The organism is Rhizobium sp. SVR5-2C (genome assembly GCF_056755115.1).
In genome coordinates this window covers 1-44543 of the sequence record NZ_JBNDHT010000044.1, presented here as the reverse complement: position 1 = coordinate 44543, position 44543 = coordinate 1, and the positions used below count along the sequence as shown (strand labels likewise).

Genomic DNA, 44543 nt, shown 5'->3' with positions numbered 1-44543 from the left:
ATACGCCGTCGCCATTGGTATCCAGCCGCGAAAGAGTTGCCAAATAGGCATAGGACGTCTCTGAAACAGGTGAAATATGCGTCATACAAACCTCCTTTCACCGCCTCTTTTTTCCGGTGATGTTTGTACGCAATACAATGTGGGACGATCAAAACTGACTCGGTGGATAGACCGATTTGCGAGTCGGGTCAATAAGCTGTTAACTTCCCATTAATCAAGATTGACAAAGTCTTTAAGCGAGGCCTTCCACCGGCGTTTTGACCGCCCCGGCAAGGCCGCTGCCTTCAACATCCCGCTCCGAGATTTTGACGAAAGCGAGCTGAGAGCTTCATTGCGACTCGGGTCTTGAAGCATTATGCGGAAGCCTCAGCTCTTCCAAAGTTCGGTGATCCGCATGTTCGAAGCCAAGGCCTTTTTCCCTTTCGAAAGCCTCGCAGCTGACCTCGTTCCGCATGCCGCCGAAGGCGACGACGGATCGCACGACCTTGCGCATATCCTGCGCGTGTTCAAAAATGCGATGCGCATCCATGCAGACGAAGGCGGCAACGGCAAAATACTGGCGGCAGCCGTCCTTCTCCATGATTGCGTTGCGGTCGAAAAAAGCTCACCGCTGCGCTCCAAGGCTTCGGCGCTCGCGGCGGAGAAGGCATCCGGCATTCTGCAGGCGCTCGGCTGGGCGGCGGATGCGATTGCGAGTGTGGCGCATGCGATCACCGCCCACAGCTTTTCCGCCAACATCGCTCCGGAAACGGTGGAAGCGAGGATTTTGCAGGATGCCGACCGGCTTGATGCGATCGGCATGATGGGAGCGGCGCGCTGCTTCTACATCGGCGGACGAATGGGCTCGGGCCTCTACGATCCTTTCGATCCGGCGGCGGAAACCCGCCCGCTCGACGATCGGCGCTATGTCATTGACCATTTCCAGACAAAGCTGTTCAAGCTTGCCGACGGATTTCAGACGGCGGCGGGGCGCAAACTTGCCGCCGAACGCGACAAACGTCTGCGCGACTTCCTCGCGGCATTCATGGACGAGATCTAGGAGAACGGAATGCGGGTCAGCGATCTTTTTATCTATCCGCTCAAGAGCGCCCGCGGCATCGCGCTTCCTTTCTCTTCGGTCGACGCCTCCGGTCTTCCGGGCGACCGGCGGGCGATGGTGACGGATCCTGACGGTCAGTTCATCACGCAGCGCGAAATGCCGGCGCTAGTCCGGATCGAAGTCCGGCCGGAGCCCGGCGCTTTCCGGCTGATGATGGCCGGAAAGCCGGATATCGCGGTACGCTTGCCGCAGCCGGACCGCCGGATGGATGTGGTCGTCTGGAAGTCCCTGGTAAATGCCGCGGTTGCCGACAACGAAAGCAATGCGCGGTTTTCCGAGTGGCTCGGGCGCGAGGTAAAGCTGGTCTTCTTCGACGATCAGGCGCAACGCATCGCGAACGCCGAATGGGCGGGCGGAGAGACGCCTGTGACCTTCGCCGATGGCTATCAGATCCTCGTGACCACGACCGGCTCGCTGAAGGCGCTCAATGCTAACCTGGCCGCGAATGGCGAAGGCAGCGTCGGCATGGAGCGCTTCCGTCCGAACATCGTCATCGATACGGATGAAGCCTGGCCGGAGGACCGCTGGGCGGCAATCGAAATCGGCGGCATCCGCTTCGATCTCGTAAAGCCCTGTGCCCGCTGCATCATGACCACACAGGATCAGATGACCGGATCGCGCGACGTTCCCAACCCGATGCCGGCCATGGGCCGCATCCGCATGTCGGCGGACCGCCGCGTGCCCGGGCCGATTTTCGGCTGGAACGCCGTACCGCGCAGCACCGGCCGGATCGCGATCGGCGACGCTGTCACCGTCCTCAAGGAGCGGCCGGAGGGCTGGGCCTTCAAGGTGCGCGCCGCGGGCTAACCTGCGAGGGGCGCTGCGGGAATGACCTTGATAGACGAATCGAGCGCCTTCAGAGCGGCCTGAATGAATCCGTCGCGGGCCGCGGCGGCGTCGATGCCGCGTGGTTCGTAGACGTGACGATGCAGGAAGAAGCCGGTCAGGCGAAAGGCCGCGCTCAGACTATCGAAATCTGCGGCATGGTTACCCTCGGGCAGGAGAAATTCGGGAAGCACGAACATCTTGTCCGCCCAAGGGGCGCCGGCAGCACGGCTGACGGCGCGGCCGGATTTCGGCGAGACATAGGCAAGATCGGTCCTCGCACCGGTTGCGGCGCATTCGGCAAGGTCAAGACCAAAGCCGAGATCGTTCAGGACGGAAAGCTCGAAGCGGACGAAGAGCTCGCCGGCGTCGGCGGGATTGTGGAGATTATCGAGGATGACTTCAAGAGCATCGTAAAGGTGCGGATGCGGGTCGCGCTCCGGCAGAAGCCGCAAAAGCGCACCCATCGCCTGCACGCCATAGACGGCGGTGGCCGTCTCCATCAACCGGGCGGCGCGCAGTTGCAGCGGCTCGATGCGGAATTCGCCGAGATGCTCGTGGAGGCGCGCGCGCCAGATCACATCCACCTCGTTGCCGGGCTGAAGCACCGGTTGCATCGCGCGCGAGCGGCCGGAGCGGACGAGGCCGAGATGACGCCCGCGGTCACGCGTCATCACCTCGGCGATGACGCTAGTCTCGCCGTGGCGCTTGACGCCAATAATGATTGCATGATCCTGCCACTGCATCGTCGAACGTACCTTGAGCCTCAGGAATCGATCCTAAAGCAAGGCAACTCTTATGTCATGACGCTGGGTCGAGTTCGGCTGTCGGAAGCAGCTTCTTCAGGAATTCCCGCATCGCGCCTTCATCGAACGGCTTTACGAGAAGCGGGACATGCTGAAGATCCGGCGGGAAATCCTGCGTGTCGGAATAACCGCTGACGAAGCCGAAGGGAATGCCGGCTTCTTTCAAATAGCGCGCGAAGCCGAAGCTCATCGCCTCACCGAGATTGACGTCGAGCAGCGCGAAATCATAGCGCTCCACTTTGACTGCATCCATTGCCTGATCGAGACTGTTGGCAATGTCGACCGTCTCCACGCCAACGACGCGAAGCATGTCTTCGACTTCCATCGCAATGATGAGATTGTCTTCAAGGACCAGAACACGGCTTGCGCTCATGATCTCCACGCCCCTAGCCGAACGCCATCCATGGCGCACGCCCCCTGTCTAACCCGCATCTTTACCTCTGGTGCCCATGTAACTGAGTTGCCCGGCCATAGCTCCGCCTCCGGGACAGAATAGCCGCTCGTCCGATTTGGTTGACAGCAAGCAAACGGGATAAAAGTGACATCAGCGACCTTATTGTCTGTCCAAACGGTTTGCATTTAAAAAAGACATGGCTCCGCCATATTATATGAGAGGCCGCTTGGTTTCGCCAAGCCCCTCCCAGCCGGCAACTTCTTTCAATCCCTTCCCGTCCAGCACTTCGCAGCCACGCTCCTGCCAACGGATCAGCTTTCGTTCCGCCAGTTTCTTCAATGTTTTGTTTGTGTGGACGATCGAAAGCCCAAGCGTATCTGCGATATGCTGCTGGGTAATCGGAATGGCCTTTCGATCACTGAAAAGATCAAGTCGTTTGCCGCGCTCGAAAAGGAAGGCGATCAGATACGCCGCCCGCTCCAACGCATTGCGCCGGCCAATACTCAAAAGGTGCTCGTCCAGCATCCGCTCCTCCTGTGCCGCGATCCAGGTGATATCCAAAGCCAGCGAGGGGTGCTTGTTATAAAGCGTCATCAGCTCGTCGCGCTCGAAAACGCAGAGCACGACCGGAGAGAGCGTCTCGACGGTATGTTGCATTTCACCGACAATCGTGCCCTGCAGGCCGATCAGATCGCCAGGCATGACATAGTTCAGGATCTGGCGGCGGCCGTCTTCGAGTGACTTGTAGCGAAATCCCCAGCCGGCAAGGACTGTGTAAAGATGTGCGCTGTGAGCGCCTTCGACCAGGACCGTTGCCCCAGCATCCACAGCGAGCTCACCCTTCTTGAACCACGAAACGAACTCCAGCTCCTCGTGGGTAAAGTCCCTGAAATGCGGCAGCGGCCGCAAGGGACACAGCTCGCACGGAGTCTTGTATGCGTGAGTTGCTCTTGCCGTCGCCATTCCCGCCCTTGCTCTCGCAAAAATCGGCGCTCCCTGAAGGTAGCGCCGGTTGGCATGCTAATGCAAATGGTGCGGTTTTGTTCCGTCAACGGCGGAATTTTTTGGTTTGGAAACAAAGCGCTGGCTTCCAACCAGCAAATATGTTGCCGTCAGTCAGTGCGGAAAGTCGAGCCCCATCTCGCGGAAGCGCTCGGGATCATCGCCCCAGTTTTCGCGAACCTTGACGAAGAGGAAGAGATGCACGGGCTGCTCGAGGATTTCGGAGAGCTCCTTGCGGGACGCCGAGGAGATCGCCTTGATCGTTTCGCCGCCCTTGCCAAGCGTGATCTTCTTCTGGCTGTCGCGCTCGACATAGATCACCTGCTCGATACGAACCGAGCCGTCCTTCCGCTCCTCCCATTTTTCCGTTTCGACGTGGGAGGAATAGGGAAGCTCCTGATGCAGGCGCAGGAAAAGCTTCTCGCGCGTGATTTCGGCGGCGAGCTGGCGCATCGGCAGATCGGAAATCTGATCTTCCGGATAGTACCACGGACCTGCCGGCAAGGTCTCCGACAGATAGTCCATGACATCGTCGCAGCCGGAGCCGTTCTCCGCCGAGATCATGAAGGTCCTGTCGAAGGCGATCTTCTCGTTCGCGGCGCTGGCGAGCGCCAAAAGGTCTTCGCGCTTCACGCGGTCGATCTTGTTGAGCACGAGAATTTTCGCCTGCGGCACATCCTTGAGACCTTCCAGGATCGCCTCCGCATCGCCACGCAGGCCACGCTCGCTGTCGATCAGCAGCATGATGAGATCGGCATCCTTGGCGCCGCCCCAGGCCGAGGTGACCATGGCGCGGTCAAGCCTGCGGCGCGGCTTGAAGATGCCGGGCGTATCCATGAAAACGATCTGCGCATTGTTGTGGATCGCGATGCCGCGCACGATGGCGCGTGTCGTCTGCACCTTATGGCTGACGATCGATACCTTGGCGCCGACGAAGCGGTTCACCAGCGTCGATTTGCCGGCATTGGTCGGGCCGATCAGGGCCACGAAGCCTGAATGCGTTTCGCCATTGGGTTCAGCGGCGACATCATGCGCCATATCGTTTTCTTCGGTCATTGTCCCGTCAATTTCCGGCAGAGGATTTCTGCCAAATGCCTTCGCGTTCCAGCATCTTCGTCGCGGCGACCTGCTCGGCCGCACGCTTCGAGCGCTCGACGCCCGTTTCCGGCTGAACGCCGGCGACTTCCACCGTCACCGTGAAGCGCGGATCATGATCCGGCCCGGTGCGTTCTTCAACCCGATATTGCGGCGTAACGCCGAATTTCGCGTGTGACCATTCCTGCAGCTCGGTCTTGGCGTCCCGTTTTGCACCGTCGGCGCGTACTGCCCGCTTCTCCCAGTATTTAAGGATGAAGCCGCGAGCGACTTCCAGGCCGCCGTCCAGATAGAGCGCTGCAATCAGGCTTTCGACAACATCGGCGCGCACGTTCAGCATGCGCTTGCCGGTGAGCTTCTTTACGTCCGCGCCTGTTCGGATGAAGAGGTGCAGGCCCAGTTCGTCCGCCACGACCGCGCAGGTCTCGGCGCTGACCAGCTGGTTGAGGCGCACCGACAACTCACCCTCCGCGGCCGTCTTGAACGTCCGGAAAAGCAGCTCGGCGACACAAAGGCCAAGCACCCTGTCACCGAGGAATTCCAGACGTTCGTAATTACCGGCCTTCTGCGAGCGGGCGCTGGCATGCGTCAACGCGCGATCCAGGCGCTCCTTTTCGGCGAACTGATGGCCGATCAAAGCTTCAAGCTTTATCCGGTCCGCCGCCGAGAGCGTCTGCGCTTTACTCATTCAACAACCTTGAAGAGACGATCCCACCGCATGTTGGCCGGCCATTTCCAGATTTCGCGGAAGGAGGTGTCGTTTCCGAGGGAGAAGAAGATGATGCTGGCGCGGCCGACGAGGTTTTCCGCCGGGACGAAGCCGACATCAAAACGGCTGTCGAGCGAGTTGTCACGGTTGTCGCCCATCATGAAATAATGGCCTTCCGGCACGACGAATTCCTGGGTGTTGTCACCGCGGGAAACCGGCGACTGGTCCAGCGTGTCATAGGTCTTACCGTCGTCCATCGTTTCGCGGAATACCGGTACGTCCTCACCCGGATCGAGCTTGTAATCGGAAGTGAAGGCGCCATCCGGCACCTTCGGAACAGGCTTGCCGTTGACGTAGAGCACGCCTTCCTTCACCTGAATATGGTCCCCTGGCAGGCCAACGAGGCGCTTGATGTAATCGATGTCCGGGTTCGGCGGGAAGCGGAAGACAACGATATCGCCGCGCGCAGGCTCGCTGCCGAAGATGCGGCCGCTGAAAAGGTTCGGCGAGAAAGGCAGCGAGTATTTGGAATACCCGTAAGCGAACTTGTTGACGAAGATATAGTCGCCGACAAGCAGGGTCGGCATCATCGAGCCGGAGGGAATAGTGAACGGCTGGAAAAAGACCGTCCGGATCACCATTGCCAGCAACAGTGCCTGAATAATGACTTTAATATTTTCCCAAAGGGCGTTCGGCTTGGTATCGGCTTTTTCGGACACGCAGACTTGTTCCTTCACTGCCCCCGCGGGCGCATTTCCTGTTGCTTCTCTCTAGCGGCTTCGGCCGGTGGCGGCAATGGCACGAACATTAAAAGCGACGAGACGCCGCCCCTTACGCGCCTTCTGGCAGGGCTTCTATGATCACAAATGCCTGAGCGAGCGGATAGTCATCCGTTATCGTCAAGTGGACCACCGCCTTGTGCCCGGCAGGCAGCATGGATTGAAGCACGACGGCGGCACCCCCGGTCAGTTGCATGGTCGGCTTGCCGCTCGGCAGATTAACGACGCCAAGATCCCTCCAGAACACGCCTTGCGCCATGCCGGTGCCTAGCGCTTTCGAACAGGCTTCCTTGGCGGCAAAGCGCTTGGCGTAGGAGGCAGCCCGATTGACACGCCGGTCAGACTTCGCGCGTTCAATGTCGGTGAAGCAGCGATTGGTAAAGCGCTCGCCGAAGCGTTCGAGCGATTTCTCGACGCGCCGGATGTCGATGAGATCGCTGCCGATACCGATGATCATACGCTTTCCTGCGCCGGGTGTGACAGCCGTACTCGGGCACGCTCCATCAAGCGTTCTCGGCGGCGCGACTGAAAGCCTTTGACCGCGTAGAAGGTTCCGAAATACACAATGACGGACGTCAGCAACGCAGGCGGAAGGGACCCGACAAGCATCGGCTCGAGAACCGGACGCCAGAGTTCGGTGAAGTGCAATTGATGGAACAGGGCGCCGAGGTCGATCGACTGGCCATGCATTGTATCCCGCCGCGCGAGCAGCAAGTGACCGATCTCCCACGTCGCGCCCCAGATGAACGGATAGGTCAGCGGATTGCCGAAGGCTGCGCAACCAAGCGCGGCGGCAACCATGTTCCCGGAAAAGAAATAGCTGAGCACGAATGCCATGACGAAATGGACGCCGATAAACGGGGTCCAGGACACGAAAATCCCCGCGGCAACACCCATGGCAACGCCGTGCGGCGACGCCGTCAAGCGCAAAACACGCATCGCCAGATAGCGAGCCGGGCGCAAGAACCCCTTGCGGGGCCATAGCAGCTCCCGCATCTTTTCACGAAATCCGGCTGGTTTTCTTCGGCGAAACAGCATGGCGGTTATTTAGTGCAGCACATGCCGTCATGACAAGAGCGACGAATTGACAGGCGCCGCTCAGCCGTCAAAGCTCTTCACGAATGGGCGCATGTCATGCATGGCGCCCTCCCGCAGTTTTGGAAGCGTAAGCCCGCGATTAGCGGCTACGGAACAGACCCCGGTCAACCTGGCGCTGACGGTATTCGAGATCGATCCGGTCATGCGAGGCGTTGAGGTATGCGATTTCACGTTCGTGTACGCTCGGGACGCGGAGAGCGCGGGCGATTTTCTTGATAGGAGCAAACATTTGCTTTGGTCTTTCTTCGTTCATTCTCTGATGACCAGAAGATAAGTGTTGCAGCGCACAATTACCAACGCGCTAAAATACGTACAGCCATGCATTCAGCGCATACATCGCCTTTCCGTCGTGCAGATGCGGTCGCGATATGATCACAAAATGGGCAAACACTTAGTCGTAGAGGCGGCGAACTGTCGCAATGCAGTCCAGATCCTTCAGTTGCGCAAGCAGCTGATTGAGCTGGCGGAGATCCCATACTTCGACATCGACAGCCATTTCAGTGAAATCTGCGGCAACCCGCACCGTGTTCAGCGATCGGATGTTCACATCGAGACCGGCAACGGTCTGCGCGACCTTGGCCAGCGTGCCCGGCTCGTTCAGCGCATTGACCAGCACACGTGCCATGAAGCGAGACTTGTTGGCCTCGTCCAGATCCCACCGCACATCGATCCAGCGATCGGGCTGATCGTCGAAACGCTGCAGTGCGGACGACTGGATCGGGTAAATGGTAATACCCTTCTCCTTCTCCATGATGCCGACGATACGATCGCCAGGCACGGCGCCCGCTGGCGCGAACTGCACGGCGATATTGCTGGATATGCCACGGATCGGGCCCATATCGATCGTGGTCCCTTGCCCACCCTGGGCCTCCCCCTTCTTGTCGGGTACCTTGAAGATCATGCCCGAAGCGCTGCGGACATTGAACCAGCCCTCGTCGCCAACCGGCTTGACGGTAATGCGCTCGTCCTGATGATCGGGATAAACGGCGCGCAGGACATCCAGCGACGACATCTCGCCCCGGCCGACAGCCGCGATCGCATCTTCGACGTCCTTCTGGCCGAGGCGGTGCAGCGCCGGCTTCATCGCGTCGCGGGAGAATATCTTCCCCGCCCGGTCGAAAGTGCGCTCCAGAATGCGGTGGCCGAGACCAGCATATTGCTTGCGGATCGCCATGCGTGTGGCGCGACGGATGGCGGCGCGCGCCTTGCCGGTGACGACGATCTCTTCCCATGCGGCCGGTGGCACCTGCACGCCCGAACGGATGATCTCGACTTCGTCGCCGTTGTTGAGGCGGGTGACGAGCGGCATGATGCGGCCGTTGATTTTGGCGCCGACTGTCGTGTCGCCGATATTGGTGTGAACGGCATAGGCAAAATCGATCGGCGTCGCGCCGCGGGGCAGAGCAATCAGCTTGCCTTTCGGCGTGAAGCAGAAGACCTGATCCTGGAAGAGCTCGAGTTTGGTGTGCTCGAGGAATTCTTCGGGGCTGTCGCCTTCGGCCAGCGCCTCGATCGTATGCCGCAGCCAGGAATAGGCGCTCGATTCCCGCGAAAGAATATCGCCATCGGGCGTCGTTGCGCCGTCCTTGTAGAGCGCATGCGCAGCGATACCGTATTCGGCGATCTCATGCATGCGTTTCGTGCGGATCTGCAGCTCGATACGCTGGCTGGAGGGGCCGATGATCGTCGTATGCAGCGAGCGGTAGTCGTTCTGCTTCGGCGTCGAGATATAGTCCTTGAAGCGGCCGGGCACGACGCGCCAGCGGGTATGGACGATGCCGAGCGCGCGATAGCAGGCCGGGACATCTTCGACGATGATGCGGAAGCCGTACACGTCCGAGAGCTGTTCGAAGGACAGCGACTTCGACTGCATCTTGCGAAAGACCGAGTAGGGCTTTTTCTGCCGTCCCTTGACACGCGGATTTGTCAGGCCGTTTGCGACGAGCAGATCGCGCAGTTCGGTTTCAATCTTCTTGACCAGGCCCTCGTTGCGCTTGGAGAGTTCCTCCAGCCGCTTGGTGACGGTTTCGTAGGCTTCCGGATTGATGTGGCGGAAGGACAGCTCTTCCAGCTCATCGCGCATGTCCTGCATACCCATGCGGCCGGCGAGCGGCGCATAGATGTCCATCGTCTCTTCGGAAATGCGGGCACGCTTGTCCGCCGACATATGGTCGAGCGTGCGCATGTTGTGCAGGCGGTCGGCAAGCTTGACGAGAAGCACGCGGACATCGTCGGAAATCGCAAGCAAGAGCTTGCGCAGGTTCTCCGCCTGCTTCGCCTTCTTGGTGACGAGATCGAGCTTCTTGATCTTCGTCAGGCCTTCGACCAGCCGGCCGATGTCCTCCCCGAAGAGCTCGTCGATCTCGGCGCGCGTCGCCGTCGTGTCCTCGATCGTATCGTGCAGCAGGGCGACGGCGATGGTCGACTCGTCGAGATGCATGTCCGTCAGGATCGCGGCGACTTCGAGCGGATGGGAGATATAGGGATCGCCGCTGGCACGCTTCTGCTGCCCATGCTTCTGCATGGCATAGACGTAGGCTTTGTTCAGCAGAGCTTCATTGGCATCGGGCTTGTATTTCTGCACCCGCTCCACGAGCTCGTACTGCCGCATCATCCCCGGACTACTCCAATAAAAACAAAAGCGCGCCAATCACCGATTGGCGCACACAATGGCAATAATATGCCTTAGCAATAAAGGCGCAAGATTGACGATTGGTAATCGTCGCGCGCCTTATTAGTAGTCGTCGCTCTTTTCCGGCGGCACGAGGCCTTCGATACCGGCAAGAAGCTCTTCTTCCGACATCTGGTCGAAAGTGATCGTCTCCGGCTGATCGTCCTGCTCCTCGCCTTCCGCAGCAGCAACACCGCCAGCGGCGATGAGGCTTGCCGGATCGGGCTCGGGCTCATCGATCTCGACATGCTTCTGCAACGAGTGAATCAGGTCTTCCTTCAGATCGTCCGGCGAAAGCGTTTCGTCGGCAATTTCGCGCAGCGCCACGACGGGGTTCTTGTCGTTGTCGCGATCGATGGTGATCGAGGCACCCTGGGAAATCAGCCGGGCGCGGTGGCTGGCAAGCAGAACCAGCTCGAAGCGGTTCTCAACTTTGTCGATGCAATCTTCTACTGTGACACGGGCCATTGCCTGTCCTTTACGGTCGTGATTTCTGGATTGGCACGGCGATACAGCCAAAAGCCGGCGAATTCAAGTTTTTCGTGCACCGCCAGCCTTCTGTACGGCATCCCGCTAAAAATTTCACCGGTAATTCAGCAATTCCACCAGTAGTTGCTTGGAATATGCCGAATCGTGCCCTAAATCTTTTTTTATATGAATAATTCATAAATTAAGAATTATTCTCAGTCGTCAGATTAAGCCATTGTTTTTAAGCGATGTTTGGCGGATCAAATTTGGATTACTCTAATTGGATTGGGATGCGATGTTCGACCCACGCGAAAAAATTGCACTCTTCATTGACGGCGCCAACCTATACGCTGCATCCAAGAGCCTCGGCTTCGATATCGACTATCGTAAGCTTCTGAAGGCATTTCAGAAGCGCGGATATTTGCTGCGTGCTTATTATTACACCGCACTGATCGAGGACCAGGAATATTCCTCCATCCGTCCGCTGATCGACTGGCTGGATTACAACGGCTATAAGGTCGTTACGAAGCCCGCCAAGGAATTCACCGACTCCATGGGCCGCCGCAAGATCAAGGGCAACATGGATATCGAGCTGGCAATCGACGCGATGGAGCAATCGGAGACCGTCGATCATCTTGTGATCTTCTCCGGCGACGGTGATTTTACGACGCTGGTCGAAGCGCTTCAGCGCAGGGGCCGAAAAGTGTCGATCATCTCCACGATGGCAACGCAACCGCCAATGATCGCCGACGACCTGCGCCGTCAGGCGGATCACTTCATCGACCTGCTGTCCCTGAAGAGCGAGATCGGCCGCGATCCATCCGAGCGCCCGCAAAAGCCTGTCGAGGTGGCCCCCGTAACCGACTTCGAGGGATAATCCTCAACCGAACGCTGTGAAAGCACCACTTGGGTTGGCGCCAGCCATTCCAAGGCGCCGACTTGCAGGCATCTTCGGCTGTTGGTGCCGCCAAAAGGACGGAAATCGACCTTCGGCCTTTGCCGCGGTCAGCCGTTGCCCTTCAGCAAACGGCTCTTCTGACGGTTCCAATCGCGTTCCTTCTCGGACTCGCGCTTGTCGTGCAGCTTCTTGCCCTTCGCCAGGGCTAGTTCCATCTTCGCCCGGCCGCGGTCGTTGAAATAAATTTTCAACGGGATCAGCGTCATGCCTTCACGGTTGATGCCTGCGCGCAGCCTGTTGATCTCGCGGCTCGAAAGCAGGAGCTTGCGGCGGCGGCGCGGCTCGTGATTGAAGCGGTTCGCCTGCAGGTATTCCGGCAGGTAGGAGTTGATCAGCCAGATCTCGCCGTCTTCATCCGACGCGTAGGATTCCGCGATATTGGCCTTGCCTTCGCGCAGCGACTTGACCTCGGTGCCCTTCAGAACGAGCCCGGCCTCATAAGTATCGATGATTTCGTAGTTGAAGCGGGCCTTGCGGTTTTCGGCCACAACCTTTTTTACGACGCGCTGGCTGCCTTTGGGGGCCATGACTAATTCCAATTCGGCTACGGGCGCGCAAGACCGCGCCCCTTCTCTCGTCCTTATCTAGGGGAACAGCCGAAACTTGTGAAGGCGACGCAGCCGCCTTCCGCTTCGGGTCAGTTCAGAACGCCGGCGTGACGCATAGCGGCATCGATTGCCGCTTCCGTGGACGGTTCCAGCGCCGAGATCAGCGGTGAGCGTACGGTACGGCTCATGCGCTCCAGTTTCGAGAGACCGTATTTTGCGCCGCAGACGCCCGGCTCCATGAAAATCGCCTTGTGCAGCGGCATAAGACGGTCCTGGTATTCCAGCGCCTTCCTGTAATCCCCCGCAAGCGTTGCAGCCTGGAACTCGGCACAAAGCCGCGGCGCGACATTCGCCGTTACCGAGACGCAGCCGACGCCACCATGGGCATTGAAGCCGAGCGCTGTTGCATCTTCGCCCGAGAGCTGGCGGAAGTCCTTGCCACAGGCGATGCGCTGTTCCGACACGCGTTCAATCTTGCCGGTGGCATCCTTGACGCCGACAATGTTCGAATGCGCCTTGGCGAGCGCGCCCATCGTTTCCGGTGTCATATCGATCACCGAGCGGCCGGGAATGTTATAGATGTAGATCGGCAGCTTGACCGCCTCAGCGATTGCCGAGAAATGGGCGATCAGGCCCTTTTGAGTGGGCTTATTATAATAAGGTGTGACGACAAGCACGGCATCGGCGCCGGCCTTTTCGGCATGCTGGGCCAGCTCGATAGCCTCGCGCGTATTGTTCGATCCGGCACCGGCCATAACGGGGACCCGCTTCGCGGCGGCTTCGATGCAGAGTTCGACGACGCGTTTGTGCTCTGCATGCGACAGCGTCGGAGACTCGCCTGTCGTACCGACCGGAACGAGACCACTGCTGCCTTCCTTGATCTGCCAATCGACATGCGCGGCGAAAGCAGCTTCATCCACCTGTCCGGCATCAGTGAAGGGGGTAACGAGAGCGGGAATGGATCCCTTGAACATGCATAGCTCCTCACGGCCGGTATTGACGCCTTGGCCGCATTCCTCGAATATGGGTTGCGCACCATAAAGCCGCGGAACCGCGGCGACAAGCGCGCAGGGATCCATTTAGGGCAAATTCCGATACCAAATGTGAACGAATTTTACCGGCTTCGGTAAGGTTTCCTTAAGCAGCCTCTTGCGAGAGTTAGGGCATATTTTTCTTGCGAGTCTCCGGATGAAAAGAGCTGTCCTGATTCTCTCCGCCCTCGGCGTTACGGCCGCTGCGTGGAGCAGCATCGCATCGCCGCTTCCAGACGCGGGTGTACCAGTACCCGACGTTAGGCCGATCGGCTTCGTGCCGCAAACCTCGGTGCCGGAATCGATCATGACCGGCGCCATTCCGCGCAGCACGACCGTTGCGCCGGTCAGCGGAGACCTGAAGGCCGGATTGGACGCTCTTTCCAACAAGAACCCTCAGCAGGCAATCGCGATCCGCAACGCGATGGGCAACGGCACGCTTGACCGGCATATCCTGACTTGGGCAATCGCCACGTCCGGCGCGAAGGGCGTTCCGTCGTACGCGATTGCCGGGGCGGCACAGGAACTCAAGGGCTGGCCGGGGCTCTCCAGGCTGCGCGCCTATTCCGAGCGCGCGCTCTACGATGAAAACCCTGACCCGGCTGCGGTTCTCGCCGCTTTCGGCAACACCGCACCGGAAACGACCGCCGGCGCGATTATTCTCTCGCGAGCGCTGGTCTCGGCCGGCAGACAGACGCAAGCGGCAGGATATATTCGCAAGGTCTGGCGTAGCGAAGCGCTGGACAAGGCGACCGAAGACAAGATCCTGGCGGAGTTCTCCCGGCTGCTTGGCACAGCCGACCACAAAGCCCGCATGGACTACCTCATGTATCGCGGTCGGACGGCACAGGCAAAGCGCTTCGGCGACGCGGGACAGGCGCAATCGCTCTACAGGGCGTGGTCGGCCGTCGCCGCCAGCGCTTCGAATGCTGGTGCGCTTCTCAACGCTGTCGATGGAAAATGGTCCAATGATCCGGGCTATCTGTTCGCGCGAATCGAATATCTGCGCAAACAGGATAAATATGCCGAGGCGGCCAAGCTTCTGGCGGAAATGCCTTCCAAGCGCGACGAACTCGTGAATTCCGGCGAATGGTGGAACGAGCAACGCATCGTTAGCCGCGGCCTTGTCGACCAGGGCCAGTTCAAGGCCGCCTACCGCGTTGTGGCTAATCACGTCGCCACAAGACCGGCGGACGTTGTTGAAGCAGAATTCCACGCCGGCTGGTACGCCCTGCGAGGACTGCAGGATCCCGCTACCGCCGAGACACATTTTCGCAAGATTCTTCAGGTTTCGAGCGGTCCGATCTCCGCTTCGAGGGCTTGGTACTGGTTAGGCCGCGCCGCGCAAGCTGGCGGCCAGGGCAAGTCCAGTGAGTTCTACGCAAAGGCAGCAAGCTTCCCGAGCACCTTTTACGGCCAGCTGGCGGCCGAACGGCTGGGGCGCAAGACGCTCAACGTCTCCTATCCGTCGCCGAGCGAAGAAGATCGGCAGCGCTTCCAGTCCCGCGAAGCCGTGCAGGCGATTTCGCGCCTTGAGGCCGCCGGGCATGGCTGGCGCGCGGCAAGCCTTTATCTGGCGCTGGCCGACCAGCTTCAAAGCCCAGGGGAATTGGCAATCCTCTCGGCACAGGCAGAGCGCTCCGGCGACCATCACCTTTCGCTGCAAGTCGGCAAGATCGCCTACTCGCGAGGCATCGATGTCGCCGCCCTCGCCTTTCCGGTCGGCGTCATCCCCCCGAACGCGAATATCTCCGGCTCCGGCAAGGCGCTTGCCTATGCGATCGCCCGCCAGGAGAGTGCCTTCAATCCCGCCGCTGTTTCGGCTGCTGACGCGCGCGGCCTTCTGCAGTTGCTGCCCGGAACTGCCAAAGCCGTGGCCAAGCGCCACAACATCGCCTATTCGAAGGACAAGCTGACGGCGGATGCCGGCTACAACGCCACGCTCGGCGCGCACTATCTCGGCGAGCAGATCGACGCTTTCGGTGGTTCCTATATCCTGACCTTCATCGCCTACAATGCCGGGCCGAAGCGCGTGCCGGAATGGATCGGCCGCTATGGCGACCCGCGCGGCAAGTCCATCGATGAGATCGTCGACTGGATCGAGCGCATCCCCTTCCCCGAAACGCGCAATTATGTGCAACGCGTCATGGAGAACTATGAGGTCTACAAAGCGCGGCTGGGACAAACGCCGGACATTGAACGCGACCTGATCGGCGGGCGGCCGTCGTAAGCCCGTTGCATTGCCTGCGACACTCAGTAGATTTCCCGGCGCAACTGCCGGGAGGTCGCAATGCATCCAGATGACAATAGCGGTTTTCAAGAGAGATTCTATCGCTCGTCCGACGGGCTGCGGCTTTACGCGCGAGACTACCGCGGAACCGGCGCTGCGGAGAACTCCCTTCCGGTCATCTGCCTGCCGGGTCTCACGCGCAATTCACGCGACTTCCACGACCTTGCGCTCATCCTGTCGCAGCACCCTTTGCATCCGAGGCGCGTCATTACACTCGATTCTCGAGGCCGCGGTCGATCTGACTGGGACAACAACAAACGGAACTACAATCTTGCGGTCGAAGCAAACGACGTTCTGACCGCCTGCTCCGCATTCGGTATTAACCGCGCCGCCTTCATCGGCACCTCGCGCGGCGGCCTCATTCTTCACCTGAATGCCGAGATGAAGCCGGAGCTCTTGGCAGCCGTTGTCCTCAACGATGTCGGTCCCGTGCTCGAGCCGGAGGGCCTTCGGCACATTCAGAACTATCTTGCAGCTCCGCGAACGCCGCGCGACTGGGACGATGCCGCCGGATGGGTTCGTGAACTGCACGAGCCGGAGTTTCCAACTCTTGCCGCGACGGACTGGCGCGGCATGGCCCATGCGATTTATCACCAAGGAGACGGCGGATTGGCTTCGGATTTCGATCCAGCCATTGCCGAGGCAATGGTGGCTACGGACCTCAGCAAGCCGCTGCCGGATCTCTGGAAGCAATTTGGTGCGATGTCGCATGCACCGCTCTTGGTCATCCGCGGCGAGAACTCGAAATTGCTATCGCGGGCAACGGCCGAAGCGATGGTCCGGCGGCATCCGGCAGCGCGGCTGATCACGGCGAGAAACCAGGGGCATGCCCCGCTGCTGCATCTTGATGACGTTGCACCGGAAATCACCTGCTTCCTCCTTTGATAGGAGGCAAGGTCTCTGACGCGTCAGATATTGACAATTCCACAGACACAAAAAGCCCGGCTCGAAAGCCGGGCTTCCCGATTTGACCGAAGTCAGATCAGATTAGAACGAACGCTGCAGGCGGAAGAAGCCGGTAACGCCGTCTTCATCCTCACCGCCGTTGTCACTGTCGTTGCTGATGTAGTTGACGGTGACCTTCGTCGCCAGGTTCTCGACGATCTCGTAATCGAGCGTGACACCAGCGCGCCACTGGCTGCCGCCGTCAAAATCGTCACCGTCAAGCTCAGTGTTGTCGGTATACTGAACAGCCGGCGTGATAGTGAATTTGTCGGTTGCCTTGACAGCGTACTGAGCAGCAATCGTCCATTCACCGTTGTCGTAGTAGTCCGTCGGGCCGGTAGCATAAATGCCAGCAAGGCCAAGCGTGCCCGGGCCGATGTCTGCATAGACCACGACACGAACGGCGCCATCGTCGCGATCGATGTCATAGCCGCCGAGAACTTCCCAGCTAACGGCTCCGAACTTGCCACCGACAGCAGCGTCGATACCGATGTTGTTACCGCCGTTGAAGTCAAGTTCGCCGGCATCGACTACGCCGTCGCCGTCTGCATCGTTGAATTCGGTATCAACGCTGATTTCTTCAACAGCGATACCAGCGTAGAAGTCGCCGGAGTCGTACTGATAACGGATTGCGTTGAAGTTGGTGTTGTTGTTGATAACTTCCGTTTCACCGGAGAAGTCGTTATCCCACCAGTTGACGAACTTACCAACGCGGAAGCCGGCGATGTCCATGTAGGCTTCATCGATGATCGTATCGTTTTCAATATCCTGGCTGTTGGCCGGGCCGTTCGGGCGGAAGTTCGCCTGATAAACGATAACGCCGGTGAGCGGACCGTATTCGGTGTCGCTCTTGGCCGTGAAGGCAACCTGACCGCGGGTACGAGCAGACCAGTCTTCGCCGCCGCCGTTGTCAGCGAGGTCACCAGCAGACCAGTCAACCTGGAAGCGGATGTAGCCCTGGATCTTCAGGCAGGTTTCCGTGCCCGGGATGTAGAAGTAGCCGGTGCCGTAAGCGTCGCAGACGCGAACGTATTCAACCGGTTCCGGCTCAGCAGCGACGATAGCGTCAGCGGCCTGAGCACCGGAAACTACTGCGAGAGCAGCAGCGGAGCCGAGAAGAAGGCTCTTGATGTTCATTATGACCTCCAATTCAAAGTTTCGATCGGGTCTGGGATTTTTCGCTTGAGCAGCGTTCCCTGCCCCATCCCCATGTTTCAAGAAGTCGGACGATCAACCGCCCTCGCTTCCGAGGTTGAAAATACAAGACCCCGCCCGTCACGCAATCACCAACTTGCTCGTTTGTGCTGTTTGCATCCGCCTTCACAGACCCCTGTTGCTGAAAGGCCACAAAGTTGGCAGGCACCGGCCGCAATTCTTTATGCTTTATTAATAACCGTCGATTTTGCAGGGGCTTAGCGTAGCGACATAAGTATGACGAAGGCGGTTTTGTGCCGCATTGATACCAATTTCCGGCCGGATTCGGCTACTTTCATGAACTGCGGCAGTGTCAGGCAGTCCAGCATAACTGATGCCAGCACCCACCGGATTCGCGCGCGATGACCGATTCTCTTCGGCTGAGTCCACGCGCGGGGATAGATTCGGCTCACGCATGCGAGAACACGCCCGCGCCGATGCCGCGGCCAACGCCAAGTGGTTTTACTCGTTTCCCTCGGGTGCGCCGGCGGCGGCAAATGGTTCTGCGATTCGTTTCACCTGTGACGGGCAAACGTCGCGATATGGAGCTCGGGAGCTACCCGTCAATGTCTATCCGTGACGCACGCGCAAAGGCGCTCGAGGCTCGGACCCTGATCGAAGGCGGCGGCAATTCGCTTGAGGAGCGCTGGTCACCCCTGCAGAATACCGAGAACGCGGCTATTGATTTGCCGTCTGGGCTATGGCCAGGGCAATGCCAGTATCAAAGTTGCCGGACGGGGCGTCGCTACCTCATGTCAATGAAATCCCACCGAACTCCTGAGTGATGGAATATTTTTCGTCAGAAGCGCAGAAAGCTAGGTCAACAGAGTCTGCACAAATCAAAGGCTCGCTTCTAGCTTGGCAGCTTCTTGAAGAGCAGATGTCATGAGCCATATCCCTCAGATCGATTACGCGACCGCCCCCGATGAAATTCGAAAAGCACATGACGAGGAGGTGCGGCGTCGCGGGCGCATGACCAATATGAAGCGGACGCTGCTGCATTCGCCGGAAGCGCACCGCATCTATGCCGAATGGTTCACGCTCAGGGCGGAGCTCAATCCCGCCATCAGCGACCGCGAAATCTGGGTCTTCTCGCATGCGATCTCGAAGGCGCTGAATTCGAAGATTGCGGTCACCTTCTTCCGCCGCGCCCTGATCATCAACGGCTTCGACCCGGATGCGCTCGAGCTGACGGAGATCGAATCGCTGCTTAAACGTTTCGGGGAGGCGATCGTCGCCGATTCCAATAAGGTGCCGGGCGAGATCTGGGCCGCGCTCAAGAAACGTTACGACGCCAAGGTGCTCGTCGATCTCGTCGCCTTCGCCGGCATCATGATCGCCACGGCGGTCTTCAACAATGTCGTCCAGGTCGATTTCGATCCGGAACTTGAGGCCTTCGCTGAAGGCGCCAACTGATCTTTCATCACCCAAGGGGAGTTACTCGATGTCCATCATCACCACTCGCTCGCGACTGCTCGGCACGGTCTTCGGCGTCGCGCTCGCTTTCGGCGCAACGGTCGCCAATGCCGAGACGCCGGCGAATGTTCTCGTCGTCGCCCAGTCGATCGACGATGCCGTCAGCTTCGACCCGGCCGAAGGCTTCGAGCTGACGACCGTCCAGTCCTTCAACAATCTTTACCAGCGTCTCGTGCAGTCGAACCGCGAGGACGGTACCAAGATCGAGCCAGCGCTTGCCGCCTCCTGGGAAGCCGGCAGCGACGGCAAGAGCCTGACCTTCACGCTCGCCGACGCCAAGTTCGCCTCCGGCAACCCGGTGCGTCCGGAAGACGTGATCTTCTCGCTGACGCGGGCCGTGAAGCTCAATAAATCTCCGGCCTTCATCCTCAACGAGCTCGGCTGGAAAGCCGACAATGTCGATGCCGCCATTACCAAGGTCGACGACAAGCATCTGAAGCTGACCTGGACGGCCGATGTCGGTTCCGGCTTCGCCCTTTCGCTGCTAACGGCGCCGATCGCCTCGATCGTCGACGAGCAGACGGTTGCCGCGAACGCCAAGAACAACGATTTCGGCAATGAATGGCTGAAGACGAATTCAGCCGGCAGCGGCGCCTTTGCGATTGCTACCTACACGCCACATGAGGCCCTGGTACTGCAGGCGAACGCTAATTCCGACGACAAGCCCAAGCTCGAAAACGTCATCATCCGCAACGTGCCGGATGTCGGCGCTCGGCGCCTGCTCGTCGAACAGGGCGATGCCGACATCGCCCGCGGCCTTTCCGCCGACCAGATCGAAGCGCTGAAGGACAAGGGCGGCATCAAGGTGCTGTCCGTTCCGTCTGCCCGTACCGATTACATCCTCCTGAACAGCAAGGCGAATGCGACGCTCGGCAACCCGGCCTTCTGGGAAGCGGCACGCTACCTCGTCGATTACGATGGCATCGCCAAGAACCTGCTGCGTGGCCAGAGCACGGTGCATCAGGCCTTCCTGCCAGTTGGCTTCCCGGGCGCGCTGACGGATACGCCCTTCAAGCTGGATGTCGAGAAAGCGAAGAAAATTCTGGCGGATGCCGGCATCAAGACGCCGTTCAAGATCGAATTCATCGTCTTCAACGACCAGCCCTTCCTGTCGATCGCCCAGTCGCTGCAGTCGACCTTTGCCCAGGCCGGCATCACGCTCGACATCCAGCCAGGTGTTGCAAGCGACATCTATGCCCGCGGCCGCGCCGGCAAATACGAGATGACGCTGCGCTACTGGATCCCGGACTATTTCGACCCGCATTCCAATGCCAGCGCGTTTGCGATCAACAAGGATAACTCGGCCAATACCGTCGCCAGGCAGGCAGGCTGGGTGATCCCGGAACTGACCGACGAGACGCTTGCGGCCGTCAAGGAGCAGGATCCGGCCAAGCGCGTCGCCGCTTATCAGGACCTGCAGAAGAAGATCCAGGCAAGCTCGCCCTACATCTTTACGCTTCAGGGCAATGACCAGGTCGTGCTAAGCGACAAGGTGAAGAACTATGCCCAGGGTCTCAACGCAGACCAGGTGTATTACGACAAGGTGGAAAAGTAAGTGCCGCAAGCGGCAACAACGCCTGATGCCGACAGGACCGACTCCCGCCAGCGCAAAGGTTGGCGGGAGTTGTCTTTCGTCTGGCCACTTCTCACATGGCTGTGGTCCTTCGCGCTGACGCTCTTGGGGCTGGCGCTGGTGACCTTTGCGATGACGCGTCTTTCGCCGATCGATCCGGCGCTGCAGCTGGTCGGCGACCATGCCAGCCAGTCCACCTACGAGCAGTCGCGAGTGGAACTCGGTCTCGACCAGCCGCTGCCGGTGCAGTTCCTGCGTTATGTCGAGACGGCACTATCCGGCAATTTCGGTCAATCGATCTCGACGGGGCAGCCGGTGGCGAAGGACATCGCCCGCACCTTTCCGGCGACGATCGAGCTTGCGACGACGGCGATCATTTTCGGCGCCGTCATCGGCCTTGCGCTCGGCATCGCCGCAGCCATGCGGCAGGGGACGTGGGTGGACAGCCTCGCCCGGTTCGTTTCGCTCTTCGGCTATTCGGTGCCGATCTTCTGGCTCGGCCTTCTGATGCTGCTGTTGTTCTATGCGCGGCTCCACTGGGCTCCGGGGCCCGGCAGAGCGGATGTCGTTTTCCAATATACGGTCAAATCCGTCACCGGTTTTGCGCTGATCGATACCTGGCTCTCCGGCAAGGCCGGCGCCTTCCGCGATGCGCTGGCGCATCTGACGCTACCGGCGGTCGTGCTTGCCCTCTATGCGCTCGCCGCCATCTCGCGGCTGACGCGCGCCTCGATCTTGACGGAACTCGGGCAGGAATATGTGACGACGGCGCGTGCCAAGGGTGCCAGCCTCCACCGTATCGTCTTCGTCCACATCCTTCCGAACATTTCTGGCACGCTGCTCACAGTGATTGCGCTTTCCTATGCCAGCCTGCTGGAAGGCGCGGTACTGACCGAGACCGTTTTCGCCTGGCCGGGCATCGGCCGCTATCTCACCACAGCCATGTTTGCCGGGGATATGCCGGCAATTCTCGGCGCGACGCTCGTCGTCGGCGCCTCCTTCGTGCTGCTCAACGCGCTGACGGATCTGGGCGTGGCGCGGCTGGAAGCGGAGAAGAAGCAATGAGTGCGATCGTCCGGGCGCCACTCGGCGGGCCGTCCTTTCTCCGGCGCATGCTGCACTCGCCCTCCGCGGCGACGGGTAGCGTGGTCGTGGCCTTCATCCTCGCGCTCGCGCTGCTGGCGCCTGTTATAGCGCCCTACGATCCGAACCTGCAGGAGACGGCGAACCGGCTGATGCCGCCGAGCGCGACGCATTGGTTCGGCACTGACGGCTTCGGCCGCGATATCCTCTCGCGGCTGATCTATGGCGCTCGGCCGACGCTTCTGCTCGTGCTCGTCGTCGTGCTCCTGATGGCGCCGCTCGGCATCCTCGTCGGCATCCTTGCCGGCTTCTTCGGCGGCATCACGGAACGTGTGCTGATGCGGATCACCGATATCGTCATGTCCTTCCCGCGTCTGTTGCTCGCCTTCGCCTTCGTCGCCATCATGGGACCGGGGCTGATCAATGGAGCGTTGGCGCTGGCACTGACGAGCTGGCCAGCCTATGCCCGCCAGGCCCGCGTCGAGACGGCGGCGCTGAGGCGCAGCGATTATCTCGCGGCAGCGGAAATGGTGGGCATCGGCGGCGTCAGGCTGCTCTGGGGGCATATCCTGCCGCTGGTCCTGCCGTCTGCCATCATCCGCCTTGCGCTTGATCTTTCGGGCATCATCCTTGCCGCGGCCGGCCTCGGCTTCCTCGGCTTTGGCGTACGTCCGCCGACGGCAGAATGGGGCTCGATGGTGGCAGAGGGCACGCAGGTTATTTTCGATCAGTGGTGGGTGGCTGCAGTGCCGGGCTTTGCCATTTTCGTTACCTCCTTTGCCTTCAACCTGATGGCCGACGGGCTGCGTGACATCCTGGATCCGCGCCATGACTGAGCCGCTGCTTTCCGTCGAGGAGCTTTCGATCTCCTTTCCCTCCGGCGCCGGCCCGGTGCGCGTCGTCAACGGCATTTCTTTTTCCGTCGGTCGCGAGGTGGTGGCGCTGGTTGGCGAATCCGGCTCCGGTAAATCGATGACCGGGCGGGCGATCATGGGGCTTCTGCCGCGGAGCGCGGCGGTATCGGCCAAGCGCCTCGCCTTCGACGGGCAGGATTTGACGACGCTGTCGCCCTCCGGCTGGAACGCGATCCGCGGCAATGGCATCGGCCTCATCCTGCAGGACCCGAAATATTCGCTGAACCCAGCCCACAAGGTCGGGCGGCAGGTGGAAGAGGCGCTACTCCTGCATACGAGGCTTTCCTCTTCCGAGCGTCGCGAGCGAACGCTCGATATGCTCTCCCGTGTCGGGCTTACCGATCCGAAGCGGGTCTATGGCAGCTATCCAGCCGCGCTTTCCGGCGGTATGGGGCAGCGCGTCATGATCGCCGCGATGCTGATCAACCGACCGAAACTTCTGATCGCCGACGAGCCGACTTCAGCGCTCGACCGCAGCCTCCAGGACCAGATCCTGACGCTCTTGCGCTCGCTGACGGAGGAACTCGGCATGGGCCTGCTGCTCATCAGCCACGACCTGCAACAGGTGTCGCGTTATGCCGATCGAGTAATGGTGATGCGCCATGGCCATATCGAGGACCAGATGGCCTCCGCCGATCTTTCCCATGCCAAGTCAGCCTATACGAGAGCGCTCTGGGCGGCGCGGCCCTCGGCTGTCACCTATGGCACGCAATTGCCCGTCTATGGAGACGAGCCGTGAGCGCGCTGACAGTTAAGGACCTCTCCGTCACCTTCCAGGGCAGCGGCAAGGGTTTTACCGCCGTGCGCGGCGTCGGCTTCGAGGTCGAGTCCGGGCAGACCTTCGGCCTGATCGGCCCGTCCGGCTGTGGGAAGACGACCGTGCTTCGGGCGATCGCCGGGCTCAATACCAATTGGCAGGGGGAGATTTCCGTTTTCGGCCAGCCGCTGCGGTCGGGGCACAAGATCACCGGCGCGTTGCGGACCGAGATCCAGATGGTCTTCCAGGATCCTTATTCCTCGTTGCATCCACGCCATCGCATCGCCCGCATTTTGGGCGAGCCGCTTTCGATCCGCGGCGCGCACAATGTCGAGGACGAGGTCCGCGAAGCGCTCGCTCGGGTCGGGCTACCGTCGGCGGTCGCCGGGCGCTATCCGCATCAGCTTTCCGGTGGCCAGCGCCAGCGCGTGGCGATCGCCAGGGCACTGCTTTTGAAGCCGAAACTGCTTTTGCTCGACGAGCCGACTTCGGCGCTCGACGTTTCGGTGCAGGCGGGCATCCTAAATCTGCTCAACGAGCTGAAGACCTCGAACGGGATGACCTTCATTCTCGTCAGCCATGATCCCGGTGTCGTAGGTCATATGTGCGATCGGGCGGTGACGATGCAGGCTGGCCGCATCGAACGCGAGCTCGACCGCGCCGCGCTTGCGGCCGGTGGCTGGGAGATGCAGCCCTCCTAGGCAGAAACCATCGTCGCGAAAAACCCGAAATTATCGCTTGTCGGGTCTTTCAAATCTGGGCGAATGCCTCCGCGCAGGCACTTTTTATTTTTCTTCCGGGCTTTCATCAAACCACCGGCGAGGTAGCAAAGCCGGACGAGCGACGGATGTTTGACCATGGTCAACATGGTATCCGCTATAGGCCATCCCGGCTTCTGTAAGCCAGCCGCGAACGCATTTCCAAATCAAGCTTCCAAACGCCCTCATTTTGTTTCCTCCTCCAGAAAGCGATTGCGCTCTAATCGTAATCCCGCGTTAGGTCATCGCAGGCTCTGTTGAGCCGCCTCGGTGATTGTTGGTTGCCATTCATAAATACGAACGCTCTCATATACCCCGTGGACCACAAATGGGTCCGCGGAATTGAAATCTTGCATCTCGTCGATGGAGTTGACCTCGGCAACAACAACGCCTCCACTGGCTCCTCCGAATTCATCCAGAATAGGTCCTGATTGCACAATGCGAAGCCGGCCGGATCGCAAGTACCTTTTGTGATCCTCGATATAGCCCGTGCGAGCTTCAGCTTTTTCCGGATTCGACAGTGCGATACGAATGGCGAGCATTGCGTTAAGCTCCTTGGCTCAGGCTAGTTTACTTGACAATTTGATCCAGACGGCCGCGCTTGGTGGTGATCAAGACAGCCAGGATGACGACCGCGCCGCGAATACCGACCTGGAAGAAAGGATCGACTTGCAGGAGCGTCATGCCGTTTGCCAGGATGACGATGGTCAGCACACCAAAGACGGTCCGCAGCGGTCCGCCGACGCCGCCGGTGAGCAGCGTGCCGCCGAGGACGACCGCCGCAATCGTATCCAGAAGAAACGGATCACCCATGCCGGGAGAGGCCGAAAAGGTTCGGATTCCAAGCAAGTTTCCCGCGAGTCCCGAAATCGCACCGGCCACGACGAAGACGGCAACCTTCAGCCGTGTTGTCGAAATACCGGACATCCGGGTCGTGCGCTCGTTGTCGCCGATTGCATACATATATTGGCCAAAGCGCGTGTATCGGGCGACAAACGCACATATGAGCAGAACGGCGATCGCCCATAGGCCAATCTTGGGAAAAGATCCGAAGACGACGCCGCCGGCAAGGGCGCTCGATGTGGGCGTCGTCCATGGCAACGGCCGCCCGCCGGATATGATCAAGCCGAGGCTCTGGAAGATGAACAATGAACCAAGCGTGACAAGAAAGCTCGGGAGCTTCAGGATAGAATTGAGAAGGCCGTTAAACGCGCCGCATAGGCCGCCGACGATCAGGCCGACAAGAATGCCGCTCTCACCGATGACCGGCACTAGGGTAATCGAACAGATAGCGGACAACGTCATGACGGCGCCGACCGACAGATCAATCGAGCCGATGAGGATGACGAAAGTCACCCCCATGGATGCTACGAGCAACACCGAGGACTGGCGAATGATGTTCCAGAGGTTCGGCCAGGTCAGAAATGCGCTGTGCATGACCGAGAAGAACACGATCAGGAAAATTGCGGCGATGAAAGGCGTGAACCTTCCGAGGGCATTTATCTTCGACATTTCAATTCCTTGATTCCTGGCTGCTCAAAACATCATCGCAACGACGTCTTGCTCTTTCGGCTTGTTCTCGACAGGAGCGGGAATGGACGCCGATAGCGACCCGCTCGAAAGAAAGTAGAGGGTGTTCGAAAGCTCGATCAGTTCGACGAGGTCATCGGAAATCAGCAGGACGGCGCATCCGCCAGCCGTCACATCCCGGAGAAGACGATAAATTTCCTCCTTCGCGCCTGCATCGACGCCGCGCGTGGGGTTATCGACGATCAGTAGCCGGGGATTTCGCCCCAGCCATTTGGCCAGCACCACCTTCTGCTGATTGCCGCCGCTAAGCGTGCCGACGAGAGCCGCGTCGTTCGGCGCCTTGATCCGCAACTCATCTACCCATTCCGATACGAAACTCGCAGCTTTGGGGAAGTCCAGAATGCCCCAGCGCGCGAAACGGTCGAGCGAGGGGAGGATGATGTTGCCCCGTATCGATCGGCCAAGCATCACGCCATCAAGATGACGGTGAAGCGGCACGTAGCCGACGCCGAGTTCGATGCGGTCCGATGCCGTAAGCGGGCTGACATCGCGGCCCAGGATTCTGACTCCGCCGCGGCTTGCCTCGACGCCCAATATCGCGCGTCCCAACTCGGTCTTGCCGGATTGGACCAGTCCGCCGATGCCGACGATTTCTCCTTCGCGGACCGAGAGCGTCACATTGCGGAAAAATTCGGTTGTGAAGTCTGTGAGTTCGAGCACGGAGGAGCCGAATTCGGAACGCTGCCGGTTGGTCGCATAAAAATCCGTCAGCCGTTCCCGTCCGACCATTAGGCTGTGGAGCTTCGCCTCCGTCGGTTCGGAGACATCAGCATCGACGACCTGACCGTCCTTGAGAACGACCACGTGATCGCAGAGGTGCAGCACCTCGTCGAGACGATGCGATATGAATACGACCGAAGCTCTGAACTTTTCTTTCAGCAGTCGGACGACTCCATAAAAGAGATCGAGTTCCGGACCGGAGAGTGAGGCGGTCGGCTCATCAAGGAGGGCGAGCGGCCGATCGATCTTCAGTATTTCCGATTGGGCAACGACACGCGCGATTTCGACAAGCTGCCGGGTGCCGAAATTGAGGTCTCCGGTGACGGCCTTCGCATCAAGTGCGATGCCGAGCTCGTTCAAAATTCTTTGGGCGCGCGCTTGCATTTCGGCGAATTGCATAATCCCCCAACGGGAGAAATGGTGTTCGAGACCGAGAAAGAGATTCTGAAAGATCGGGTAGACGAGAATGAGCGCCTGTTCCTGGTGGACGCGGAATATGCCCGCATGGGTCGCCTCGCGCGGCTGATCGAATTCGACGACCTCGCCATGGAGAACGAGCTGACCTTCGTCGGGCGTCTGGAGACCACAGAGAATATCGAGAAGCGTACTTTTACCAGCGCCGTTCTCGCCAACGAGCCCTAGGGTTTCGCCATGGTCGATACAAAAGGACACGTCCCGCAACGCGGTCACGCCAGGATAGCGTTTCGTGATGGAACGTAGTTCGAGATGCTGCTTCATTGATGCCGGTCCGATCTGCAGGATTCAGGGAGCGCCGTTGCGGCGCTCCCAAGAATCAGAATCCGAGGACGGTTTTCTTGGCGCGTGTCTGGCCGGCGACGTCGCTCAGGGGACCGGGGACGAAGTGGTCACGGTACATCTTGTTGAGCTTGTCGGCATTGCCGGCCTTGAGGGAGGCCTCGATGCTTTCCGGCAACGCCCACCCGCCGGGTTTGAGCGACTGCATGGAACCGACTTTCCCCCAGAAGTTCGATGGGTCGATGACCTCCATGCCCCATTGGATCTTCCAATTATCGCCATTCAGATGGCGCGACATCGACTTGAAGTCGAAGTTAATCTTGCCGCTCTGGTCCATGGCGCTGAGATATTTTTCGGCGACCTCGGGAGAATCGAGGAAAACGGAATCGAAATACCGCATCTTCTCGAGCGGATCGTAAGTAATGCCTTCCAGCGCATCATAGAGGGTGACGACCGAGTAGCCGGTCATGAAAGGCGCATTGATCGAGACCGTGCCCAGCGCGCTCTTGTCTTCTTTCATGCGGTTCAGCATTTCGCGCGTGGCATCATTTCCGGCGGTGAAAATGGAGCCGCTCAGTCCTCGTTCACGCAAGACGTCGAGGACGGCTATGGCCGTGTCGTCGTTATAGGAAATAATGGCGCTTACATCGGGATTGGCCGTCAGAAGATTTTCGACGATTGGGCGGGCTGCCACACGGTTTTCGCCGCCCGGCTGCTCGCCGACAAGCTCGATATCTGGATTGTTCTCGAGCGCCAGCTTGACGCCGGCGGCGCGCGAATCTGCGGAGAAGTTGCCCGGCAATCCGGCGACGTAGAGCACCTTGCCCTTGTTACCGATCTTGTCGAAGAGGGCCTGTGCCATGGCGGCGATGCCGCGAATGTTATCCGGCTGGCTATAGAGCATATAGGAACCTGCATACGCAGGGTCGTCGGCATCGAGCCAGGCAGCTGTCGAATGGGCGTTGGCGAGCTTGACGCCGACCTGACTTGCAGTGGCCGCCAAGGCTTTGATAACTTCGGCGTTTTGCGCAAAAGTAACGACGGCATTCACGCCGAGCGAAGGGGCCTGCTCGATCTGTGCGATCTGCTTGTCGACTGAATCTTCGAATGTCTGTGCGATATATTTAAGGCCAAGCTGTTCGGTCGCCAGCCTGCAACCCGCATCCCAACCTTGCCAGTATTCATTTGCCAGCGTCGGGAACGTATTGAGTATAGTTATTGTCTCATCGGATGCTCTCGCCGTCTTCCTCAAGACAAAGGGGGACGCGATCGATGATGCCGCAATCGCGGCCGTATATTTAAGCACAGTTCTACGGTTCACGCCGCGAGCTTCGTGGCCATGCATTAGTAATCCTCCCATGTATGCGCGTGCCGGACTTTACCGGAAGCCTCAGTTTAGGGGCTTATTCTCGAATAAAAACCTTGTAATTATCCATTCTGGATGTCGTCGCTCCGCCCCTTCTGCCGCGCAATCGAGGGTACGCACTCCGTTGCATCCCGGCCAACGTCACACTGACGCCGGCGGTTCTCCTCGATAAGCGAGCTCAAGCAATTCGCTCAGCGCGTTCTTTTCGAGAGCACGCGGATTCCAGTAGGCATTCGACATCGCCTGTTCGACTGCGTCGCCGACACTGTTTGCGGGCATGCCAAGATCTTTCAACGACATGACAGCCCCCAATCGCTTCGCAAGGTCATAAAGCGCCGCGGCTGGCTCGCCTCCTCCGAGCGCCCTGCCGATACGTGCCATGGCGGCCGGAGCGGCCTTGCTGTTGTAAGCCACCGCGTGGGGCAGAACCGCGGTATGCATCGGCGCATGCGGCAGGTTGAACATGCCGCCCAGCGTGTGGCAGAGCTTGTGATGCAGCGCCATTCCCACCGATCCGAGGCAGACGCCGCAAAGCCAGGCTCCATAGAGGGCATCGGCGCGCGCGGCCGTGTCCTGTGGGTTTGCCTGGATGAGCGGCAAAGCACGGGCGATCGCTGCAATCCCCTCCTCCGCCATCATCGAAATGATGGGATTTGTTTCCCTAGCGTAAAGCGCCTCGACGGCATGGGCGATCGCATTGATACCGCTTGTCACCGAAAGCGGAACGGGCAGGCTCAGCGTCAGATCGACATCATAAACGATGACTTCGGGCAGGATGCGCGGATCGGACTTGGTGACCTTTCGGCCACCCTCTGTTTCTCCGAGGATGGGAGTGGCCTCCGATCCGGCATAGGTCGTCGGCACGACAATCTGCGGCAGATCCGTGCGATAGGCGATCGCCTTGCCGAGACCCGTCGTCGATCCGCCGCCGATCGACACAACCGCGTCGGCGCCAAGCCGCTCGACGGTCCGCATGGCATCCGACGTCACGTCCACCGGCGTGTGCATCTGCGCTTTGGAATAAATGCCGGCAACGCGCGAGCCTAGGTGCCGCGCAATGTCTTCCGCCTGCTTCGCCTGCTCCGGCGTGGAGAGAACCAGGACGGATTTAGCGCCCAGCCTGTCGGCTTCTTCCCCAAGCCGGGAGACCGTGCCGCTGCCAAAAATGACGCGACCGGAGTTTGCGTTGTAGATGAAATTTTCCAACTGCCCCTCCTATTGCGCCTGTTCTGGCCGCGCGAGGATGAAATCGAAATCCGAGCGCCAGAGCGTGTTGCCGTGCTCGACACGCTCAAAGGGTGCGACAAGCGTCTTTTTCACTCCGAAGACCGTGTCCGATTCCAGATAGGGGTCTCCGCCGACGAACGTGTGGGTCACGAGCTTCTGAAAGCCGTCTGCACGAACCATGTAGTGCATGTGCGCCGGTCGATACGGATGCCGCCCAAGGGCGGCGAGCATTTTTCCTACCGGCCCATCGTCGGGGATCGGATAAGAAACCGGCTTGATGCCGACGAAGCTATAGCGTCCGTCCGCACCCGTGACGAAAACGCCGCGATTATTCCATTTCGGCTGGATGTCAGGCTGCTGAACGTCGTAGTAGCCTTCCGCATTGTCCGACCAGACGTCGATGCGGGCGCCGGCAACAGGATTGCCGTCGTGATCGAGCACACTGCCTGTGAACAGACAGCTTTCCCCTTTGCCGTCCAGGCAGATCTGATCGCCCATCTGACGCACGGGAGCGCCTTCGACATGGAAAGGGCCGAAGACCGTATTTTCCGTCGCACCCTCCGGCCTTCGATTGTTGATGGCATCGACCAGCATGGAAAGGCCGAGCGTGTCGGACAGGAGGATGAATTCCTGTCGCTCCTGCGTGCAGATCTGGCCCGTCCGGGTCAGGAAATCGATGCCGAATTCCCACTCCTCCTGCGTGAGTTCGATCTCCCGCGCAAAATTATGGAGATGTTTCACCAGGCAAGCCATCACGGCGGCAAGGCGTGGATTGACCTCCTTTCCCATCCGGGCATTGACCGTCTCGACGGAATTCTCTTCCGTGAAATAGCCGGTAGGCGCCATTGTTCCCAAGGTCTCCGCGCTCATCCGATACTCCTTGCTTTAGGGAATGATGCGATCTGCCCGAAGGCGATCGAAGGCGTCGGTGAAGGATTGGGTCGTGTCCTGATACTCCAGAAAGCCCAGTTTCCGGCTACGCCCCATATCGTTGAATGTCTCGACTTGCCGCCCGAGATCGGCATCCGAATGCCAGAACGACGCGACACGGGAGAGAGCGTTGGGTTGAAGATCATATTTCTTCACTATCCCATCCCAGATCGGCGCCGCATCCGCCATCTGGTTTTCAAGCGGGTTCGGCTCTCCCGAATAGACCGCGGCCTCGATGCCGAAATAGCTCGCAAGCCGTGGCCAGAGCCATTTCCATCGGAAGACCTCGCCGTTGACGACGTTGAATGCCAAGTTCGCGGCAGCCTTCGTTGTCGACGCCCATTTGAGATGCCTGGCAAGCAGCCGCGTATCGGTGACGTCGGTGGCGGCCTGCCATTGCTGCGGAGAACCCGGAAAGACGAACGGCCTGCCGGTCTCCTTGCAGATCGATGCATAGACGCCGAGCGTGGCGGCCATGTTCATCGCATTTCCGACAGCGTAGCCGATCAGGGTATGCGGACGGTGGATGGACCAGGTAAAACCATCGCGCGCCGCTGCTGCAAAAACTTCGTCTTCCTGGACGTAGTAGAAGTTTTCGCCAGGCAGGCGCTCCTGCTCCTCGCGAAACGGCGTTTCCGGCTGCGTCTTGGCATAGGATTCGAAGGGACCGAGATAGTGTTTGGTGCCGGTCGTCAGAGCGACATGCTCCACGCCACGTCCTTTCAGTGCATCGAGCACATTGCGGACGATGGCTCCGTTTACCTCGCAGTTCTTTGCCTCCGTTTCCTGCCGGGACCAGGCCGTGATGAAGACGTGGCTGGGCTTCGTATTCTCCAGCGCGGCCTGCACCGAGCCTGCGTCGACGAGATCGCATCGAAGCGTCTTGACGCCGGAGACCGGGCTTTCGGAGCGCGACAGTCCCGAAACGGTCCATCCGCCCTGCGACAGCAGGTGTTCTGCGAGGTTGCTGCCGGTGATCCCGGTAACACCGACGATCAATGCGTGCTTGCTCATGAATTTTAACCGTTCAACAGAGTGATTTTGATGCTTTTCGTCGGGTCCTGCCCGAAGGCGAAGGCCTCGACCGCTTCCGTCAGAGCAAAGTCATGCGTCTGGATCGGCGACAAATCGATGCCGGTTCTTTCCAGGAAGCGGATGGCGGCAGGCCAGACGCCTGGCGATCCGATGCATCCGCGCACGGTCAGATTCTTCATCTGGATCTGCCCGAGAACCGCGGGCACCTTGCGGCCGATGTTAATGCCGACCATCGACATGCGACCGTCTTCGCGAGCGTAGTCGAAGGCGGCGGCCAGCGACGCGTCATGCCCGGATGCTTCGATCACGAGATCGGCGCCGTTTCCGCCCGTGAGGTCGAGGATTTTTTCGGCCGCGCCACCATCCGTCGGATCGATGGCGACATCGGCTCCGAGCTTTTTCGCGACCTCGCGACGCGACGCGAGCGGGTCGACGACGATTACGCGGGCGCCCATGCCGATTGCCGCGGCGGCCGAGACCAGTCCGATCGTACCCCCGCCGGACACCACGACGGTTTCGCTGGCATTCGTGCCGCCCGAACGCAGGACTGCGTAAAAGCCGCAGGTAAAGGGTTCGATCAACGCCGCCTTTTTGTCATCGACCGCATCGGGAAGCTTGTGAAGCCACTCGGGATTGACGGCGAAAAACTCGCGATCAGCACCGCTCAGCGAAAAGCCGAAATGATGCAGGCGCTCGGGCGTGCGCACGACGCATTCGCCGACTACGCGGTCCCCTTTACGGAATCCCGTCACGTTGCGCCCGACTTCGACGATCTCGCCGCTCCATTCATGGCCGGGCGTCACGGGATAGGAGATCGGGATGATGTAGCGCCCCGCCAGCAATTCGTAGTCGGAGTGGCAGATGCCGACTGCCCGCGTGCGTACCAGCACCTCGTTCGGGGAGATTTCCGGCATGGCCGTCTCCACGATGACCGGTTTTTCCGGCGCTTCGAAAACCAGAGCCTTCATGTCGTCCTCCTCAAACCTGTTCCAGGGCGCCGGTGCGGGCCGACCGAACGATCGCCTCCAGCAATGCGATATTGTTGATCATGTCCTCGCCGGTGATCGGATAGTCCTTTTGGCCGCGCACGGCCCGTGCAAAGGCTCGCAGGTTGTCGCGGACCGGCTCGGCAGGTGCGACTTCCCGCACCGTGATCGGTTTGTCCTTCCACCCTTCCGTCACCACCCAGCCATCGGGCGCTTCGACATGCGCCTTGTCGCGCACCTCGATCCATCCGAGCGTGCCGTAGACGGCAAAGCGGGAGACGAAGGGGGTGGCGAGCGTGGCGGAGACATAGGCCGACCCGCCGTTTCCGAAGCGGATGTGAGCACTCATCGTGTCACCTTGGGGTATTTGCGAGGCAAGGTTTTCGCAAATCACCCGAACATCCTTTGCCGGTCCCATCAGCTTGACGGCAAGGTCCGTCAAATGAATTCCGGTCGCCGTCATGCCGCCTGCCGGTGCCTGGTCAGCCTTCAACCGCCAATTCGACGGATCGAGGCCAAGGAACTTGTCATGGCTGAAATTCGCTTCGATCTGCAACAAACGACCGAGCCTTCCTTCACCGGCCGCCGCCAGGATTTCGGCGATCGGCGGCTCGAAGCGGCGTTCATGACCCATGCCGAGGACGACGCCCGCCCTCCTGCATAGCGCAACCGAGGCCTCGGCGCCGGCGCGCGTCAGATCCAGCGGCTTTTCACAGAAGACATGCTTTCCGGCCGCGACTACCTGGGCGATCTGTTGCTGGTGGAGCGAATGCGGCGTGGCGAGCACCACCGCCTCGATGTTCGGATCGGCGAGCGCTTCGGCAAGATCGGTGGAGAACTGCAGGCCGGTCTCTTTCGCAAAGGCCTCCGTCTCCGGATTCGGGTCGATGCCGCGAACGAAATGCATCTCCGCCCCGCCGCTATTGACGAGGCTTGCCATCTTCTTGCCCCACCAGCCGAGACCTACGAGGGCGGCGATGACTGGCCTTTCCTCAATCATCGTCATCGATTGTCCACCCGCTTGCTGAAGGGGTGGATATTGACGGTCTTCCAGACACCCGCCTTCGTGAAGGGATCGGCCTTGTTGAACGCGACGACTTCTTCCTTGCTGTCAGCCTCGAGAAGGAAGAGAGAGCCGATCATGGTCTCGTTGTCATCGGCCAGAAGCGGCCCGGAGATGACGGTCTTGGTCGAGGCGCTGGCGAGATAGGCCTTGTGGGCGTCGTAGTTGGCGAGGCGCTTTTCGACGCCGCCTTCGTGGTCGAGGCAATGAACGATATAGTGCATGGGAATTCCTTTCGAAAAATCAGGCGATCGAATAGCCGCCGTCAACCATCAGCAGATGCCCGGTGATGCCGCTCGCCGCGTCGGACAGAAGGAAGGCGGCAGCGGAAGCGATCTCCTCCGGCTTGATCAGACGGCCGACCGGAGTGTCGTCCATCCATTGCTTCATGACCGCAGGCTGAGTCCGGCCGACTTCGGCCAGCATGACGGTATCGGTGTAGCCAGGCCCGACAGCGTTGACGCGCACGCCCGATTTTGCCCACTCGGCGGCAAGGACGCGGCACATGTGGGCAACACCTGCTTTGGACACGTCGTAGCCGACATGCAGTTCCGGCCGCACCGCCTTCACACCGGCGATGGAAGCCGTCATGACGATAGCCCCCTTCCCGGCTTCGATCATCGATCGGCCGAAAGCCTGGACGGTCCAGAAGACGCCGTCGAGATTCACCGACATCACAGTGCGCCAATCCGCCTCGCTGTGATCCAGGGCAGGCCGTTCATACGACATGCCGGCATTGGCGAAGATCCCGTCCAACGGCCCGAAACCCTCACGGACGCTCGCCGCGGCCGCCTCGACAGAATTCTTGTCGGCGACGTTGAAGACGACGCTCTCCGCCTTGCCTCCCGCAGCGCGGATCTCGTCGCGAGTCTTTTCGACCGAGGCGTCACGATCGGCTGCTATCACCGTCGCGCCCAGCGAGGCCAGATAACGGCAGGCGGCGCTGCCGATTCCGCCGGCCGCGCCGGTGACCAGGATCTTGCGCCCACTAATATCCATCGGGTTCTTCATGATCAGGCCTTCATGTTGACGAGGATCTTCATGTGCGACGCCTTGGGATCGAGCAGTGCTTCGAAGCCCTTTTCAACGACGTCTTCCGGCGCGATTTCCGCCGTCACGATCTTTTCGACCGGGAAGATGCCGGCGCCAATCATCGCAGCGATGCGTGGCCAGATCTGTACCGGATAGCACCAGGTCGCTTCGACAGTGATATCCTTGAGAGCCCATAGCATTGCGTCGATCGCTGCAGGCTTCACATGAAGACCGACCTGAACGACAGTCCCCTGGCGGCGGACGGCCTTTGCGCAGAGGTTAAGGGAGGCTTCCGCGCCGACGCATTCCAGCGCGACGTCGACACCGACACCCTCCTCCGTCTCGTCGCGGAAAAGCTTCTCGGTATCCGTTTCGCGGGGATCGAAAACGATCGCTTCGGGAACGAGCTTTCGCGCCAGTGCGCGCCGGTTGGGATTGAGTTCGGACACAAAGATCTTCGTGGCCCCGGCCGCCTTGGCTGCCAGCAGGACCAGCGCTCCGATCGGACCAACGCCGGAGACCAGAACGCTGCTGCCGCTCGTGACACCGCCGCGGTCGACGCCATAGAGTGCCACCGCCGCCGGCTCGATCATTGCTGCCTGAATATCGGAAACGGTATCCGGTACCGGGAAGACGTTGTAACCGTTGACGACGGCGCGTTCGCCCATGCCGCCCCAGTCCCAAGACAGACCGACGCAGGCCATCTTTTCGCTGAGATGGAAGAGGCCGCGGCGGCCATAATAGTCGTCACGAGGCGAAATCAGCGGCTGGATAGAAACACGCGAACCCGGCTGGACATGCGTGACATTCTTGCCGACCTCGAGCACACGGGCGGAAAATTCGTGGCCGAGGATCTGCGGCAGCGTCGCGCCCGAGTAGACGTGCGGCGTGGCCGGAGTGACGATCGGGCCAGCGATATATTCGTGCAGGTCGGTTCCGCAGATGCCGCAGACGAGAGGTTCGATCAGGACCATGTCGTCCCCGAGTGGTCCGCTCGGCGCGGGCACGTCCTCAACGCGGATGTCTTTCTTCGAGTAGTATCGTACAGCTTTCATTGCCATGCCTTTCTGAGTTATTGCGCGGTGTAGCCGCCGTCGCAGACCAAGCTGCTGCCTGTCACGAAACGGGCTTCGTCAGAAGCCAGAAAGAGGACGCAGTTGGCGACATCGACGGGCTCACCAAGCGTCAGCGGATGCTTTGCCTTCATCATTTCGAGATAATGATCGAGGCCGCCGGGATAGGTTTCGCCGGCCTTCATGAACAGCGGCGTCTTCGTCGAGCCGGGATGGACGGCATTCACGCGGATGCCGTGCGGCGCATAGCAGACCGCATCGGTCTTCGTCATGGCAAGAACCGCGCCCTTGGTCGCGTGATAGGGAGGAAGGTCGTCATTGCCGATCAAGCCGTAGATCGACGAAAAGTTGACGATCGATCCCGCCCTCGCCGCCATCATCGGCTTGACCGCGTGCTTGGTGCAGAGAAAGACGCCGCGCACATTGATCGCGAAGATGCGATCCCACTCGTCGACCGTCACCTCATGGGCGAGCTTGTTGACGCCGGTAACGGCAGCGTTGTTGACGAGAATGTCGAGCTTGCCCCATGCGCCGACGACCTCGGCTATCGCCGGTGCGACGTCATTCTCGTTGGAGACGTCCACCCTGTGGAAGACGGCCTCGCCGCCCTTGTCCTTGATAGCTTGCGCGACCCGCGTGCCCTGTTCGGCGCTGACATCGAAGATCGCGACCTTGGCGCCCTCCTCAGCGAAGCGGTAGCAAGTCGCTTCGCCGATGCCCGTGCTTCCGCCGGTGATGATGGCGACTTTGTTGGCCAAGCGTACCATGTCTTCCTCCCTGATGCCTGTTTTAGATCAGAACCATGCCGCCATCGACCATGACGGTCTGGCCGGTGATGTAGTCCGAGGCGTCGGACGCCAGGAAGGTCGTCACGCCGGCAATGTCCTTTGGAACGGACACACGGCCGAGCAGAATCGATTGCGAGAACTCGTTGATCGCCTGATCCGGCTTGGAGGTCAGGCCATGCTCCATGAACTCCCGGTCGAGCTGCTGCCAGAGTTCCGTCGCAACGACGCCCGGGCCGAAGCAGTTGACGGTGATCTTGTGTTCGGCAAGCGCACGGGCGGCAGCCTGCGTGATCGCCACGACTGCGAATTTTGAAGCACAATAATGCGCAAACAAGGGATAGCCCTGCTTGCCGGCGATCGATGACGTGTTGATGATCTTGCCGCCGTGACCTTGTTTGATCATCTGCTTGGCTGCTTCCTGCGTTCCGATCAGGACGCCGAGACCATTGATCTTCATGATCCGATTGAAGTCTGCTTCGGTGACCTCCAGAAACGGGCATGTCTGGCTGATACCGGCATTGTTGAACATGACGTCGAGCCGCCCGAAATGGGACACTGTTTCGCCGATCAGCGCTTGAACGCTGTCGCGGTTGGAAACATCGACGGTGAGCGCAATCGCGCTTCCACCGTCCGAGGCGATTTTCGATGCGGTCTGCTGCGCCGCATCGGCGTTCAGATCGGCGATAACGACCTTGGCGCCCTTTGCAGCCAGGTCGGCGGCGATACCGGCTCCGATGCCACGGCCGGAGCCGGTCACGATGACGACCTTGTTGTTGACTGATCCGCTCATTGGACCTCCCTTTCTCTTTTGATTACCGAACCGCTCGAACGTAGAGGCTGGCGGCCACGATGATGACGATGCCCTTGACGATAATTTGCAGCTGGACGGGCATGCCGACCATGACCACCGCGTTTGAAAGGACGACCAGGATCGCCGCGCCGGCGAGCGCCCCGGGAATCGTCCCTCTTCCTCCCGAGAGGGCGACGCCGCCCATGACAGCTGCGACGATCGAGTCGAGCTCGAAGCCGCGTCCGACGAAATTGTCGACGACTCCGACGAAGCCGGACAGCAGGAGTCCCGCAACCGCCGCTAGGACACCGCAGATGATGTAGCAGAGGATGATCACACGGTCGGCCGAGATGCCGACGAGACGCGCCGTGATCGGATTTCCGCCGGTGATGTAGACGCGCCGGCCAAATGCGGCGCGATGGAGCAGGATTGCGAAGAAGATCGCCAGCACCGCCATGACCAAGAGATTGTAAGGCACGCCGGACAGGGTTTCGGAGCCGAGCGATCTATAAAGCGGTGGCACATTGCCCGAGGGGGCTCCCTGGGTTGCCGCAAAGCGAAGTCCCTGAAGAACGATCATCGTTGCGAGCGTCGCCAGGAACGGCGAAACATTGCGTTTCGTCACCAGGATGCCGTTGGTAATGCCGGTCGCACCACCCATGGCCACGCAGGCGAGCAGGATGAGTAGTGCATCGCTGTTCTGGCCGTTGAAGCTGGTCGCGATGACCGCCGCGGTCGCCATGACGGAGGCGACCGAAAGATCCAGTCCGCGGACAAGGATGACGAAGGTCTGGCCGATCACGACGATGGCGAGCGGCGCTAGCTGCATCAACATGTTCGAGACGTTGGCAGGGCTCAGAAAGGCCGGGCTTACTGCTGTCGTCAGAAGAATGGCCGCAAGCAGAAACAGGTAGATTCCGTACTTCCTGCCGATATCACCTGCGCGAATTCCGACGGGGGACCTCGACGTACTGATCGCCTCGTTAACTTTAGCGATGGCCATTAGGCTATCCTCCTCTTTTCCACGTAGACGGAAACGGCGGCAATGATGACCAATCCCTGCGCGACGAGCTGGATGTGCGTCGACACGCCGAGGAAGTTCAAAAGATTGTTGAGCAGCGACACGAGATAGACGCCGAGCAGCGTGCCCATCACGCCGCCGCGGCCGCCCGCCAGCATCGTGCCGCCGACGACGACAGGAGTGATCGACGCGAGCGTGTAGTTGGCCCCTGTGTAAGGCTGGCCAACGCCGAATCTGCTGACCAGATAAACACCGGTCAGTGCGGCAAACAGGCCCGACAGCATATAGACCAACAGGATCACGCGCGTCTTTGGCAGCCCCATCAACGTCGCCGCATGGGGGTCGTCGCCAACCGCATAGATGTAGCGACCTAGCCTGGTTTTCACGAGAAGGAACGCGGCCAGAAGGGACAGGACGACGGCGAAGGTAGCGCCGATCGAGAGTCCGCCCGGCAGGCGGCCGTAGGCGAAATAATCGAAACCCTTCGGAACTTTGCCGATGGGACCGAGCCCATACAGCAGGGCGACGCCCTGGATGATCGCACCTGTGCCGAGCGTGACGATCAGCGGGTGCACGCCAGTCACGATGATGACGCCTCCATTCACAGCACCGATGAGGATACCGAGAAGGAGAACGGCTGCGATCACCGGCACGACCATGCTCTGGTCGCCATTGATCAATCCGGAGGTGAGCATCGAGGCGAGGCTGATGACCGAACCGACGGAAAGGTCGATGCCGCCGGTCAGAACGGCAAGCGTCTGCCCGAGGCTGACAAGCGCGAGACCTGTCGACTGCTCGTAGACGTTGAAAATGTTTCTCGTCGTGCCGAAGCGGTCAGAGACCAGGACACCGGTTGCGAAGAGGATGACCAACAGCGCGATGACGACGGCAATAGCCGCGCGCGAACTGTTGAAGATGGATCCAAGTTTGATGGAAGAGCTGTTCATTGTCCCACCTCACGCTGCAAGTTGATGGGTCGCGAGGGCGATTACCGCTTCTTCGCTGATCGCATCCGCGTCGAGCGAACCGACGATCTCGCCTTCCCGCATGACGAAGACGCTATCGGACAAGCCGACGATTTCCGGCAGCTCCGAGGAGATCATCAGGATCGCGATGCCGCGGTCGGCAAGTTCCTGGATGATGCGGTAGATTTCCGTTTTTGCACCGACGTCGACGCCGCGTGTCGGCTCGTCGAGAATGAGGACGCGCGTGCTGGTGCGCGCCCAGCGGGCCAGAATGACCTTCTGCTGGTTGCCGCCCGACATCAGCGACACCGCTGTCGACGGACCACGGCAGGCTATGCGGTAGTTGCTGATCTCACGCTTTGCGATTTCGTCTTCCTGGCGGCGGTCGACAAGGCCAAGCCGGGTCACGCTTGGCAGGGTCGAAGCCGTGACATTGGCTGCGATGTCGAGTTGCATCGCGAGCCCCTGGCCTTTGCGATCTTCGGTCACGAGGCCGATACCCGCAGCGATCGCACGCGAGGGACTGATTCTGGAGATATCCTTGCCGTCCAAAATGACCTCGCCATCCGACTTCTCCAGCGCGCCGAATATGGCGAATGCGAGTTCCGATCGGCCCGCACCCACCATACCCGCAAGCCCGGTGATTTCGCCGGCACGCAACGTGATGGATGCGTTACGCACCCGGCCGGGAACCGAGACATTCTTCACATCGAGGACCACGGGGCGATCCGCCGGCAATTGGCGGCGCGGCGGAAAGAGCTCCACGAGCGAGCGGCCGACCATCATGGAAATAAGCTCGTCGCGATTGACATTCGCAATATCGCGCGTCCCGACGTATCGGCCGTCCTTCAGCACCGTCACGCGATTGCAAAGTGCAAAGATCTCCTCCAGGCGGTGGGAGATGTAGATGATTGCGACACCGGCGTCGCGCAGCGAACGGAGACGAGCAAAGAGCACTTCGACTTCATGCCCGGAGATGACGGCGGTCGGTTCGTCGAGGATCAGCAGCTTGACATCGTGGACGAGCGCCTTGGCAATCTCGACCATCTGCTGGTCTGCGACCGACAGGTCCTTCACCAGCGCCTTCGGGTCGAGGTCCAGGCCGAAGCGGGCGAGAAGGTCCTTGGCGTCGGCGGCCGCCTTGCGGTGGTCGATCAGGCCCAGGCGATTCCGGCGCTCGTGGCCGATGAAGATATTCTCAGCGACGCTCAGATGCGGGAAGAGCACGAACTCCTGATAAATCACGTGTATTCCGGCCTGTTTGGCCTCTCGGGGCTTGGCCCATTTGACCGCCTTGCCGTCGAAGGTGATGGTGCCCGTGTCCGGCTGGTGGACCCCGGCGATGACGCGCGTCAGCGTCGATTTTCCGGCGCCGTTTTCGCCTACGAGCGCGTGAATTTCACCGGCGCGAACATCGAGCCCCATGTCTGTGAGCGCATTGACGCCGGGAAAGGATTTGCAGATTCCCGTCAGTGACAACATATCTCTTCCTCGCAATTGTGAAGCCGGCGGGGCACCTGTCGCCCCGCCGTGTCCTGGGAGGACTTATTGCGGATAGTCGACTTTGAAGGTCGACGGATTGTAGTCGGGGCCCATGCCGCCCGTTACCAGCATGTCCGCCGGTGCATTCGGCAACACCATGTCCTTGATGTGCAAATCGGGACGGATGGAAGGGGTTTCGTCACCATCGGTCGTCGCGATCTGCGCGTTGATTTCGTAGGTGCAGGGTACCTTGGCGCCAGAAAGCACCTTCAGCGCGACGTCGATCGCCGTACCGCCCATGGCCGGCGGATAGCCGACCTCAAGCATCGGAACCTTGTATTTGAGAGCCAGCTGCAGGGGCCCATTGACGTCCGAGGTGGTGTGCGGCGGAATCTCGCCAGGCTTGAAGCCGGCTTCGAGGAACGCTTCGATCGAGCCTGGAGTCTGCAGCCCATGGGTCGACAGCACGGCGTTGATGCTCTTGCCGTATTTTGCAATTACGGCCTGCATGACTTGCTTGCCCTTGACCGGGCTCCAGTCGGAATAGACGGTATCGAGGATCTTGATGTCCGGATACTGGTCGAGCACCTGCTTTGCCGCCTTGACGCGCAGCTCGTTGGGGCTCGAGCCTGCCTGGCCGCCGAGAACTACGATATTACCTTTGCCATGCAGCTTTTCGGCGATCCATTGTCCGAACAGACGTCCCATCATCGCGTCGGACGCCGTCACGAAGGTGACGAAGTTGTCGGAGGAGACACGGCGATCGACCATGACCACCGGAATCCCCTGCTCCATTGCGCGCGACACGGCCGGATCGACAGCCTGCTCCGTGTTGGCGCTGACGATGAGCAGATCGACGCCCTGTGAAATCAGATCCTGAATGTCCGACACCTGCTTGGCGTCGTCATGACCGGCATCGGTGATGAGCAGATGACTGATCTGATCCTTGTGCTCGGCGGCGGCCTTTTCCATCGAATGCAGCATCACTACGCGCCAGCTATCGCCGAGGCCGGCATTCGAGAAGCCGATCGTGTACGGACCTTCCTTCTTGAACTCCGCCGTATCCTTGAAGCAGACATCGAGCGACGGATTGAACAGGAAGGTTCTGGGAACACCTGCGTACGTGTCTGCGAATGTCGAAACTGTGCTGGAGAGCAGAGCCAGTGAAGCGATAAGGCCGATGGCTTTGTTTTTCATTTTGGATTCTCCTCCGATAAACTCGTCAAACCGCTCTGCAACAAAGTATCGTTCACGGAAAACCTTGTTTTCCGCGGCAACTCTCTTTTGTTGACGGCCTATATTCCTCCCGTAGGAACCACCGTGCGATCCGGAAAGAAAGCTAAGGGATGAACCTGTGCTTCCACAAACCTTTAATTATCCAAAATGGATATTTTAGATGCAGCAATCCGGGTTCTGTCGAAGATACTATTCTTGCGGGAGGATGGTGCGTCTGCACACAAACGTCGGTTTGTTCACGTGCCTGTACGTTCTTCCCTGAGATAGCGGCATTTAAAAAAGCTCCGGCCAGCTTGTTCTGGCTGGAAAGGAAGGTTGTGTATGAGCGAAACGTTGAAAGTGGGATGGGCCGGAATCGGCAAAATGGGCATGCCAATGAGCCGCCGCGTTCTGGAAAACGGATATGCGCTGGCGGTCTATGAACCACTTCCCGAAAATCGGGCCTCCGTGGTCGCGCAGGGCGCAAATGTCGCGCATTCGCTTGAGGACCTTGCGGAAGCAGCCGATGTCATCATGCTGACCATTCCCAACGACGCAGTTCTTCGGGCGTTGACATTGTCGCCCGGGGCCCTCGCCGACTTGCTGAAGCCCGGTCAGATCCTTGTCGAAATGAGTACCGTCTCTCCGGAACTGTCGGCCGAGGTCAATGATGCCCTCAGCAACAAAGGTGTTGCCTATCTACGGGCGCCCGTATCCGGCAGCACCGTAACGGCGTCCTCCGGCATGTTGTCCGTGATGGTTTCCGGGCCTGAGGAGGCCTATCGCAAGGTAGAGCCAATACTCGCCTGCTTCTCCTCTCGCCGGTTCTATCTCGGCGGGGGCGAAGAAGCCCGTTACCTCAAGCTGGTGCTGAATGCCCTCGTCGGTGCGACGGCCGCTCTTCTGGGCGAAGCCTTGACACTCGGGCTCAAGGGTAATCTCTCCGTCGAAACAATGCTCAACGTTATCTGCGAAAGCGCGGTCGCCTCCCCATTGATCGCCTATAAGCGGGATCTGCTCGTCAATCGCAATTTCGACCCAGCGTTCTCCGTTTCGCAGATGATGAAAGATTTCGACCTCATCCTGGGTGCTGCCAAGTCCGACCACGTGCCGATGTATCTCGCATCGATGATCCGGCAGCAGTACGAGGCCGCCTTTGCCGAAGGGCTGGCGGAGAAGGACTTTTTTGTTCTTTTCGAACAGTATGAACGTCTGGCCGGATTGACGGCACGCGACACCACTACCAGTCCCCGGGATCTGAAGGCTGTCTGAATGGGCTGGCAAAGCTTGCCTTTGCCAGTTAACCTTATCTTCGACCGCGCGACGGTTGGGAGGCCGACGTGAACGAATATGAAATGCTGCGGGTCATCGACTTTATCGAAAAAACGCGGCGCCCCTTCAGAGACGTCGTTGAGCCTGCAGATGACGATGCCATATGGCGGGTCGTCACCTATCTCATCAAGTCGCATATTCTAAGCCAAACCGTTTCGATCTCGACGCTCGGACAGGAGTCCGGTCTTCCCTACGCAACGTCGATGCGATTGATAAACCGCCTCATCGATGGCGGCTATATCCAGAAAGTGGCCAAAGGCACCACCGGCAAGAGTTTCTCCTTGCAACCGAGCGCGCAGCTTTTGCGCTCGTTCGAATCCTATGCGCGCAAGACGAAGTCCCTGCTGGCGCAAACCCTCGGTTTGCGCGCCGGCGAGGAGGAAGATGAGTATTATTTCGGCGGAACGCCGCTCGGCTCGCAGATCATTCCACCCATGCGTCTCGTCCAGAAACGCGCGGAATCGCAGATCGAGTTGCGGTTTCTGCTGAATGACGACAACTACTTCTCCGCGATGCGCAACATGTGGGCGGACTTCCGCAACAATCTCGCGTCTCGCAAAAATTTCGATCTCCTGCCGCTGCCAGAGCTTTACACTCGCGCACGCGAGAACGGTGCGAGAGCGGTTTCAGACTATGATGTGATCGCCATCAACATGCCGTGGCTTGGCGAGTTCGCGGAGAGCGGCATCATCCGGCCTA

Annotated in this window: 45 protein-coding genes and 2 pseudogenes; 14 read left to right on the top strand and 33 right to left on the bottom strand. The window is 59.8% G+C overall.

Annotated features, from left to right (window positions below):
• Positions 1–394 precede the first annotated feature (394 nt).
• Positions 395–1039: an HD domain-containing protein gene (locus ACPYOI_RS15000; RefSeq protein WP_481418969.1), complete on the top strand. Its 645-nt coding sequence runs from the start codon at positions 395–397 to the stop codon at positions 1037–1039.
• 9 nt (positions 1040–1048) lie between these two features.
• A complete protein-coding gene (locus tag ACPYOI_RS14995; RefSeq protein ID WP_481418970.1) occupies positions 1049–1906 on the top strand; it encodes an MOSC domain-containing protein in 858 nt (285 codons plus the stop codon).
• On the opposite strand, the gene recO is transcribed toward ACPYOI_RS14995, so the two are convergent.
• From recO to rpoZ, 11 genes and pseudogenes are all read right to left on the bottom strand, one after another.
• Positions 1903–2670, bottom strand: coding sequence for a DNA repair protein RecO (gene recO / locus ACPYOI_RS14990; protein WP_481418971.1), 768 nt, complete (start codon positions 2668–2670; stop codon positions 1903–1905). The genes ACPYOI_RS14995 and recO overlap by 4 nt on opposite strands.
• Before the next feature lie 55 nt (positions 2671–2725).
• Positions 2726–3115 (bottom strand): annotated as a pseudogene (locus ACPYOI_RS14985) (response regulator); the annotation flags it as partial.
• Positions 3116–3334: 219 nt separating this feature from the next.
• Positions 3335–4087, bottom strand: coding sequence for a Crp/Fnr family transcriptional regulator (locus tag ACPYOI_RS14980; protein ID WP_481418972.1), 753 nt, complete (start codon positions 4085–4087; stop codon positions 3335–3337).
• 153 nt (positions 4088–4240) lie between these two features.
• On the bottom strand, positions 4241–5182 hold the full coding sequence (gene era, locus ACPYOI_RS14975) for a GTPase Era (RefSeq protein WP_481418973.1): 942 nt from the start codon (positions 5180–5182) through the stop codon (positions 4241–4243).
• A 7-nt stretch (positions 5183–5189) separates the two neighbouring features.
• Positions 5190–5909: a ribonuclease III gene (rnc, locus tag ACPYOI_RS14970; RefSeq protein WP_168829019.1), complete on the bottom strand. Its 720-nt coding sequence runs from the start codon at positions 5907–5909 to the stop codon at positions 5190–5192.
• Positions 5906–6649, bottom strand: a complete 744-nt coding sequence (gene lepB / locus ACPYOI_RS14965; protein WP_168829018.1) for a signal peptidase I — start codon at positions 6647–6649, stop codon at positions 5906–5908. The genes rnc and lepB overlap by 4 nt, the downstream gene beginning before the upstream one ends.
• Positions 6650–6761: 112 nt before the next feature.
• Positions 6762–7166, bottom strand: coding sequence for a holo-ACP synthase (acpS, locus tag ACPYOI_RS14960; protein WP_481418974.1), 405 nt, complete (start codon positions 7164–7166; stop codon positions 6762–6764).
• The gene (locus ACPYOI_RS14955) at positions 7163–7747 is read right to left on the bottom strand and encodes a DUF2062 domain-containing protein (protein ID WP_481418975.1); all 585 of its coding nucleotides are present in this window, start codon (positions 7745–7747) and stop codon (positions 7163–7165) included. Before ACPYOI_RS14955 ends, acpS begins: the two co-directional genes overlap by 4 nt.
• Before the next feature lie 139 nt (positions 7748–7886).
• Positions 7887–8036 (bottom strand): DUF3563 family protein, encoded by a 150-nt coding sequence (locus ACPYOI_RS14950; protein ID WP_168829015.1) that lies wholly within the window; start codon positions 8034–8036, stop codon positions 7887–7889.
• Between the two features lie 162 nt (positions 8037–8198).
• The gene (locus tag ACPYOI_RS14945; protein WP_481422998.1) at positions 8199–10421 is read right to left on the bottom strand and encodes a RelA/SpoT family protein; all 2223 of its coding nucleotides are present in this window, start codon (positions 10419–10421) and stop codon (positions 8199–8201) included.
• 120 nt (positions 10422–10541) lie between these two features.
• On the bottom strand, positions 10542–10946 hold the full coding sequence (gene rpoZ / locus ACPYOI_RS14940; RefSeq protein WP_168829013.1) for a DNA-directed RNA polymerase subunit omega: 405 nt from the start codon (positions 10944–10946) through the stop codon (positions 10542–10544).
• Positions 10947–11241: 295 nt separating this feature from the next.
• Between rpoZ and ACPYOI_RS14935 the strand changes: the two genes are divergently transcribed.
• Complete coding sequence (locus tag ACPYOI_RS14935) at positions 11242–11823, top strand: LabA-like NYN domain-containing protein (RefSeq protein WP_168829012.1); 582 nt, start codon at positions 11242–11244, stop codon at positions 11821–11823.
• Positions 11824–11951: 128 nt separating this feature from the next.
• Here the strand turns inward: ACPYOI_RS14935 and smpB are convergent, their stop codons facing one another.
• Both smpB and dapA read right to left on the bottom strand, forming a co-directional pair.
• Positions 11952–12431, bottom strand: a complete 480-nt coding sequence (gene smpB / locus ACPYOI_RS14930) for an SsrA-binding protein SmpB (RefSeq protein WP_168829011.1) — start codon at positions 12429–12431, stop codon at positions 11952–11954.
• A 110-nt stretch (positions 12432–12541) separates the two neighbouring features.
• On the bottom strand, positions 12542–13426 hold the full coding sequence (gene dapA / locus ACPYOI_RS14925) for a 4-hydroxy-tetrahydrodipicolinate synthase (protein ID WP_481422997.1): 885 nt from the start codon (positions 13424–13426) through the stop codon (positions 12542–12544).
• 214 nt (positions 13427–13640) lie between these two features.
• On the opposite strand from dapA, the gene ACPYOI_RS14920 reads away from it, so the two are divergent.
• Both ACPYOI_RS14920 and ACPYOI_RS14915 read left to right on the top strand, forming a co-directional pair.
• Complete coding sequence (locus ACPYOI_RS14920) at positions 13641–15713, top strand: lytic transglycosylase domain-containing protein (RefSeq protein ID WP_481422996.1); 2073 nt, start codon at positions 13641–13643, stop codon at positions 15711–15713.
• A 60-nt stretch (positions 15714–15773) separates the two neighbouring features.
• Positions 15774–16658, top strand: coding sequence for an alpha/beta fold hydrolase (locus ACPYOI_RS14915; RefSeq protein WP_481420207.1), 885 nt, complete (start codon positions 15774–15776; stop codon positions 16656–16658).
• A 102-nt stretch (positions 16659–16760) separates the two neighbouring features.
• On the opposite strand, the gene ACPYOI_RS14910 is transcribed toward ACPYOI_RS14915, so the two are convergent.
• Complete coding sequence (locus ACPYOI_RS14910; RefSeq protein WP_481420208.1) at positions 16761–17855, bottom strand: porin; 1095 nt, start codon at positions 17853–17855, stop codon at positions 16761–16763.
• Positions 17856–18274: 419 nt separating this feature from the next.
• Between ACPYOI_RS14910 and ACPYOI_RS14905 the strand changes: the two genes are divergently transcribed.
• From ACPYOI_RS14905 to ACPYOI_RS14875, 7 genes are all read left to right on the top strand, one after another.
• Positions 18275–18697 (top strand): Arm DNA-binding domain-containing protein, encoded by a 423-nt coding sequence (locus ACPYOI_RS14905; RefSeq protein ID WP_481422995.1) that lies wholly within the window; start codon positions 18275–18277, stop codon positions 18695–18697.
• Between the two features lie 100 nt (positions 18698–18797).
• Complete coding sequence (locus tag ACPYOI_RS14900) at positions 18798–19328, top strand: carboxymuconolactone decarboxylase family protein (protein WP_481416187.1); 531 nt, start codon at positions 18798–18800, stop codon at positions 19326–19328.
• A 28-nt stretch (positions 19329–19356) separates the two neighbouring features.
• Entirely contained in the window at positions 19357–20943 is a 1587-nt protein-coding gene (locus ACPYOI_RS14895) for an ABC transporter substrate-binding protein (protein ID WP_481416188.1), read from the top strand.
• Positions 20944–22026, top strand: coding sequence for an ABC transporter permease (locus ACPYOI_RS14890; RefSeq protein WP_481416189.1), 1083 nt, complete (start codon positions 20944–20946; stop codon positions 22024–22026).
• Positions 22023–22880, top strand: a complete 858-nt coding sequence (locus ACPYOI_RS14885) for an ABC transporter permease (RefSeq protein WP_481416190.1) — start codon at positions 22023–22025, stop codon at positions 22878–22880. The genes ACPYOI_RS14890 and ACPYOI_RS14885 overlap by 4 nt, the downstream gene beginning before the upstream one ends.
• Positions 22873–23697 carry an ATP-binding cassette domain-containing protein gene (locus tag ACPYOI_RS14880; protein ID WP_481416191.1) on the top strand — a complete coding sequence of 275 codons (825 nt, stop codon included), beginning with the start codon at positions 22873–22875 and terminating at the stop codon, positions 23695–23697. Before ACPYOI_RS14885 ends, ACPYOI_RS14880 begins: the two co-directional genes overlap by 8 nt.
• Entirely contained in the window at positions 23694–24416 is a 723-nt protein-coding gene (locus ACPYOI_RS14875) for an ABC transporter ATP-binding protein (RefSeq protein WP_481416192.1), read from the top strand. Before ACPYOI_RS14880 ends, ACPYOI_RS14875 begins: the two co-directional genes overlap by 4 nt.
• Here the strand turns inward: ACPYOI_RS14875 and ACPYOI_RS14870 are convergent.
• From ACPYOI_RS14870 to ACPYOI_RS14780, 19 genes are all read right to left on the bottom strand, one after another.
• Positions 24413–24580 (bottom strand): hypothetical protein, encoded by a 168-nt coding sequence (locus ACPYOI_RS14870; RefSeq protein WP_481416193.1) that lies wholly within the window; start codon positions 24578–24580, stop codon positions 24413–24415. The two genes, ACPYOI_RS14875 and ACPYOI_RS14870, sit on opposite strands and share 4 nt — an antisense overlap.
• 135 nt (positions 24581–24715) lie before the next feature.
• Positions 24716–25015, bottom strand: coding sequence for a YciI family protein (locus ACPYOI_RS14865; protein WP_481416194.1), 300 nt, complete (start codon positions 25013–25015; stop codon positions 24716–24718).
• Between the two features lie 28 nt (positions 25016–25043).
• Positions 25044–25985, bottom strand: a complete 942-nt coding sequence (locus ACPYOI_RS14860; RefSeq protein ID WP_481416195.1) for an ABC transporter permease — start codon at positions 25983–25985, stop codon at positions 25044–25046.
• Between the two features lie 24 nt (positions 25986–26009).
• Entirely contained in the window at positions 26010–27521 is a 1512-nt protein-coding gene (locus ACPYOI_RS14855) for a sugar ABC transporter ATP-binding protein (RefSeq protein ID WP_481422994.1), read from the bottom strand.
• A gap of 55 nt (positions 27522–27576) precedes the next feature.
• The gene (locus tag ACPYOI_RS14850) at positions 27577–28860 is read right to left on the bottom strand and encodes a sugar ABC transporter substrate-binding protein (protein WP_481422993.1); all 1284 of its coding nucleotides are present in this window, start codon (positions 28858–28860) and stop codon (positions 27577–27579) included.
• Positions 28861–29046: 186 nt separating this feature from the next.
• A complete protein-coding gene (locus tag ACPYOI_RS14845; RefSeq protein ID WP_481416198.1) occupies positions 29047–30111 on the bottom strand; it encodes a maleylacetate reductase in 1065 nt (354 codons plus the stop codon).
• 9 nt (positions 30112–30120) lie between these two features.
• Entirely contained in the window at positions 30121–31002 is an 882-nt protein-coding gene (locus tag ACPYOI_RS14840) for an intradiol ring-cleavage dioxygenase (protein WP_481416199.1), read from the bottom strand.
• A gap of 15 nt (positions 31003–31017) precedes the next feature.
• Positions 31018–32076: an SDR family oxidoreductase gene (locus tag ACPYOI_RS14835; RefSeq protein ID WP_481416200.1), complete on the bottom strand. Its 1059-nt coding sequence runs from the start codon at positions 32074–32076 to the stop codon at positions 31018–31020.
• A 5-nt stretch (positions 32077–32081) separates the two neighbouring features.
• Positions 32082–33065, bottom strand: coding sequence for a zinc-dependent alcohol dehydrogenase (locus tag ACPYOI_RS14830; RefSeq protein WP_481416201.1), 984 nt, complete (start codon positions 33063–33065; stop codon positions 32082–32084).
• A 10-nt stretch (positions 33066–33075) separates the two neighbouring features.
• Positions 33076–34089 (bottom strand): Gfo/Idh/MocA family protein, encoded by a 1014-nt coding sequence (locus tag ACPYOI_RS14825; protein WP_481416202.1) that lies wholly within the window; start codon positions 34087–34089, stop codon positions 33076–33078.
• The gene (locus tag ACPYOI_RS14820; RefSeq protein ID WP_481416203.1) at positions 34086–34370 is read right to left on the bottom strand and encodes a YciI family protein; all 285 of its coding nucleotides are present in this window, start codon (positions 34368–34370) and stop codon (positions 34086–34088) included. Before ACPYOI_RS14820 ends, ACPYOI_RS14825 begins: the two co-directional genes overlap by 4 nt.
• 19 nt (positions 34371–34389) lie before the next feature.
• Positions 34390–35157, bottom strand: a complete 768-nt coding sequence (locus tag ACPYOI_RS14815; RefSeq protein ID WP_481416204.1) for an SDR family NAD(P)-dependent oxidoreductase — start codon at positions 35155–35157, stop codon at positions 34390–34392.
• A gap of 2 nt (positions 35158–35159) precedes the next feature.
• Positions 35160–36233 (bottom strand): zinc-binding dehydrogenase, encoded by a 1074-nt coding sequence (locus tag ACPYOI_RS14810; RefSeq protein ID WP_481416205.1) that lies wholly within the window; start codon positions 36231–36233, stop codon positions 35160–35162.
• A 17-nt stretch (positions 36234–36250) separates the two neighbouring features.
• Positions 36251–37018, bottom strand: a complete 768-nt coding sequence (locus tag ACPYOI_RS14805; protein ID WP_481416206.1) for an SDR family NAD(P)-dependent oxidoreductase — start codon at positions 37016–37018, stop codon at positions 36251–36253.
• Positions 37019–37040: 22 nt separating this feature from the next.
• Entirely contained in the window at positions 37041–37829 is a 789-nt protein-coding gene (locus tag ACPYOI_RS14800) for a glucose 1-dehydrogenase (protein ID WP_481416207.1), read from the bottom strand.
• Positions 37830–37851: 22 nt separating this feature from the next.
• Positions 37852–38832, bottom strand: coding sequence for an ABC transporter permease (locus tag ACPYOI_RS14795; RefSeq protein WP_481416208.1), 981 nt, complete (start codon positions 38830–38832; stop codon positions 37852–37854).
• A complete protein-coding gene (locus ACPYOI_RS14790; protein WP_481416209.1) occupies positions 38832–39797 on the bottom strand; it encodes an ABC transporter permease in 966 nt (321 codons plus the stop codon). The genes ACPYOI_RS14795 and ACPYOI_RS14790 overlap by 1 nt, the downstream gene beginning before the upstream one ends.
• A gap of 9 nt (positions 39798–39806) precedes the next feature.
• Positions 39807–41297: a sugar ABC transporter ATP-binding protein gene (locus ACPYOI_RS14785; RefSeq protein WP_481416210.1), complete on the bottom strand. Its 1491-nt coding sequence runs from the start codon at positions 41295–41297 to the stop codon at positions 39807–39809.
• Between the two features lie 63 nt (positions 41298–41360).
• A complete protein-coding gene (locus ACPYOI_RS14780; RefSeq protein ID WP_481416211.1) occupies positions 41361–42494 on the bottom strand; it encodes a substrate-binding domain-containing protein in 1134 nt (377 codons plus the stop codon).
• Positions 42495–42854: 360 nt separating this feature from the next.
• On the opposite strand from ACPYOI_RS14780, the gene ACPYOI_RS14775 reads away from it, so the two are divergent.
• Both ACPYOI_RS14775 and ACPYOI_RS14770 read left to right on the top strand, forming a co-directional pair.
• Positions 42855–43784, top strand: a complete 930-nt coding sequence (locus ACPYOI_RS14775) for an NAD(P)-dependent oxidoreductase (protein WP_481416212.1) — start codon at positions 42855–42857, stop codon at positions 43782–43784.
• Between the two features lie 68 nt (positions 43785–43852).
• A pseudogene (locus ACPYOI_RS14770) lies at positions 43853–44543 on the top strand (hypothetical protein); the annotation flags it as partial.

Bases quoted from the DNA above. Each gene is read 5' to 3' on its own strand.
- ACPYOI_RS15000 (WP_481418969.1), top strand. From the start codon at position 395: ATGTTCGAAGCCAAGGCCTTTTTCCCTTTCGAAAGCCTCGCAGCTGAC.
- ACPYOI_RS14995 (WP_481418970.1), top strand. From the start codon at position 1,049: ATGCGGGTCAGCGATCTTTTTATCTATCCGCTCAAGAGCGCCCGCGGC.
- recO (WP_481418971.1), bottom strand. From the start codon at position 2,670: ATGCAGTGGCAGGATCATGCAATCATTATTGGCGTCAAGCGCCACGGC.
- ACPYOI_RS14980 (WP_481418972.1), bottom strand. From the start codon at position 4,087: ATGGCGACGGCAAGAGCAACTCACGCATACAAGACTCCGTGCGAGCTG.
- era (WP_481418973.1), bottom strand. From the start codon at position 5,182: ATGACCGAAGAAAACGATATGGCGCATGATGTCGCCGCTGAACCCAAT.
- rnc (WP_168829019.1), bottom strand. From the start codon at position 5,909: ATGAGTAAAGCGCAGACGCTCTCGGCGGCGGACCGGATAAAGCTTGAA.
- acpS (WP_481418974.1), bottom strand. From the start codon at position 7,166: ATGATCATCGGTATCGGCAGCGATCTCATCGACATCCGGCGCGTCGAG.
- ACPYOI_RS14955 (WP_481418975.1), bottom strand. From the start codon at position 7,747: ATGCTGTTTCGCCGAAGAAAACCAGCCGGATTTCGTGAAAAGATGCGG.
- ACPYOI_RS14950 (WP_168829015.1), bottom strand. From the start codon at position 8,036: ATGTTTGCTCCTATCAAGAAAATCGCCCGCGCTCTCCGCGTCCCGAGC.
- ACPYOI_RS14945 (WP_481422998.1), bottom strand. From the start codon at position 10,421: ATGATGCGGCAGTACGAGCTCGTGGAGCGGGTGCAGAAATACAAGCCC.
- rpoZ (WP_168829013.1), bottom strand. From the start codon at position 10,946: ATGGCCCGTGTCACAGTAGAAGATTGCATCGACAAAGTTGAGAACCGC.
- ACPYOI_RS14935 (WP_168829012.1), top strand. From the start codon at position 11,242: ATGTTCGACCCACGCGAAAAAATTGCACTCTTCATTGACGGCGCCAAC.
- smpB (WP_168829011.1), bottom strand. From the start codon at position 12,431: ATGGCCCCCAAAGGCAGCCAGCGCGTCGTAAAAAAGGTTGTGGCCGAA.
- dapA (WP_481422997.1), bottom strand. From the start codon at position 13,426: ATGTTCAAGGGATCCATTCCCGCTCTCGTTACCCCCTTCACTGATGCC.
- ACPYOI_RS14920 (WP_481422996.1), top strand. From the start codon at position 13,641: ATGAAAAGAGCTGTCCTGATTCTCTCCGCCCTCGGCGTTACGGCCGCT.
- ACPYOI_RS14915 (WP_481420207.1), top strand. From the start codon at position 15,774: ATGCATCCAGATGACAATAGCGGTTTTCAAGAGAGATTCTATCGCTCG.
- ACPYOI_RS14910 (WP_481420208.1), bottom strand. From the start codon at position 17,855: ATGAACATCAAGAGCCTTCTTCTCGGCTCCGCTGCTGCTCTCGCAGTA.
- ACPYOI_RS14905 (WP_481422995.1), top strand. From the start codon at position 18,275: ATGACCGATTCTCTTCGGCTGAGTCCACGCGCGGGGATAGATTCGGCT.
- ACPYOI_RS14900 (WP_481416187.1), top strand. From the start codon at position 18,798: ATGAGCCATATCCCTCAGATCGATTACGCGACCGCCCCCGATGAAATT.
- ACPYOI_RS14895 (WP_481416188.1), top strand. From the start codon at position 19,357: ATGTCCATCATCACCACTCGCTCGCGACTGCTCGGCACGGTCTTCGGC.
- ACPYOI_RS14885 (WP_481416190.1), top strand. From the start codon at position 22,023: ATGAGTGCGATCGTCCGGGCGCCACTCGGCGGGCCGTCCTTTCTCCGG.
- ACPYOI_RS14880 (WP_481416191.1), top strand. From the start codon at position 22,873: ATGACTGAGCCGCTGCTTTCCGTCGAGGAGCTTTCGATCTCCTTTCCC.
- ACPYOI_RS14865 (WP_481416194.1), bottom strand. From the start codon at position 25,015: ATGCTCGCCATTCGTATCGCACTGTCGAATCCGGAAAAAGCTGAAGCT.
- ACPYOI_RS14860 (WP_481416195.1), bottom strand. From the start codon at position 25,985: ATGTCGAAGATAAATGCCCTCGGAAGGTTCACGCCTTTCATCGCCGCA.
- ACPYOI_RS14855 (WP_481422994.1), bottom strand. From the start codon at position 27,521: ATGAAGCAGCATCTCGAACTACGTTCCATCACGAAACGCTATCCTGGC.
- ACPYOI_RS14840 (WP_481416199.1), bottom strand. From the start codon at position 31,002: ATGAGCGCGGAGACCTTGGGAACAATGGCGCCTACCGGCTATTTCACG.
- ACPYOI_RS14835 (WP_481416200.1), bottom strand. From the start codon at position 32,076: ATGAGCAAGCACGCATTGATCGTCGGTGTTACCGGGATCACCGGCAGC.
- ACPYOI_RS14830 (WP_481416201.1), bottom strand. From the start codon at position 33,065: ATGAAGGCTCTGGTTTTCGAAGCGCCGGAAAAACCGGTCATCGTGGAG.
- ACPYOI_RS14825 (WP_481416202.1), bottom strand. From the start codon at position 34,089: ATGACGATGATTGAGGAAAGGCCAGTCATCGCCGCCCTCGTAGGTCTC.
- ACPYOI_RS14820 (WP_481416203.1), bottom strand. From the start codon at position 34,370: ATGCACTATATCGTTCATTGCCTCGACCACGAAGGCGGCGTCGAAAAG.
- ACPYOI_RS14815 (WP_481416204.1), bottom strand. From the start codon at position 35,157: ATGAAGAACCCGATGGATATTAGTGGGCGCAAGATCCTGGTCACCGGC.
- ACPYOI_RS14810 (WP_481416205.1), bottom strand. From the start codon at position 36,233: ATGAAAGCTGTACGATACTACTCGAAGAAAGACATCCGCGTTGAGGAC.
- ACPYOI_RS14805 (WP_481416206.1), bottom strand. From the start codon at position 37,018: ATGGTACGCTTGGCCAACAAAGTCGCCATCATCACCGGCGGAAGCACG.
- ACPYOI_RS14800 (WP_481416207.1), bottom strand. From the start codon at position 37,829: ATGAGCGGATCAGTCAACAACAAGGTCGTCATCGTGACCGGCTCCGGC.
- ACPYOI_RS14795 (WP_481416208.1), bottom strand. From the start codon at position 38,832: ATGGCCATCGCTAAAGTTAACGAGGCGATCAGTACGTCGAGGTCCCCC.
- ACPYOI_RS14790 (WP_481416209.1), bottom strand. From the start codon at position 39,797: ATGAACAGCTCTTCCATCAAACTTGGATCCATCTTCAACAGTTCGCGC.
- ACPYOI_RS14785 (WP_481416210.1), bottom strand. From the start codon at position 41,297: ATGTTGTCACTGACGGGAATCTGCAAATCCTTTCCCGGCGTCAATGCG.
- ACPYOI_RS14780 (WP_481416211.1), bottom strand. From the start codon at position 42,494: ATGAAAAACAAAGCCATCGGCCTTATCGCTTCACTGGCTCTGCTCTCC.
- ACPYOI_RS14775 (WP_481416212.1), top strand. From the start codon at position 42,855: ATGAGCGAAACGTTGAAAGTGGGATGGGCCGGAATCGGCAAAATGGGC.